Origin of the sequence: Anaerostipes sp. MSJ-23 (assembly GCF_018918155.1) — a bacterium.
Lineage (GTDB): Bacteria > Bacillota > Clostridia > Lachnospirales > Lachnospiraceae > Anaerostipes.
This window is the reverse complement of the sequence record NZ_JAHLPY010000019.1, coordinates 1-53,401: the sequence shown is the minus strand read 5'-3', so window position 1 is coordinate 53,401 and position 53,401 is coordinate 1. Positions and strand designations below refer to the sequence as shown.

General features: G+C 34.3%; 44 protein-coding genes and 1 pseudogene. 42 read left to right on the top strand and 3 right to left on the bottom strand.

What is annotated here, in order from left to right; translation table 11 throughout:
* The first annotated feature begins 1,125 nt into the window (after window positions 1-1,125).
* The 27 genes and pseudogenes from KQI71_RS10900 (at window position 1,126) to KQI71_RS10770 (ending at window position 33,520) form a co-directional block, all read left to right on the top strand.
* Entirely contained in the window at window positions 1,126-2,676 is a 1,551-nt protein-coding gene (locus tag KQI71_RS10900; RefSeq protein ID WP_216436155.1) for a hypothetical protein, read from the top strand.
* Window positions 2,677-2,689: 13 nt separating this feature from the next.
* A complete protein-coding gene (locus tag KQI71_RS10895) occupies window positions 2,690-5,458 on the top strand; it encodes a hypothetical protein (protein ID WP_216436154.1) in 2,769 nt (922 codons plus the stop codon).
* Entirely contained in the window at window positions 5,451-6,458 is a 1,008-nt protein-coding gene (locus KQI71_RS10890) for a hypothetical protein (protein ID WP_216436153.1), read from the top strand. The genes KQI71_RS10895 and KQI71_RS10890 overlap by 8 nt, the downstream gene beginning before the upstream one ends.
* A gap of 2 nt (window positions 6,459-6,460) precedes the next feature.
* The gene (locus tag KQI71_RS10885; protein WP_216436152.1) at window positions 6,461-11,713 is read left to right on the top strand and encodes a DEAD/DEAH box helicase; all 5,253 of its coding nucleotides are present in this window, start codon (window positions 6,461-6,463) and stop codon (window positions 11,711-11,713) included.
* A 46-nt stretch (window positions 11,714-11,759) separates the two neighbouring features.
* Window positions 11,760-11,927 carry an EamA family transporter gene (locus KQI71_RS13095; protein ID WP_216436161.1) on the top strand — a complete coding sequence of 56 codons (168 nt, stop codon included), beginning with the start codon at window positions 11,760-11,762 and terminating at the stop codon, window positions 11,925-11,927.
* A gap of 61 nt (window positions 11,928-11,988) precedes the next feature.
* Window positions 11,989-12,258: an NrdR family transcriptional regulator gene (locus KQI71_RS10875; RefSeq protein WP_009265939.1), complete on the top strand. Its 270-nt coding sequence runs from the start codon at window positions 11,989-11,991 to the stop codon at window positions 12,256-12,258.
* 92 nt (window positions 12,259-12,350) lie between these two features.
* Window positions 12,351-12,497 (top strand): annotated as a pseudogene (locus KQI71_RS13025) (SAM-dependent methyltransferase); the annotation flags it as partial.
* Window positions 12,497-13,567, top strand: a complete 1,071-nt coding sequence (locus KQI71_RS12610; protein ID WP_253288051.1) for a DUF3320 domain-containing protein — start codon at window positions 12,497-12,499, stop codon at window positions 13,565-13,567. The pseudogene KQI71_RS13025 and the gene KQI71_RS12610, both read left to right, overlap by 1 nt.
* A gap of 47 nt (window positions 13,568-13,614) precedes the next feature.
* The gene (locus KQI71_RS10860; protein ID WP_008390971.1) at window positions 13,615-14,025 is read left to right on the top strand and encodes a peptide deformylase; all 411 of its coding nucleotides are present in this window, start codon (window positions 13,615-13,617) and stop codon (window positions 14,023-14,025) included.
* The gene (locus KQI71_RS12605) at window positions 14,022-15,131 is read left to right on the top strand and encodes an alpha/beta hydrolase (RefSeq protein WP_253288050.1); all 1,110 of its coding nucleotides are present in this window, start codon (window positions 14,022-14,024) and stop codon (window positions 15,129-15,131) included. Before KQI71_RS10860 ends, KQI71_RS12605 begins: the two co-directional genes overlap by 4 nt.
* Window positions 15,132-15,198: 67 nt before the next feature.
* Window positions 15,199-15,798, top strand: coding sequence for a class I SAM-dependent methyltransferase (locus KQI71_RS10845; RefSeq protein WP_118627998.1), 600 nt, complete (start codon window positions 15,199-15,201; stop codon window positions 15,796-15,798).
* Window positions 15,759-16,934: an HNH endonuclease domain-containing protein gene (locus KQI71_RS12600; protein ID WP_253288049.1), complete on the top strand. Its 1,176-nt coding sequence runs from the start codon at window positions 15,759-15,761 to the stop codon at window positions 16,932-16,934. Before KQI71_RS10845 ends, KQI71_RS12600 begins: the two co-directional genes overlap by 40 nt.
* A gap of 23 nt (window positions 16,935-16,957) precedes the next feature.
* The gene (locus KQI71_RS10835; protein WP_216436151.1) at window positions 16,958-17,647 is read left to right on the top strand and encodes a DUF6070 family protein; all 690 of its coding nucleotides are present in this window, start codon (window positions 16,958-16,960) and stop codon (window positions 17,645-17,647) included.
* A gap of 234 nt (window positions 17,648-17,881) precedes the next feature.
* On the top strand, window positions 17,882-18,538 hold the full coding sequence (locus tag KQI71_RS10830; protein ID WP_216436157.1) for an IS607 family transposase: 657 nt from the start codon (window positions 17,882-17,884) through the stop codon (window positions 18,536-18,538).
* Window positions 18,468-19,631 (top strand): RNA-guided endonuclease InsQ/TnpB family protein, encoded by a 1,164-nt coding sequence (locus KQI71_RS10825; RefSeq protein ID WP_216436150.1) that lies wholly within the window; start codon window positions 18,468-18,470, stop codon window positions 19,629-19,631. The genes KQI71_RS10830 and KQI71_RS10825 overlap by 71 nt, the downstream gene beginning before the upstream one ends.
* Before the next feature lie 507 nt (window positions 19,632-20,138).
* Window positions 20,139-22,190 carry an ATP-binding protein gene (locus KQI71_RS10820; RefSeq protein WP_216436149.1) on the top strand — a complete coding sequence of 684 codons (2,052 nt, stop codon included), beginning with the start codon at window positions 20,139-20,141 and terminating at the stop codon, window positions 22,188-22,190.
* 162 nt (window positions 22,191-22,352) lie between these two features.
* Window positions 22,353-23,009 (top strand): flavodoxin, encoded by a 657-nt coding sequence (locus KQI71_RS10815; protein WP_253288052.1) that lies wholly within the window; start codon window positions 22,353-22,355, stop codon window positions 23,007-23,009.
* 181 nt (window positions 23,010-23,190) lie between these two features.
* Entirely contained in the window at window positions 23,191-25,689 is a 2,499-nt protein-coding gene (locus tag KQI71_RS10810) for a leucine-rich repeat protein (protein WP_216436147.1), read from the top strand.
* A 204-nt stretch (window positions 25,690-25,893) separates the two neighbouring features.
* The gene (locus tag KQI71_RS12910) at window positions 25,894-26,214 is read left to right on the top strand and encodes a BMP family ABC transporter substrate-binding protein (protein WP_330655403.1); all 321 of its coding nucleotides are present in this window, start codon (window positions 25,894-25,896) and stop codon (window positions 26,212-26,214) included.
* A gap of 4 nt (window positions 26,215-26,218) precedes the next feature.
* Window positions 26,219-26,749 (top strand): BMP family lipoprotein, encoded by a 531-nt coding sequence (locus KQI71_RS12905; RefSeq protein WP_330655402.1) that lies wholly within the window; start codon window positions 26,219-26,221, stop codon window positions 26,747-26,749.
* Between the two features lie 87 nt (window positions 26,750-26,836).
* Window positions 26,837-27,757, top strand: coding sequence for a carbohydrate kinase family protein (locus tag KQI71_RS10800; protein ID WP_216436146.1), 921 nt, complete (start codon window positions 26,837-26,839; stop codon window positions 27,755-27,757).
* 6 nt (window positions 27,758-27,763) lie between these two features.
* Complete coding sequence (udk, locus tag KQI71_RS10795; protein WP_216436145.1) at window positions 27,764-28,381, top strand: uridine kinase; 618 nt, start codon at window positions 27,764-27,766, stop codon at window positions 28,379-28,381.
* Between the two features lie 68 nt (window positions 28,382-28,449).
* Window positions 28,450-28,803 carry a hypothetical protein gene (locus KQI71_RS10790; protein ID WP_216436143.1) on the top strand — a complete coding sequence of 118 codons (354 nt, stop codon included), beginning with the start codon at window positions 28,450-28,452 and terminating at the stop codon, window positions 28,801-28,803.
* A 157-nt stretch (window positions 28,804-28,960) separates the two neighbouring features.
* Window positions 28,961-29,485 (top strand): C-GCAxxG-C-C family protein, encoded by a 525-nt coding sequence (locus KQI71_RS10785; protein ID WP_216436141.1) that lies wholly within the window; start codon window positions 28,961-28,963, stop codon window positions 29,483-29,485.
* 111 nt (window positions 29,486-29,596) lie between these two features.
* Window positions 29,597-30,520, top strand: a complete 924-nt coding sequence (locus KQI71_RS10780; RefSeq protein WP_216436139.1) for a TDT family transporter — start codon at window positions 29,597-29,599, stop codon at window positions 30,518-30,520.
* A 129-nt stretch (window positions 30,521-30,649) separates the two neighbouring features.
* Complete coding sequence (locus tag KQI71_RS10775; RefSeq protein ID WP_216436137.1) at window positions 30,650-32,782, top strand: carbon monoxide dehydrogenase; 2,133 nt, start codon at window positions 30,650-30,652, stop codon at window positions 32,780-32,782.
* Between the two features lie 213 nt (window positions 32,783-32,995).
* Window positions 32,996-33,520: a pyridoxamine 5'-phosphate oxidase family protein gene (locus KQI71_RS10770; protein ID WP_253288047.1), complete on the top strand. Its 525-nt coding sequence runs from the start codon at window positions 32,996-32,998 to the stop codon at window positions 33,518-33,520.
* Window positions 33,521-33,571: 51 nt separating this feature from the next.
* Here KQI71_RS10770 and KQI71_RS10765 read toward each other — a convergent pair whose 3' ends face one another.
* Window positions 33,572-34,438, bottom strand: a complete 867-nt coding sequence (locus KQI71_RS10765) for a hypothetical protein (RefSeq protein WP_216436136.1) — start codon at window positions 34,436-34,438, stop codon at window positions 33,572-33,574.
* A gap of 346 nt (window positions 34,439-34,784) precedes the next feature.
* Window positions 34,785-36,737, bottom strand: a complete 1,953-nt coding sequence (locus tag KQI71_RS10760; protein WP_216436134.1) for an oleate hydratase — start codon at window positions 36,735-36,737, stop codon at window positions 34,785-34,787.
* Between the two features lie 124 nt (window positions 36,738-36,861).
* On the opposite strand from KQI71_RS10760, the gene KQI71_RS10755 reads away from it, so the two are divergent.
* The 4 genes from KQI71_RS10755 to KQI71_RS10740 all read left to right on the top strand — a co-directional run bounded on the left by KQI71_RS10755 (window position 36,862) and on the right by KQI71_RS10740 (window position 39,597).
* Window positions 36,862-37,509, top strand: coding sequence for an HAD family hydrolase (locus KQI71_RS10755; protein WP_216436132.1), 648 nt, complete (start codon window positions 36,862-36,864; stop codon window positions 37,507-37,509).
* A 90-nt stretch (window positions 37,510-37,599) separates the two neighbouring features.
* Window positions 37,600-38,784 carry a CAP domain-containing protein gene (locus KQI71_RS10750; protein WP_216436131.1) on the top strand — a complete coding sequence of 395 codons (1,185 nt, stop codon included), beginning with the start codon at window positions 37,600-37,602 and terminating at the stop codon, window positions 38,782-38,784.
* Between the two features lie 19 nt (window positions 38,785-38,803).
* Entirely contained in the window at window positions 38,804-39,010 is a 207-nt protein-coding gene (locus tag KQI71_RS10745) for a hypothetical protein (protein WP_216436129.1), read from the top strand.
* Window positions 39,011-39,048: 38 nt separating this feature from the next.
* A complete protein-coding gene (locus tag KQI71_RS10740) occupies window positions 39,049-39,597 on the top strand; it encodes a CAP domain-containing protein (RefSeq protein WP_253288046.1) in 549 nt (182 codons plus the stop codon).
* Between the two features lie 256 nt (window positions 39,598-39,853).
* On the opposite strand, the gene KQI71_RS10735 is transcribed toward KQI71_RS10740, so the two are convergent.
* Complete coding sequence (locus KQI71_RS10735) at window positions 39,854-41,350, bottom strand: Na+/H+ antiporter NhaC family protein (RefSeq protein WP_216436126.1); 1,497 nt, start codon at window positions 41,348-41,350, stop codon at window positions 39,854-39,856.
* Between the two features lie 313 nt (window positions 41,351-41,663).
* Between KQI71_RS10735 and KQI71_RS10730 the strand changes: the two genes are divergently transcribed.
* From KQI71_RS10730 to hypE, 11 genes are read left to right on the top strand one after another with little or no spacing between them, the layout of a single operon-like run.
* Window positions 41,664-41,927, top strand: coding sequence for a TM1266 family iron-only hydrogenase system putative regulator (locus KQI71_RS10730; protein WP_216436124.1), 264 nt, complete (start codon window positions 41,664-41,666; stop codon window positions 41,925-41,927).
* Window positions 41,924-42,676, top strand: coding sequence for a nucleotide-binding protein (locus KQI71_RS10725; RefSeq protein WP_216436122.1), 753 nt, complete (start codon window positions 41,924-41,926; stop codon window positions 42,674-42,676). The genes KQI71_RS10730 and KQI71_RS10725 overlap by 4 nt, the downstream gene beginning before the upstream one ends.
* Before the next feature lie 5 nt (window positions 42,677-42,681).
* Window positions 42,682-44,010 (top strand): nitrogenase component 1, encoded by a 1,329-nt coding sequence (locus KQI71_RS10720; protein WP_216436120.1) that lies wholly within the window; start codon window positions 42,682-42,684, stop codon window positions 44,008-44,010.
* Window positions 44,007-45,164, top strand: coding sequence for a nitrogenase component 1 (locus KQI71_RS10715; RefSeq protein ID WP_216436119.1), 1,158 nt, complete (start codon window positions 44,007-44,009; stop codon window positions 45,162-45,164). Before KQI71_RS10720 ends, KQI71_RS10715 begins: the two co-directional genes overlap by 4 nt.
* Before the next feature lie 2 nt (window positions 45,165-45,166).
* A complete protein-coding gene (locus KQI71_RS10710; protein WP_216436109.1) occupies window positions 45,167-45,922 on the top strand; it encodes a nucleotide-binding protein in 756 nt (251 codons plus the stop codon).
* Window positions 45,923-47,221, top strand: a complete 1,299-nt coding sequence (locus KQI71_RS10705; RefSeq protein ID WP_216436107.1) for a nitrogenase component 1 — start codon at window positions 45,923-45,925, stop codon at window positions 47,219-47,221.
* Window positions 47,221-48,282: a nitrogenase component 1 gene (locus tag KQI71_RS10700; RefSeq protein WP_216436105.1), complete on the top strand. Its 1,062-nt coding sequence runs from the start codon at window positions 47,221-47,223 to the stop codon at window positions 48,280-48,282. Before KQI71_RS10705 ends, KQI71_RS10700 begins: the two co-directional genes overlap by 1 nt.
* Window positions 48,272-50,596, top strand: coding sequence for a carbamoyltransferase HypF (gene hypF / locus KQI71_RS10695; protein ID WP_216436103.1), 2,325 nt, complete (start codon window positions 48,272-48,274; stop codon window positions 50,594-50,596). Before KQI71_RS10700 ends, hypF begins: the two co-directional genes overlap by 11 nt.
* 1 nt (window position 50,597) lies before the next feature.
* The gene (locus tag KQI71_RS10690; RefSeq protein WP_216436102.1) at window positions 50,598-50,804 is read left to right on the top strand and encodes a HypC/HybG/HupF family hydrogenase formation chaperone; all 207 of its coding nucleotides are present in this window, start codon (window positions 50,598-50,600) and stop codon (window positions 50,802-50,804) included.
* Between the two features lie 16 nt (window positions 50,805-50,820).
* Window positions 50,821-51,870: a hydrogenase formation protein HypD gene (hypD, locus tag KQI71_RS10685; protein ID WP_216436100.1), complete on the top strand. Its 1,050-nt coding sequence runs from the start codon at window positions 50,821-50,823 to the stop codon at window positions 51,868-51,870.
* An 11-nt stretch (window positions 51,871-51,881) separates the two neighbouring features.
* Complete coding sequence (hypE, locus tag KQI71_RS10680; protein WP_216436098.1) at window positions 51,882-52,886, top strand: hydrogenase expression/formation protein HypE; 1,005 nt, start codon at window positions 51,882-51,884, stop codon at window positions 52,884-52,886.
* Window positions 52,887-53,401: the final 515 nt, after the last annotated feature.

Sequence of the window (53,401 nt, the reverse complement as noted above, 5' to 3'; positions counted from 1 at the left end):
CTTTTTTACAAGTCAAAAAAGTTAAGGCTTAACATTTTTGACACTGTTTAAAATCTTGAGTTAATTATCTCAGATTATTTTAGGATTTTGTAGGGAACACTGATTTACCGTTTACGATGGTAAGCGCTTTATCTTAGGGTGTTGCTAGAATAATAGAATGCTAGTACTTTACTTCATTTTCCTAGCAAACATCTTTTGCACTTCTTCATTCCACGGTGCTAGTTTTTCTAATTCTTTCTGGGTAGTTCTCGCATTAGGTGCTATTTTTATGTCAAGATACCAATTATTTTAAAAATTTAGTTGATAAATCAACGGTTTATGCCAATTTTATTGGTAGGAAAGTTGAGTTAATAAATAATGTCAATGGACGAAAGAAGAACCTCACAGTATAATTAAAATATCATCTTGGCGGATGAAAAACATCTTAATTATCGGAGGTCCGTATAATGAATTATACATAGAATGAACAGCTTGAACAAGTCACAGAATCAATTTTAATACTTGGATAGGAAAATGACCGCAGAGTAATTTTAATAAAAAAGGTACGTGCTATTGTGCGTTTACATTATAATAACAAAGCCCATTTATTTACGATAAAGCAGGCAGATGGGTTTACGTTCAGTTGTTGAAAATCAACAAATATATGGTATAATAAATATAATTTGTTAAAAATAATAAAAACTAATCAGATAAAAATACAATGACGTAAAATCCGAGAAAATTATAAATAAAAAAGACTTATTGGAATATAGCATATTCTTATATGGGATAGTTGGCTGTTTAGTATGGACTGAGCATTTATCTAGGCGGTTGAGCTACTATAAAGAATGTGAGCTTGCTCTTGTAACGTATTATCTAATCAGTAAATTTTACACATAGAAATATAATGTTAAAGATTAATACTTTGGATAGTAATCATATAACTGTCATGGGAATATGATTTAAAATCACATCAGCTAATGGCCTATTTAAAACTACTAGCTGATGTACTATTTTTCAAATTCACATCTTGAATAGAAGATTTCTTCATTTTCTGATGATGGAGTTTGAAAATATCTTCTTGTTTTATGTTTCTAGCTATAGGATAAAATTATGGTTTTGATAGGAAAGGTGGAGTAAAAACTCATGACTTCATTAACTCATGTTTGTATGTGGAAAAATAAAGGATGGGAAAGGATTACTGCAGCTGAGGCTGCTAAATTACATCCAATTGGTGGAGTGTCAGCGAACAGTGGATTATTTATGTGTGAATTATGTGGACAGTATGTATCGCTAACTAATGGTAGCTGTCGAAATAGATATTTTAAACATAGTCGTTCGGAGAAAAATAAAGATTGTCCAGAACGTGCTTTAGGTGCACATGTTTCAATGACATATGATTTTTCAGATCATGAGTTACCAATGCGAATAAAAAATATTACAAGAAAAAATTTTGAATTTGAGTTGGGATTTATTCCAGTTCCATATAACCTAAATTCTAAACAGATGAAAATAATAATTACATCGAAAGGATTTGAAGAAAATAAATATATATATTCTGGTGAAAGGTTAAATATTGATGGTATTACGTATCTTTCAATCGGAGAAAATCCATCTACAGAATTTATTGTTAATGTTGAAGGTGTTAAGGATGATATTTATAAATTTTGGCCTCGAAAAAATAATGGAATTATATCTAGTGGAACGGTATTTGATGCTAACACAGGTAGAAAGATGGTTTATGATGCAGATGTTATTATTGGGAAAAAATATTTTATTCTTTGTATAAATAGAATTGATAATTCTCAAAGTGGGCATGTAAGTATAAAAGAAATTTCATGTAAAGAGATTTTATCAGAAAATTGGAAAATATTTGAAGTTGTGGCAAATGATTATAGTGAAGAATCTGCAAAATTTTTTTTAGAGTATCATTGCAGATTAACAGAGTCACCTATTGATATTCAACAGATTTGGCCAATCTATATAGAAAATAAATATGTAATAAAGCATAACCAAAGAAATATGTTTTTACATATCAAAGGGAATGCTAGTAATATAGTGGCTTTTCCTGAAGCTTATAAGCAGAAATTTGATTGTTATGATGAAACGATATTAAAGATTGAATGCAACTCAAGACAACAGTTGATTTCTGCAGGTAGAACAAAAGCCTTAAATTATGCTTATTTTTGGAAAGAAGAATTGGATGGTTTAGGAGATAATACCAAAGCACAAATTACAGATATAAGAGGTAATTTTATTGATTCGGAACAAATAAGTACATTACCAGAAAACGGGAAAGTTCTTATAAAAACACAATATGATGGGTTTGTCGAAATTATTAAGAATGATAAGATTGTTGATAAAAGGCTTATCAATGGAGATAGACGAGTAGAGATTGATCAGATTACATGGGGGACACAAATTTCCATTTTTGTAGGATTGGATTTAATTAAAAAAATTAAGTTTATGAAAGTTCATACTCAGACAATTAATGATGAAAATTCTATTTTAGAAAAATTAAATTCATTTTCAGGTAAAAAAATTAAAGTTTCACATACTATAGGAAGTTTGGCAGCAAGATTAGATGAATATCCGAAAATCAAAATGTGGTTGTATAAAAGAATAAGAGAAAATAGTATTAATGAACAAGCCTATAAGTATTTAATTTTCATTATAGAAAGAAAAATAAGAAATTAAGAGGAGAAAAAGGATGGAATATACGGAAGTATTAACAGATAAAGATGTCGAGTACATTTGTAAAGCTATTTCTGGAAAAGTATTAAAAAAACAGTTTGCAGCTTTTTCTAAAGAATTTTCAAAAATAAAACCAGGATTCAGGCCATATAGTATGTCGGATAAAGAAGCTGTAGATTTGGCGATTAAAAATTTTAGTAAAAGATTTATTAGTGGATATATTGATATAATGCTTAAGAAGTGGATTGCAGAGATTCAAGTAAATATTGAGAAGTTAGAACAGAATAATAGAAATCATGAAGATGCTGTTGCACTTACTTTAATTGATTCGTATTTTGTAGATAATGTACAGTTATATTTTAAACTTATAGGAGAGGAAAAGGGATCATCATATTTACTAAATGTTTGTAATAAAATAATTGGTTTCATGCAGAATAAGATAAATGAATATGACAGAGAAACTAAAAAGAATAATGATTATGATGAAGATATTAAAAAAAATGAAAAACTATTTGTCAAAATAAAAAATCTTGAAAAAGATAAATTAGATAATGATAAAGTAATTAAAGAATTAATAAAAGATAAAAATGATGTTGGTTCACAATTGTCCGAATACAAAAATAAATTAGAAAAATTAGAAGAAGAATATAAAAAAAATGAAAAAGAATTGAAGAATTTAAGAGAACGAGCAAATCATGAAATTGTTGTCGATAAGGAAAAAATTAAATCCAAAGAGTATGATTTTATATCTTTATGTGAGGTATTAGCACCGGACTATAAAGGAATTAAAATGATTGAACGATATGCGGATCTTACAGAATCTGGAGAATTCGAAGTGTTCTATTGTGATGAAAGTGAATCTAGACAATATGCCAATAGGAATAAATTATATTTGAATGACGGACCTCGTGATATTGGAACCATGGGCATATGGATGTGGAAGGCAACTCAAAACATTAACAACAGAGATAAGGATTTTATATCATCAAAATTTGTTAAAGAACTAAATCCAATAGAAATTCTTTTTTTTCATCAGAAAGATGAGGAAGGAATGATTAACTTACTGAAAGATGGATTTGAAAAAAACGGTTTACCGAATCTTGGTATGTATTCAGTTTATGTAGAAAAAGGGAAATATGTCGGATTTTTATGTAATGTATATGATTTTGAAAAAATGGGGAATAAATATAAACTTAAATCATCCGTGATTACATTGAATAAGTATGAATTTGGAGAAAATGATTTTTTTAAATTAGCTAATGATAGAAGTTTTTTTTATAAGATGGGACTTGGAATTCCGAGAGAAGTGGTTTCGATTATTGATGAAATGGAATTAATCAAAAATATTATAATCGATAGGAATTCTTGGTCTTTATTTAAAAAGGCAGGAAAAACAAAAAAAGAAGAGTGGCGATTTTTGAAAAATTTTCTGCAAGAACTTGACACAGATTCGATTTGTAGTGAAATTGTAGAAAAGTTAAATTGTTCATTGATGATTGCTGAGAAAAAGTTAAAAGATTTTATTTCTATAGCAAATAATTATATTAATGGAACCACTGTATCAGATGATCTTATTAAAGAGGTAATTTTATCAGATGAAAAAACATTATTGAGATTTAAAAATGTTATACATGAAGAGTGGGAAGAAGAAAATAAAATTATTATTCAAAACAAACAGAATGAAATAGAAAATATGAATATTAAATTATCTGAGGCGAAGAAAGAGTTATTGTTTATAAAGAATGACAAAAAGAAATGCGAGAAAGAATTATCTGAATTTAAAGATAAATTAGAATTAAAAGAACAACTTGCAGAAGATGTAGAAAACGCAGTAACCAATCGTATAAAAAATGCACAAACAAAAGCTGCAGATTTTATAGCGGAAATGGCATTTGTTAATGCACCAGTTAAATCATCGTATGATTCGGATTATGAAGAAATTATAGCTAAAAAGGAGCTTTTTTTTGAAAATGATGATGCAATAATAGGTACGCAATTAAAAGAAGAGCTTAATGAAGACTGGATTATGACATTGGATTCTATTGAATATGAATTAATGGAAGCTGGAGTTATTGATAGGTTAGCACGGCCAGTGGCAGCATATTTGTATGCAAGTTATCTAAATAAAAGCAATCTGTTATTGGCTGGACCAAATGCTGAAGCGATAGCACAAGCATTTTCATGTGCAGTAGTAGGTAAACCCGGACGAAAATTAATTTATAGAAAGTCTATAGGAAATAATGAATATAAGAGGCAGATCAGAAAAGGAGAGATTATCATTATTGATGATCTATTTAATTCAGAATGGATAAATAAACTTCCATCTATTATGTCGAATACGGAGGTATTTTATATAGGGGTACATCCATTTATTGAGGATTTACAGATTGAACCAAAGAGTTATTTCAATTATATGATACCATTGTTTACGGATTGCATTGTAGATAAAAAGCCTAGAACAATATTTATGTGTTCGCAAAAAACAGAAGATTTTAATGAATTTGAATTAGATTATAAAAATAATTATAAAAGGGTACTAAAAGAATTTCATTTACCTGTTTTAACCAAGTCACACATTCAAATATCTATAGCTAATATGCATATCATGTTAGAGGATGATAATGAAGATTTTGATGTCTTATTTGCAATACTCCCTTATGCATATTCAACAATGCAGATGTCACGTTTGTTTAAGATATTGAAAGATAATGATAAAAAGAAAATCAATATATCAAAAATGATGATGAAATACATAACAGAAATATATGGAGAATTTGATGAATAAATACGATAGCCTTATTGTTAAGATAGCAGATGAATATAATATAGAAAAGGGAAAATTAGAGCCTATAAATAATTGGAAAATGCGTGTCATATACTCCTTACTTGGAAGAATGGCTATAGCAGCATTGTTTGATGATATTGAGGGAGATATGACATCGATTACTCATATGAAAAATCGCATAGTTGATGTACTTGAGAGTTATCGTAAAATATATCCAGAGATAAATGGATTTTTACCTGAGAAATTGGGGAATTTAGCAGACGAAATTTATGATATTTATTTACACACAGGTGTTTTTTATCATATACCCAATCGAATTGTGCCAGCAAAAAAAACAGAAGATTTTATTAATAATATAATATTTACAAGAGGTTATGAACTTAATATTCAACAGAATATAAGTGGTTTGGGTACATATATGAGAAAAGATAATACAAGTTATAATGCATCGTATAAAAATATTTTTCATCTTGATATGACAAATCTTAAAGATAGATGGAAAATTTGGACTGAAAATGTTGAATGGACAGAGCTTAACGTTGAAGGAGATATAGAATACTTAAGATTGAAACCACCTTTTACAGGTGGTTATTGGGTAAATAAACCGAATGGAGATGGAAGAAATTCTTTGTTGCGTACAGGATTTAAGGAAAATAAATTGTATTATTTGTACAAAGAAAATCTGGACGCAAATTTGCTTGTATGTCAATTGCCGACATGGATTGTAAAAGATTATAATTATAGAAGTTTAGCAAATGCATGTCTGTATTATGAAGGAGTACTTCCTCCAACAACATATAGATATGATGGAGATATTGTATATGTTAAGTTTGGTTATTTGCCATCGCCATCAAATTTATATTTATGGAAATTATATAGCTGGCCAACATCTTTTTATGAGCTTCCAAGAGATTTTAATAGAATTTGTACACGATATGTATTTGAGGGGATTGTCGAACTTATGAAAAAGCAAGGCTATGAATTTATAGAGGAGAAATGAAAATGTCGAATGGAGCAAATTCTGTACATAAAGAATTACGTGCAGAACTAGAAAATTACATAAAATCACAATATTTTGCTAAATCACCCATTCTGCTTTCGGCAGTTAGTGAACAGTTAGATAAAGAAGGTGTATTGTATCAAAAACCTTATATAGAATCTTCTCCTGCGTATAAAAGTAAGGAAGAAGGAATTCGTTATTCAAAAATTCCAGATTGGATGAAAGATTATTTTGAAAAACTGAGCAAGGCTGGAATTGGGGTATATCCAACGCCATTTATTCATCAGATAGAAGCATTAGAGAAGGCAACTGAGGGAAAAGATTTATTTGTTGCTACTGGTACAGGTTCAGGTAAAACGGAATGTTTTATGTGGCCTTTATTGGCAAAACTTGCAGATGAGGCGAGAAATTCATCGGATACTTGGCAGATGAGAGGTGTTAGGACAATTATCATGTATCCAATGAATGCACTTGTATCCGATCAAGTAAGCCGTTTACGTAGACTTATTGGTGATTCTGAAAATAAATTTATAAACATTTTTAGAGAAATATGTGGAAGTAATGTGAGACGTCCACAATTTGGAATGTATACGGGTAGAACACCATATTCAGGTTTGCAACCTAATAAAAATCAGGATAGAAGATTAGAAAAAACTCTAAGAAGGATGTCATTTCCTACATCAGAAAGTGAAAAGGTTTTTTTTGATCAACTCTCAAAAGAAGGAAAGATACCTGCGAAGATTAATATGGAAGATTTTTTGGAAGGGTTATATGAAAGTAAACATATTCCAGATGATGAGGATGCGGAACTTATAACACGATTTGAGATGCAACAATTTTGTCCAGATATACTCATAACAAATTATTCTATGCTTGAATATATGTTATTAAGACCTAAAGAAGCAAAAATTTGGTCTGATACAAAAAAATGGTTAAACGTCGATTCGTCAAATAAATTATTATTTGTAATTGATGAGGCTCATATGTATAGAGGTTCATCGGGAGGTGAGGTCGCTTTTCTCATAAGAAGATTATTTCACAAATTGGGTATTTCTAGAGATAGGGTTCAATTTATTTTAACTACAGCTAGTATGCCGGATAGGAACAATAAAGATAAAGAAGCAGTAATAAAATTTGCTAGTGAGTTAACAGCTGCGGATAAAGAGTTGGATTTTTCTTATCTCACGGGAATCAGAGAAAGTATACAAAGTTATCAAAAATTTAAGATTCCATTTAATAAATATGAAAAAGTGAATCCTGATATGTTTGAAGGAAATGAAAAAGAACGTTTAAAAGAATTAAGAAATTTTTGGAAAGGACTTGATGGTGTATCAAGTGAATTTTTAAATTTAGAAGAGATATATTATTGGATGTATGATCATTTGATGGAGTATGAACCTTTTTCATTGTTAATTAGCAGTTGCAGAGGGGAAGCTGTATCTTTAAATGAATTAGCACAGATTATATTTCCAAATGTAGAAAACGAAAAGGCCTTACAAGCAGTAGGTGTTTTATTAGCAATTGCGCCTATGGCGAAAAATAGAAAAGGCATGGTTTTGTTTCCCGCTAGAATGCACATGTTGTTTAAGGGAATAAAAGGTGTCTATGCTTGTGCAAATCCAGAGTGTAGTCATTCTCATCATGATGATACTTTAGATTTAGGAGAGATATTTTTATCTGATGGGAAATTGGTATGTCCATATTGTCAGAGTGTTGTTTATGAATTATATAATGACCGAAGATGTGGAGCTTTGTTTTATAAAGGATATATACTTGAAGATGATACAGATTTTAAAAGAAATGCATACCTGTGGCATTATTCGGGACAAATGATGGATAGAAGAATGAAGGAAGTTCATTTGTATATTCCTCCGCATGGTTATATTCTTCCTAAAAAACAAGGAAAAAATGCTATTAAACCATGTTATTTAGATATTAAAAGTGGTTTTATAAATTTTAAGGATGATTCTCAAGCAGGGAAACCAGGCATTAGAAAATTATATTATTGTAATTACTCTGCAAAAGGAAGACCTCAGATAGTGACTTTTACAACTTGTCCACACTGTCGACATCAGCTTTCTTCTACACAACTTACTTCATTTAGCACACGGGGTAACCAATCATTTTTTAATTTGATTCAGGCACAGTTTCAAAATCAACCTCCTGTAGTAGGAAAAGACAATGATCCTGACAGATTTCCTAATGAAGGAAGAAAGGTATTATTGTTTTCTGATAGTAGACAAAGAGCGGCAAAATTGGCTCGTGATATGTCTGATTCTTCTGATATTATGGCAGTAAGACAATTATTTGTAATGGCAATTAATATGATGGAAGAATCCGATGATGAGCAGCTATCGATGAATGATTTATATGATTATTTTTGCTTGGTTGCAGGACAACAACATTTACAGATTTTCCATAATCCGGAAAGAGAAAAGTTTATTAAAGATTGTAAATCAACTATTAAAAATTATAATAGATATAATAAACGTCGAATGAAATATACACCTAGATTTAAAATATATAATGCACCTGTTCAGATGCAAAATTATTTACTTAGATTATTTTCTGGTGGTTATAATACACTATATGATTCTGCTTTATGTTGGATAGACCCCACAGATCATGCAATGTTCGATGCAATTGATTTATTGGGAGAAGAAGGAATTAGGGTAGATGAAAATGAATTTATAGAATTTTTTAATGCGTGGATGATATCAGGTTGTGACACGGCGACTTTTCTGGGGCATACAATTTCAGACGATATACGATTAAATGTGAGACCTAAATATGGAGAGTATGGTTTTGATAAGGAATGGAAATTTTCAAAGAATATTATGGAGATTATGAATTGGGATAATAATTCTACAGAAATGAATATATGGAAAAGTGTATTGAGAGAGGCATTTTTAGATTCGGCCCAGCCAGACAATGGAAAATTATATGTTGATTTAGCGAGAGTAAAACCAAGATTCAAAATAGAAAAAGAATGGTATCGCTGTGATCAATGTTCGGAGATTACACCATATATGCTAAAGAAACATTGCCCAAGTTGTGGTTCAACTAATATACATAAAATGACAGAAAAGGAATTTGATTCGTTGGATTTTTGGAGAAGACCTGTTATTGATGCTTTGAATGGAAAATCAATACATGTTATTGATACTGAAGAGCATACAGCTCAACTTTCTCATAAAGACCAGCGTGATGATATGTGGAGTAAAACAGAGCAGTATGAACTTCGGTTTCAAGATTTAACTCAAGAAGGAGAGATACCAGTCGATATTTTAAGTAGTACAACTACAATGGAAGTTGGAATTGATATAGGTTCATTGGTAGCAGTTGGACTTCGTAATATTCCACCAATGCGTGAAAATTATCAACAGCGAGCTGGGCGAGCTGGTAGACATGGAGCTAGTCTTTCAACGATAGTAACATTTTGTGAGGATGGACCACATGACACGTTATATTTTAATAATCCTGTTCCTATGTTCAGAGGAGATCCAAGAAGACCATGGATAGATGTACAAAGTGAAAAATTAATGCAAAGACATATAGCTATGGTAGTTTTTCAAGAGTATCTACAAGGTAGAGAAAATAATATTGATATGATGTCAGCAGTTGAGTTTTTAGATAATTATTTAGAAAATTTTATTGAATATACAAAAAAATATCGTGTGGAGAGAGACGACATATTAATGCCTAATATTGAATTTAATTATCAAAAATTTTTGGATTCTATAAAAAGAGATCTGCAAAAACTTAAGAAAAAACGTGAAGATCATCCAGAATTATTTGGTGTTGAAGACGAAAATATTAATGATGTTGAAGCAAAGTCTTTGTTGGATGCCTTATATGAAGAGGGAATTATTCCAACATATTCATTTCCCAAAAATGTTGTGAGTACATATATAACTGATAATTATGGTAGAACTAAGTATGAAGTTGAAAGAGGTTTAGATGTAGCCATTGGAGAGTATGCTCCAGGACGAGCAATTATTGTTGATAAACAAACTTATCAGATTGGTGGATTATTTTATCCAGGGAGTGAAAAAAAGAAGGGCCAGTTGTTATCTCCAGCAAAATCATATATGGAAGATGGAAATTATATGAAGTCAATCCTTTCATGTTCAGAATGTGGTTGGTTTGGATTAGAAGAAGAAAATGTAAAAAAATGTCCATTTTGTGGTAATAAAGACTTGACTTTAGATAAAAATATGCTTAGGCCTTGGGGATTTGCACCTAAAAATGCACGAGCAATCCAAGACGCACAATTGACGGAAGAATATACAGCCGTTCAACAACCATTGTATTCTACATTGCCAGATGCAGATGAAATATTTGACGTTGAAGGGACTTTAAATATTAGAATGTCGCCAAGAAAAAATCAAAGAATTATTATGATGAATAAAGGTGTTGAAGATAGAGGATTCACTGTATGCGAGGATTGTGGTGCGGCGATGCCAGGAGATGAAGCACGTGTTCTTAAAGGTGTGCAGAGACCATATATTACTAAATTTGCTAGGGGAAAATGTTCACATAGAAATTTAAAAAATGTAAATTTAGGTTATGATTTTGTTACAGACATGTTAGTATTGGAATTTAATATAGACAGTAGCAAAATAGATGTAACTAGAAATTGCAATCCATGGTTACCTAGAGCAGCACAGTCATTAGCAGAAGCTCTAAGGCTTGCAGCAAGTAAATATTTAGATGTTGAATTTTCTGAACTTGTAACGGGTTATAGACTTCGAAGCAATTCAACATGTGCATATATAGATATATATTTATATGATAGTTTATCAAGTGGTGCAGGATATGCTGTTAATGTAGCCAATGAGATATCCAAATTACTTAAGATTATTCGTGAAATACTTACAGAATGTTCATGTGGAGATGCTTGTCATAATTGCTTAAAACATTACAGAAATCAATATGTTCATGGAATGTTAGATAGATTTGCTGCGTTAGAATTATTAGATTGGGGTGAAAAAAGCAAACTCGCAAACGATATAAAAATAGAAAAACAGAAAGAATACATTTATCCATTAGAAAATATATTGAGTTTATCCGGTTGTAATGTAAAAATTGATAATTCAGGAATATGGGTAAAAAATAAAAATCATGAAAAGCAGATAGTTGTATATCCAGCGATGTTAGTAGAACCAAAGAACAAAGAGAAAATATTTATTAGCGATGCGTATATTAAATATGCAAAGCCATATGCGGTACAAAAGATTTTAGATGAAATTTAAAAATATGTTTATAACCTGAATTATTCATGAGCAACTAAAATTGCTCATGACCTGCAATTGCTTTTGTATCTATTTCAAATACGTTCTGTTTTACCAAAATACAGTTATAACCGTAATACTTTCAGTGTTGATCTTACATGAAAAAATAACAGTGATTTCTATCATTGGAACTGTATTAATCCTTATTGGGCTTGTAATCTCACAAAAAAACTAAGACAATAGACCAGATTAGATGTATAATATGTGATAATAAAGCAAAAAAGGAGATAGGAACAATGTATTATGTACCAGATGGAACAAAAAAATGCGGATATTATGAATGTAAAAAATGCGGGAATAGATTCCTCTCATTACAGATGATGGAGAAGATTCCATGTCCAGACTGTGAGGCAGAGATTGACTATGAGATTGGACCAGATGAAAATATGGAAGATATTTTAGATACTGCACAGTTACTTCAGAAAATCGAGGGTGAAGAAGAAGTCGAAAAGATGGATGCTTTACTAAGCCTTGCAATCACGGGTGGAGACTGCAATTGGATTTAAAAATGTATTTTCTAAAAGACTCAGGGACCATGGACTTCTGGGTCTTTTAGATTGCTGCAATAATTGAAACAGGAAGGCAGGGATATCAATTTATGAACGATACACAAGACAACAAATGGGACAAACTATTGCACATCAAAACCATGGGCAGAGATGACTCTCAATCCGATCAATACCGCTATCCATACGAACCAACCCCATATTCTGTACTGCAACGATTAGCAAATACAGGCATTATATGGAACATATTTGTCAGACATTAAATGAGCATGGCTACAAGTACCAAATATCCGTAGGACATTCAAAATTTAAGATTAATATCGCTGTCATGAATCCATATAACGAAGAAGAATATTTATTAGGTATTATGTTAGATGGAGAATCCTACCGGCAGTCATCAAATACGAAAGATCGCGAAGTAGCACAGATCAGTGTTTTAAAAGGACTTGGATGGGATATTTATCGTATCTGGACCATGGATTGGTGGGATAATAAAGAAAAAGAATTAAAGAAACTGATAGAATGTCTGGATCATAAAAAGGAAGCTGCGTACGATGTGTGTGCAAAGGAAGAAGTAAGTACGGAAGAGTCTGAATGTATAGAAGATATGCAGATTATTGAAAAAATAAAAGATATTTCTGTTCAAGAACCTGTGATAATAAAGTATTCTACAGAACAAGATCATGTTGTAAAATCTAATATGAATCTTACAAAGCAGAAGCAAGATGTAAATTCATTGTATCGTAAAGAACCATACATACCTGCAGATGTAACAGTTGAAGATATATCTACAGATGAATATGTACAAAGTAAAAACAAGAAAAGAATCACTGAAAAAATACAACAGATTGTCGATATAGAAGCACCAGTTTCCTATGATACTTTGGTAAAGAAAACATTACGCTCTTTCAATATTGCAAGATCAAGTCCCAAGACATTAGAAGCGACAGAAAAAGCATTAAAAGCTGCTTGCACAAAAATGAACAAACAACAGGGAGTAAAATTTTATTGGCGGAATGATCAAGATCCGTCTGCTTATTACAGTTTCAGAGAAGATAAGAACGCCAATACCCGAAGATCAGCAAATGATATCTGCCAGCAGGAGTTAAAGAATGCAGTTTGTATGACACTCCTTGAAAATGGCAGAATGAAAAAGGATGACTTAATAAAAGCAACAATCCGAACGATGGGATATGCTCGAAGCAGTAATGTGCTTGTATCAGCAGTAGAGCGAGGTTTAAAATATGGACGGAAGACAGGTGAGATTATTGAGACCGGGGAGAAGAATGTATTTGAGATAAGTAGATAAATTCAAGGGTTGTGAGATTATTAAAATTAGAAGGAGTTAAAAATAAAATGATAAAAGATATAATGAAAGATCCACTGTTTCTAGCACAGAAATCAACAGATGCAACAAAAGCAGATCAACAGGTAGTAGTTGATCTGTTAGATACACTAAGAGCTAATTTGGATCATTGTGTTGGAATGGCAGCAAATATGATCGGCGTTAAAAAGAACATTATCGTAGTAGCAGTTGGGCCATTTCAGTTTGCAATGATCAATCCGAAGATTACAAAGAAATCAGGCGTATTTGAGACAGAAGAAGGATGTTTATCTTTGGATGGAGTGAGACCTTGTAAGAGATATAAGGAGATAGAAGTAGATTATCTGGATCAGGATTTTAAAGAACAGCACGGAAAATATTCTGGATGGACAGCACAGATCATACAGCATGAAATTGATCATTGCAAGGGGATTGTGATATGATTGAGGAAAATAAAACAATGAATGAAATACCAATTTATACGATCATAAAAATAGAAGCGGAAGAAACAGAAATTCCAATGTTAACTTTTTATGTAAAAGAAGATTCTATGGATGAACCAGAAGAGATTTCAATGGAAGAATTAACAGCTTATGACAGGAATCTAGGGATTGGAGATCAGGTAATAATCGGTCCAGATGAAACTTTGTTTCCGCTAGATATGGCAGAGAATCTTGGAATGTTTGACGAAATCGATCCGTTAAGCCAGATGTCAGAAACAGATTCCAGACAATGGCAGATGGAATGGATGGATAATTATATGGATGTGTTAGAAGAACTGGAGGATTCTACAACTAGGGAACAAGCCAAAATTCATGAAAATAAATCCATTAAAAGCAGAAAAATTTATGGAGATGAATTATTTATGCAGAAATTACAGATAAAACAGAAAGCATGTTATATAGAGCAAAATGGTTCCGGTGGTCCGATCATTTTATGGGGAATGTACCCTCATCGTGGAAATGAAATAGCACATATGTGGGATTGTCTGATGGAGGCAGTCAATGATCAAGATTTTCTTTTCTGTGCATTTCAGGTAATAGATTGGAATGCTGATTTTTCTCCATGGAAGTCACCTGCTGCCTTTGGAGATGAAGATTTTAAAGGAAATGGTCCAAAGACTTTACAATGGTTAATGAATGATTTGATTCCAGAATTAAAAGCAGATTACGGGGTAGACAGAGAAATTTATCTGATCGGATATTCCCTTGCAGGATTGTTTGCTCTATGGGCAGCATATGAAACGGATATCTTCTCAGCAATTGCAAGCTGCTCCGGTTCTTTATGGTTCGAACAATGGGATGAATATGTGTTACATCATCAAATAAAGCATGAAAGCAATATCTACTTAAGCCTTGGAGGAAAAGAAGAAAAAACAAAGAATCCGGTCATGGCAAGAGTTGGAGATCGAACTAGAACACAGGAACGAATTTTGCGCAATGATCCTAAGGTAAAGCAAACAACATTAGAATTTAACAGCGGCGGGCATTTTGCTGATGCCCAAAAGAGATTAGCGAAAGCTGTCAAATGGTTGTTAGAATGTACTTAAATTTGCAGAACGTGCTTATGAAATGGGCAAATCAATATAATATACAAGTAGTTTGGAGAGGATTCCAATGAACAACAAAACCATAAACTATTACAACAAATACACAAAATCATTCATACAAACAACAAGATCCGTAGACTTTACAAACATACAAAATAAATTTTTATCTTATCTTCCATCGGGTGCATCAATTTTGGATTTTGGTTGCGGTTCTGGTCGTGATACAAAATATTTCCTAAAGCGAAACTATAATGTAACGGCGATTGACGGATCCGAAGAGATTTGTAAGGAAGCTTCAAAATATACAGGAATCAAAGTAAAACAAATGCTGTTTGAAGAATTAAATGACCAGAATATTTATGATGGAATCTGGGCATGTGCATCAATCCTTCATTTATCAACAAATGATCTTTTGCGTGTATTTCATAAGATGAACAAAGCATTAAAAGAAAATGGAATCATTTATACATCATTTAAGTATGGTGAATTCGAAGGGGAGAGAAATGGGCGTTATTTTACGGATTTTACAGAAGATTCATTGAAAGAATTTATCTTGCAAATCCCTCAATTACAGATCAAAGAAATATGGACAACAGGAGATGTCAGAGAAGGACGAGGTGATGAACGATGGTTGAATATCCTGATTTGCAAGGGAAAAATATCCTAGAAATTGAGCCAAAATATTATAACAATCTAAATATTGATGGATTTTCTAAAATGATGAAAAGTCCCTCCTATTGCTATAAATTTTACTGGCTGGAAGCGATCATACAGTTAATCTCTGAGGGAAAAACAGAATCGACATTTGATGAGATCATAGATGAGATGATCACAAATGCATGGTATTCTGAAAGAGAGTTCCATATTCACTTAAGTGGAATGCCACTGGATGGGCAGATCAAGGATGGATTGGAGAGAGCAGTCCTTTTGCTAACAGAACTCAGTGAGTTATCGGCGAATGCTTCGAAAGTAGAGATTAAAAACGCGATCAAGCAGTATAACAAGGAATTAAAAACGACGAAAGAACAGCTGACTCATATGGTTCCATACCGAGCATTAGCAGGCTTTTTTACGAGGAGTAATGAAAAAGTAAATTGGAATAGTGCGAATCGAATGACAGCGTATATTCAGAAATTCAATAAAGAAGTCTTAACTCTTCCATACATATTAGGAACAAACAGCAAGTTAAAAAAAGAAGTATATTTCCAACAAGACTGGATTAAGATGATCCAAGATCATACAGTCAATATTTTGGGTTGGATTCAATACGAAAAAGTAAAATGGCTGCAGAACAATAATCCAGAAGTCCCCGGTCTGGTATATAAATTAACTCCAACAGAAGAAAAGGTACGAAAGCTCAAAAAAGTAAGAGATCTCTGGCAAGATATCATGGAAGTTCAAGAAATCAGAGATGTCTTTACTGGACAACCTATGAAAGGAAAATACGATATTGACCATTTCATTCCATGGTCATTTGTTATGAACGATGAACTCTGGAATCTGATGCCAATGGATTCTTCTTTAAATTCATCGAAGAGCAATCGACTGCCAAAATGGACTCCATTTTTTCAAAATTTCGCTCAAAATCAATATCTGATGTATCAAATGATTTATGATGATATGGGAATCTATAACAGATTTAAGGGTTGTTATAAAGATAATCTTCATTCTATTTGGGCAGGACAAGAATTATATCGAAAAGGTAATTCAAAAGAGATGTTTTATAATATACTGGAAAAGAATATGATACCTGTATATGATTCCGCACGTCGACAGGGCTATGAAATATGGGATTATTCATAAGGATTATAAAAGGATAGAAGAATATGTGGTCAGAAAAGCAAAGAAAATATCAGAAGAATATATGTAGTAGATTGATGCTGGCTATTTTGTTACTCGCAAGTGTCATAACACTTACAGCATGTAGATCATCAAATATAAAAGAAACAACAAAACAAACAGATCATAAGGCAAAAAAATGGGAACCATTGGTGATAACAAAGCGAGAAAAAACTCAAGCACAAAAAGAAGTTAAGCAAATTTCAAACATTTGTCAAAACATAAAAATCAATGAGAATAAAGTTACAAAAAAAGACTTACAAACGCTATATGATACATTAACATCCAAAGGTTATCCAGTTGCCCAGATCGGGGAAGAAAAACATAGTACAAAAAATGCACCAGTAAAATTCAAACCATCCAAGACAAGTCATGGTGAGAAATTGAAAACATTTTATGAAAAAACAAAAGCTGGAAAACTAGCAACGATAACATTGTTACAGCAAAATACCTCCGGAGGATTTGCAAATATCCGATTACAAAGCAACAATGGAAAGACAGAAGGAATTTTGACAACGATTTATAAAGAAGATGGTAAATTTTCTATAAGTGAAATGGTAAAGTATCAAGTGAAAAAACTGGAATTGAATGAAAAAGATATTATGACTTTGGAATTTTACTTATCCGATCAAGCAGAATTACAGACGGATGGTACGATGGAATTTCAATGTAATTGAATTTAAATTTTCGCCATTTGTTGAATAGAAATGCATCAAACAGCAGATAATACCATCATAAAAATTTCCAAAGTAGAAAGGAACTTATATCATGGTATTAAAAGAGACAGAAAGAACAGCAATTGAAAACCTAAGAACACAGGAGGTGATATTAAGAACCTAAAACAATTGACAAATGTGATTAAGTGTGTTTAAATATACTCAAAGGAGAGTGCTATAATGAATACATCAAATATCACAAATTATAAGCCAAAAGATTTTGCTGAACTTTTAGGCGTATCTGTTAAGACATTACAACGTTGGGACAGAGAAGGAACTCTAAAAGCAAACCGAACTCCAACTAATAGACGATATTACACTTATGATCAGTATCTACAATTTAAAGGTATAAATACTGAAAATGATAAGCGTCAGGTAGTTATTTATGCTAGAGTGTCTACAAGAAATCAAAAAGATGATTTACTAAATCAAGTTGCATTTTTAAGACAATTTTGTAACGCAAAAGGAATTATTGTAGACCAGTGTATGGAAGATTATGGAAGTGGTCTTAATTACAACCGTAAAAAGTGGAACAAATTATTAGATGAAGTAATGGAACAAAAAATTAAAACCATAATAGTAACCCATAAAGATAGATTTATTAGATTTGGTTATGATTGGTTTGAAAAATTCTGCATGAAGTTTAATACGACTATAGTGGTAGTAAACAATGAGGAACTATCACCACAAGAAGAACTTGTGCAGGATATTGTTTCAATACTCCATGTATTCTCTTGTAGGCTGTATGGGCTTCGTAAGTATAAAAAACAAATAGAAAGGGATGAGGAAATTGCTAAAGAGCTTCAAGACAGAAATAAATCCAACAGAGGAACAGAAAGCCAAAATTCGTAAAACAATAGGAACTTGTAGATATATTTACAACTTCTACCTTGCTCATAATAAAGAGCTTTATAATAAAGGCGAAAAGTTTATGAGTAGTAACCAATTTAGAGTATGGCTTAACAATGAGTATCTTCCAAAGCATCCAGAATGTTTTTGGATGAAGGAAGCTTATTCAAAAGCAATAACACAAGCAGTAAATAATGGACAAGCCGCATTTATAAGATTTTTTAAACATCAGAGTAGTTTCCCTAGATTCAAAAAGAAGAATAGATCTGATGTGAAAATGTATTTTGTAAAGAACAATCCAAAAGATTGCCGTTGTCAAAGACACAGGATCAATATTCCATCACTTGGTTGGGTTCGCATTAAAGAAAAAGGATATATTCCAACAACAAAAGATGGATATGTAATTAAAAGCGGTCATGTGTCAATAAAAGCTGGTAGATACTATGTTTCAGCTCTTATAGAAATCCCAAATAACAAGATAGCTAATAGTTCTAATGAAGGAATTGGTATCGACCTAGGGATAAAGGATTTTGCTATTGTTTCCAATAGTAAAACTTATAAGAACATTAACAAATCAGTAAGATTAAAAAAACTTGGAAAACAACTTATTCGAGAACAGAGAAATCTTTCTCGAAAGTATGAAAATTTAAAGAAAGGAGAATCTACTCAAAAAGCAAATATACAAAAACAGAGGCTTAAAGTACAGAAACTTCATCATAGAATTGATAACATTCGTACTGATCACATCAATAAAACAATCGCAGAGATAGTGAAAACCAAACCATCTTATATAACGATTGAAGATTTAAATATATCAGGAATGATGAAGAACAAACATCTTTCAAAGGCAGTTGCTTCGCAGAAGTTTTATGAATTCAGAATAAAGCTTCAGGCGAAATGCAATGAAAACGGAATTGAACTTCGAGTTGTAGACAGATGGTATCCATCATCTAAAACCTGTCACTGTTGTGGAGCAATCAAGAAAAATTTAAAACTTTCAGATAGAATTTTCAAATGTGATTGTGGTTATACCGAAGATAGAGATTTCAATGCTGCACTTAATTTGAGAGATGCTACGACTTACGAAATTGCATAAATAAACGCAAACGTAGGTATGTACCGAAGGCTATTTCGGGAATTTACGACTATGGAGTGTACAAGAACTTGTGAGTAGATATGATTTCGGTCAATCCAAAGCATACACGATGAAATAGTAAGTAGAACTCATGAGAGTCTACATTATCTCGATGTGAGTATGTTTAATCACATTTTGAGTAGCAGATCAGATTGCATTATCACCGCAGTGTGGATTTGCGTCTGTGGAAGAAGGAAACTGCATTGATGAAGAAACTCAGTGGAAAAAAATTGATCTGTTAGTTTCATGTGCAGATTTTCTTGGATAAATAAGAATTGATCATAGATTAATAGGAAAATGAAAGGAAGACAGCTTATGGCATGATAGATGACACAAGCTGTCTTCTTTTTTATTGAATATTAAGAAGTCGAAACCGTAAATTTTATGTTATGATAAGATAAGAAGCATAAAAAGCTTTTGAATGTATATTTCTTTGCTTTATTTTAATTAAGAAAAGAACGGTCGAAAATGAAGAAAGTGAGCATGCCAACGATCATAAAGATTCGTTGTATAGCTGTATATTTTATTACGCTTTTCATTGCGATCAGCTGCGGTTATTTTTTGAATCAAAATATGACAAAAGAGGAAAAATTACAAGCCGCTTATACGGCTGAATCAACAGTGAATCGAGTAGAATCTCAGCTGAATAAATATTTGGAAGTTTCTAATTTCCTGAAAAATATTGTAAAATCTGGTCATGAGATGAAAAGCGAGGAATTCGTTTCTTTGGCAAAGTTATTACCGAATGATGCCAATGTTATAAAAGCAGTGGAGTTAGCAAAAGATGGGGTTGTGACAAAGGTTTATCCATTGAAGGGAAATAAAGAAGCCGTTGGCCTTGATATGCTGAGAAATCCTGAGAGAAAATATGAAGCAAAGTTAGCAATGAAAAGTGGACAGTATACAATTGCAGGTCCTTATGAATTGAAGCAGGGTGGTCTAGGTGCCTTATTATTTGATCCTATTTATACAAAAGATTCCAAAGGGAAGAAAAAGTTTTGGGGATTTTCAATTTCAGTAATTAACTGGGATAAATTTATTGAGGAAGTTAAAATTGACAGATTAAGTGATGTTTCCTATTGTTATCAAATTTGGAAACAGAAGCATAGTGCGAATGAAAAAAGTATCATTGCACATGGAAAAGAAAAATTGCCGAAGAATGCATTGAAAGTTACCTGTATTGTTCCAAATGATACATGGTATTTTGAAATCGCTCCACAAAAAGGATGGATAACGACAACTCAAAAATTTATTACCTTTTTGATTTCGTTTCTTTTAGGAATTTTGACAATGATCACCTGTTGGCAATTGGAAATAAAGCGATATAAAGAAATACAATATTCGGAGAAAATTCGAAAATCCGCGGAAGAAGCTAGAATTGCCAACGAAGCAAAAACACGATTTCTCTTCAATATGAGTCATGATATTCGTACACCAATGAATGCGATTGTTGGATTTTCCAACCTCTTGGAAAAAAATATAAAGAATGAAGAAAAAAGCAGAGAATATATTAAAAAGATCCAGTCATCTGGTAATATTCTTTTGACAATTATTAATCAGATCCTTGAGATGACTCGAATTGAAAGCGGAAAGACCACGTTAAATACGGAACTGATGAATATTAGAGAAGCCGTTAATTCGATGAATACAGTTTTTGAACCGATCGTTTATGAGAAAGATCTGAATTATAATTGCAATATTCATATCAAACATGATGATATCTTATGTGATAAAACAAAAATTGAAGAGATTGTTCTGAATATTGTTGGAAATTCTATGAAATATACACGACAATATGGAAATATTACATTATCGATTGAGGAAGGAAGTTCAGAAAAGGAAGGGACCGCTTGCTATTCTATTATTGTAGAAGATAATGGAATTGGTATGAGTAAAGATTATCTTCCTCATATATTTGAAGAATTTTCCAGGGAACATACAACAACGGAGATCAAAGTTGCCGGTACTGGTCTTGGATTGCCGATTGTGAAATCTCTTGTTGAATTGATGGGTGGAACCATTGAAGTTGAGAGTAAAGTGGATGTAGGAACCAAATTTGTTATTCATCTATCCTTCCAACTTCCAACGACAGAACAATTGTCAATGAAACAGGAAACAAAAAAGCAGGGAATTCCAGAAAAATTAAAAGGAAAGAGAATTTTGCTTGCGGGAGATAATCTTTTAAATGCGGAAATTGCAGTAACAATTCTTACAGAATATGGAATTCAGGTAAAACATGTGGAAGATGGTATTATGTGTATTGCCGAATTGCAAAAAAAGCCAGATCAATATTATGATGCGGTTCTGATGGATGTTCAGATGCCAAATATGGACGGATATTCGGCTACAAAAATCATTCGAACGCTCAAGGGTGCAAAAGCACAGATTCCTATCATTGCTATCACGGCCAATGTCTATGAAGAAGATAAGAAACAAGCATATGAGGCTGGAATAAATGGCTTTATCGCAAAGCCATTTGAAGTTGATAAAATTCTAAAAACATTAAATGAATTCATTTGATATTTGGATATAAGGATAATGTTGACAATGTGTCAGAAAATAGATATAATGCAAGTGTTGACACAGTGTCAAAATAAAAAACAATAGATGATCAGAAAGAAAAAGGGGCTTAAATAAATAGAAAAGGTCTTTGGATTAAGAAAGGAGTTCTTTGCTGTGAAAATGAAAAAACTGATCTCGATTCTTTTGTTAGGTATTTTTGTATCTGGATTGCTTGTAGGATGCAGTTCCTCATCTTCTGATAAAAAGAATGGTGCTGCTACATCGATAAAAGAATCTAAAAAAGACAATGTCAATAGTTTTAATAAGACAAATGCACAAAATGGTAAGAAAGGAAAAACGCTTATTGTTTATTATTCAGCAACGGGAAATACAAAAAAGGTAGCGAAGGAAATAGCTAAGAAAACCAATGGAGTATTGTTTGAATTACAACCTGCAAAGAAATACACAACAGAAGATCTTGATTATAATAATCCCAAAAGTCGTGTCTGTAAGGAACATGATCATGTAAATTTGCAGGATGTGAAGTTATCTGAAACTACGGTAAAAGACTTTAAAAAAGCAAAAGTTGTGATTCTAGGTTATCCAATTTGGTGGGGCAAAGCTGCATGGCCTGTAAATAATTTTGTGAAAAATAATGATTTCACAGGAAAAACAGTGATTCCATTTTGTACATCAGCTTCATCAGAAATTGGTGATAGTGGTAAAAAACTTTCACAAATGGCAGGAACAGGAAAATGGCAGGAAGGAAAAAGATTCTCATCCGATGCATCAGAGGAAGAAATACAAGACTGGATAAAAAGTTTAAATTTAGAATAGAATTAGAATGATATCAGTAGCAGGAAAGTAGATGAAAATCAAATTTCCTGCTGTTTTTTTATGACTATAATTATTTTTAAAAACTTCTAAATTTCTATTGTATTTGCCATTTTTATGTAGCATAATAAAAATATATGAAAAATGCATAATAATGTAATGGGAAAAGGAAAGGAGAAAGAGAATGAAAAAAATAGTAATGTCATTCGTAGCAGTTTTATGCTGTATTGTTCTTGCAATGCCTGTGCAGGTAACTTGGGCGGCTACATCTAAACAAACAGAATCAATTTTGTGTGAGACAGATGTAAAAACAGCATCTGCAAATTGTAGTTTGGTCGGCGTTGAGGGAGCTTATATAAAGCAGACGAAAGCTATTTTAAGTAAGATTAATAGTATGCGAAAACAAGCTTGTGAAAATGGAGTTCCAAATCCAGAGAACCCAGATGTAAAATTAACAAGCAATGATTATCGTCCAGTAAAATGGTCTAAAGACCTTGGATCTAGTGCAAAAATTCGTGCTGCAGAATTATCTCTTGTATGGGGTTATGTACGTCCAAATGGAAAAATATGGAGTGATGTATGGAGTGGTTCAAAGAATAAAGTAAAAAGTTCTAGAGAGTTAATTGCTAAGGGAAGTTTTTCAGATGCTTTGGAACAATGGGAAGCTCAAAAAGATTCCAATTATTCACAATTGATCAATCCAAAAAATCTCTATGTAGGAGTTGGAACTTTTACCAACAGTGAAACGAAAAAAAATACAACATCTATTGAATTTTCTACAGAAGATACAAATACAAATGATATAACAGATGATCCAGCAAAGGATGCAAATAATAGCAGTGTAAAAGGTGTTCAGAAAATTGAATTAGAAAAAGACTTGATTTTATGTTCTGTTTCCTTAGATAAAAATACAGCGGAAATCAAGGATAAAAAAATAAAAGCAAAAGTAGTAGCTCAAGTAAATAATAACGATAAAAGAAAAATTGTCTTTTTAGAAAAATCAAATATTAAATGGAATTCTTCAGATACTGATGTTGCTACAGTACAAGATACTTCGACACAAGATGCTTCTAATAAATTTTACAATCTTAGCGGAAAAGTAACCATTAAGAATGCAGGTGGCTGTGATATTGAATTCAAAAAAGGAGACGATATTAAAGCATCAGCGTATTTAAGAGTAACACATACTCATAAATGGGATAATGGTAAGGTTGTTACCCCAGCAACTTGTGAAAAACCTGGAAAAACCGTTTATACTTGTACTGTTTGCGGACAGACAAGAACAGATGAAACAGTTCCACGAAAAACAGGACATAAACATACAGAAATTAAAGGTGCAAAATCAGCAACTTGTGAAAAAGAAGGGTATACTGGAGATACTTATTGCAAAGATTGCGGGAAAAAGATTGCTGATGGAGAAAAAATTCCAGCGACTGGACATCAATGGAGTGAAAAAGTTATCGTTCCTGCAACAGAAAATAAACAGGGAAAAGCAACATATACTTGTACGGTATGTGGAAAAACAGAAACAAGAGTCATTCCGGCTACTGGAACAGATGGCAGAAAAACAGAACTTAGAAATCAAAAAGACCCAACATGTGAAACAGAAGGATATACTGGAGACACTTATTATGTAGGTGGAGATAAAAAATTAGCCAGTGGAGAAAAAATCCCAGCCAAAGGTCATTCATGGGATGCTGGAAAAGTTACAACAGAAGCAAAATGCGAGCAAGATGGAGTAAGAACATTTACTTGTACGGTATGTGGAAAAACAAGAACAGAAGCAATTCCAGCGACTGGACATAAAGAGACAGAAATTAAAAATGTAAAAGAAGCAACATGCGAAGAAGCTGGATATACTGGAGATACTTGCTGTAAAGCGTGTGGTAAAGTATTAAAACAGGGAGAAACAATTCCAGCCAAAGGTCATTCATGGGATGCTGGAAAGATTACAAAAGAAGCAAAATGTGAGGAAAAAGGAACAAAAACTTATACTTGCTCCGTATGTGGAAAGACAAAAACGGAAGACATTCCAGCAACTGGTCATCAGAACAAACAGATTAAAAACCAGAAAGCTCCAACCTGTGAAGAAGCTGGATATACCGGAGATACTTATTGCACAGACTGTGGAAAAGAACTTGTACAGGGACAAACAATTCCTGCAACTGGTCACACATGGAATAATGGAATTGTTACAAAAAAAGCAACAACAAAAACAGCAGGGGTTAAAACATATGCTTGTATATCTTGTGGAAAAACAAAAACAGTAACCATCCCTATCATCAAAGAAAAGAATGTGACAATTTCCGGACATGTTTACAAACTGAAAGGATCAGAAGCAAGCTTTATTCAGGCAAAGAAAGATGCAGCATCTGTTACCATTCCTTCTACAGTAAAAGCAGATGGAATTACTTATAAAGTAACATCGATTGCGAAAAAAGCATTTAATGGAAATAAGAAATTAACAAAGGTAACAATTGGGGCGAATGTAAAGAGTATTTCTACAGATGCTTTCTATAAGTGCCCAGCATTAAAGAGTGTTGATATTAAAACTGTCTTACTCAAAAAAGGAAAAGCTAGCAAAAAATGCTTCAATAAAGTAAATAAAAAACTTACTTTAACAGTACCGAAAAAAGTAAAGAAAACATATCAGGCAATCTTTAAAGGATTAAGAGTAAAATAGGAATTTAAAGATTGACAAGTATAGGAGAGATATTTTCTGATATAATATCTCTCCTTTTTTCTGTACCTGAAACATTTTAAACGTTAGAAGTTTGTTCTAGACGATAGGAAGCCATTATGATAGAATCAAAAGAATGAGATAAAAGAATGACAAACAAAGGAGAAGAAATGGCAAAAGATAGTGCCCATACTGTTGGTAGTTGCTATGATAGCACTTATGTTGACGGGATGTGGAGGAAAAACAGTAACCACGAAGAATACAGGCAGTTCGAAATACAGAGTCTGTATGATTACGGACGCGGGAGACATCACAGATCAGTCATTTAATCAGACAACATATGAAGCCTGCAGAGATTATTGTAAATCCAAACATATTGATTTTACTTATAAAAAGCCGGATAGTGATACCGATTATGCCAGAACAGCGATGGTAGATGTAGCGGTAGCAGAAGGTTATAATATTATCGTTATGCCAGGGTATGTTTTTGCACAGACAGTGATAGATACAAAAATATCCAGATATTAAATTTATGGTTCTTGATATGAGTGCCAGTGATATTGGTGCGGCAGCTGTGGGAAATGCTTATTACAAAAATCCAAACGCATATGATGTATCAAAATATTATAATACAAAAAATACTTACTTGGCAATTTATCAGGAGGCAATTCCTGGATATCTTGCAGGATATACAGCAGTGAAGCTTGGATACCGTCATCTCGGATTCCTTGGAGGACAGGCTGTGCCTGGAGTTATGAGGTATGGTTACGGTTATATACAAGGAATTAATGCGGCAGCAAAGGAGATGGGAATCACAGATAAAGTGACTGTTGAGTATGCATATGGGGGACAATTTTATGGCTCCACAGAGATTACAGCAGCGATGGACACATGGTATAGCAATGGAACAGAAGTTGTGTTTGCTTGTGGTGGAGGAATCTTTACTTCTGCAGCAGAGGCAGCGGCAAAAGTTGGAGGAAAGATCATTGGTGTAGATTCCGATCAATCACCAATCATTGATTCTTATGGAAAAGGAATGACCATTACATCATTTCTCTGTTAGTGCTGGCCGTTTCCTCTAAGAAATCGAGAGCACCAAAAGCAGAAGGAATTCCTTACGATAAGGGACAAAGATAAAGGAGAAAATACGATGGGAATTGTAGTCATTGGAGATGTATTTATTGATGTGAAGGGGTATTCCACATCCCCATATATTCCATATGGAAGAAACGCCGGAACAATTGTACAAATTCACGGTGGAGTCGGAAGAAATGTAGTGGAAGACATCGCAAATGTGGAGCTGGAGCCGACATTTATTAGTTTGGTGGACAATGATGCAATGGGAGAAGATGTCATTCAGAAATTGAATCGCCATAAAGTGGATACCCACTATATGAAAAAAGTGGAAAATGGAATGGGAACATGGCTTGCGGTTTTTGATCATGAAGGAGATGTCGTTGCATCCATTTCGAAAAGACCAGATCATAGACCGATTGAACAAATCCTTGATGAGCATGGAGATGAAATTTTTAAAGATGCAGATAGTATTGTAATCGAGATTGATATTGACAAAGAAATTGTGAAAAAAACATTTCATTATGCAGAGAAATATCATAAGAAAGTTTATGCAATTGTATCCAATATGAGTATTGCGATTGAAAGAAGAGATTTTATTAGAAGAACGGCATGTTTTGTATGCAATCAGCAGGAAGCAGGAATTCTTTTTTCAGAAGACTATGAAAATATGACAGCAGAGGAAATGTCTGAAATTCTTCTGGAGCGTATTCATTCTGCAAAAATTCCACAGATGGTAGTGACGATGGGTGGAAAAGGTGCTGTTTACGCAGATGAGAATGGACAAAAAGGTGTTTACCCGGCACTTAAAGTAGATGTCGTTGATACAACAGGAGCTGGAGATGCCTTTTTTGCTGGAGTATGCATTGGATTTACTTATGGAAAATCTTTACGTGAAGCCTGTGGAATCGGCACCAGACTTGCGTCAACCGTTATTTGTACATCAGAAAATATTTGTCCGAGATTTATGCCGGAAGAGTTCGGACTTGCGAGGTAGTAAAAAATGGAAAGTATTATTATTGGGATTGCCGGAGGATCTGGATCTGGTAAATCTACATTTACAAACAGAATAAAAAAATATTTTGGAGATGATGTAGCGGTAATTTATCATGATAATTATTACCGCAGACAGGATGGAATTCCATTTGAAAAACGTGTAACAGTCAATTATGATCACCCAGACTCTTTCGAAACAGATCTTCTTGTGGAGCATTTAAAACAACTGAAAGCTGGAAAAACGATTGAATGTCCAGTCTATGATTATAGTCAGCACAATCGATCCTCAGAAGTGCTTCATATTGAACCAAGACCAGTCATTCTTGTGGAGGGTATTTTACTTTTAGCAGATCCAAGAATTCGTGAGCTTTTGGATATTAAAGTATATGTAGAAGCAGATGCAGATGAGAGAATTTTAAGACGTATCTCCAGAGACGTGGAGGAACGTGGAAGAGACTTAAATGGAATCATTCAACAGTATCTGACTACAGTAAAACCAATGCATTATTTGTATGTGGAACCTACAAGAGCAAAAGCAGACATTGTAATAAACAGTGGAAAGAATGATGTAGCATTTGATCTATTTGTGTCAAAGATTGGACAGCTATTGGAAAATCTAGGTTAACGGATTGGTTTAAATGAAGTTTATAGCTAATCCATAGATCATCAAAAATAGAAAGAAGAAAATAAAAAATGATAGATAAGTTAATGATTTATGAAATTAAAGGAATAGAGAAGGATCTTCTGGAAGAAGGAAACATTCCGATGCTGACAATATATTTGGAAGATCAGGAGGGAATGGAAGAAATTATTTCTATGGAAGAGTCGTTAATGTATGAAAGACAACTCCAAAAAGGTTCAAAAGTTGTAATTGGGCCGGATGGAAATTTGTTTCCGCTTTCTATGGCCGAGAATCTTGGAATGTTAGATGAGGAACAGGAGATTCCTGGGATTTGTTTACAACAACAGGGAAACTGGCAAGCCGAATGGATGGAAAATTATATGGATGCATTGGAAGAGATGGATGATTTATTAAAGCCACAATAAGAGATTTCTTTGTTGGGTAATCGTGATAAACTGTTTCTGTCATTGCGAATCTATTTGATTTTCAGATATATAAATTTATTGGCAGTATCTTAAATATTTTTATCTAACTATGAGATAGCAACACAGATAAAAGTTAGCAGGAGAAAAGGAGGTATTTATGAACATAGGAGCAACAGAAGTAAGTCCAAGAGCAATCCAGTGGGCAGCAGAGAAAAAATTTAAAGGTGGTTATTATTGCTGTGAAGCTCTGATGAGTGCAATCAGAGAAGAATTCAAACTGGACGTTCCGGAAGAAGTAATCGCAATGGCATCTGGGATGGCAGTGGGAGCTGGGAAATCTGGTTGCGCATGTGGCGCATTTAACGGAGGAATCCTTGCACTTGGAATGTTTTTTGGTAGAACTGAGCAGAATGGACCGACAGATCCAAAGAGTATCAAATGTATGGAACTAACACATGAACTTCATGACTGGTTTAAGAAAGCAAATGGCAAAAACGCAATCTGTTGCCGCATTCTGACAAAAGAATTTAATATGGGACTGGGACAACATAAAGAACAGTGTATCTATTTTACCGGATTATGTGCATGGAAAGTAGCTCAGATCGTCTGTCGTGAGCTAGGTATCAAAAATCTGGATGAGATTGATGAACCAGCAGAGAGACGTACAATTGTAGAAATATAATGAAAATATTTGATACTATCAGTGTATGAAAGATAAGATAACTGCCATTTTTACTGTGAAGGGCGGCTGCTTACGATGTACTGATTCGAGACAGGAAAGGATAAGACAACAATGAAAGACATAATTAAAAAAATCCCTATTCCGCTGTGTGGTGTAATGCTTGGCCTGGCGGCACTGGGAAATCTGTTACAAAGTTACTCAGAGGGAATTCGTTATATCTGCGGAATCCTAGCAGCATTTTTGCTGGTACTTGTTTTGTTGAAATTAATCATATTCCATCAAATGGTCCAAAAAGATATGAATAATCCTATCATGGCAAGTGTATGCGGGACATTTCCTATGGCACTGATGCTTCTTAGTGTTTATGTAAAGCCATTTATTGGAAAAGGAGCTTATTTTATCTGGCTTCTTGCCATTTGTCTGCATGTGATGCTGATTATATATTTTACAGCAAAATTTCTGCTGAAATTACAGATGACGAAAGTTTTTGCAAGTTATTTTATTGTGTATGTTGGAATTGTAGTGGCATCTGTTACAGCTCCTGCTTATGAGAAAGCCGCATCTATCGGAACTGCAGCATTCTGGTTTGGATTTATTACATTGGTGATGCTTCTAGTTCTGATAACTTACAGATATGTGAAATTTAAAGAAGTACCGGATCCGGCGAAACCACTGATCTGCATTTATGCAGCACCGACAAGTCTTTGTATTGCAGGATATGTACAGTCTGTAACTCCGAAGTCTTATAAATTTTTGATTGGCATGATGATAGTTGCAACGGTAATTTACATTTTTGCACTGGTAAAAGCCGTTACATATTTGAAAATGCCATTCTATCCAAGTTATGCGGCATTTACATTCCCATTTGTGATCAGTGCCATTGCATCGAAACAAACAATGGCATGTGTTGCAAATATGGGACGCCCGATACCATTTTTAAAGTATGTGGTTCTGATTGAAACTGTGCTTGCAGTTATCTTTGTAGTTTATACGTTTTTACGCTATATGGGATTTTTATTTGGCGGAGAAAAATAATATTTGAATCAAGAAGAGAGTCCTCTAGTTTTAATACTGGAGGATTCTTTCTTATTGACATATTTTCTCATAAACATTATAATCATTTCATATAAAACAGATAGGATAAATAAAAAAGGAGAAAAGGAAATGGCATACGATATCAGACATGAACATCATAATTCACAGGCACATCAGGAAACAACAATACCAGAACATCATCATCGAGCAATTATCGGTTTTGACAAAAATGGAATTCCGAAAGTATTAGTACCGGCAGATGTCCATTCCCATACTCATGTAGATGAGAATGGAAATGTAATTGAGCATACTCATGAAGACAGTATAACGGCAGATTATATGCAGGCAGTGGCAGCTTACAGAAAAACTTTCCCGTCTAAACAAGATGTAATTGATAATACTCCTGATCCAGCAGTAAAAGAAATGATCTTAAGAGCAGAACAGCTTGGAATTAATACAGTTTTTGATCGTTTTGACGCACAGCAGCCTCAGTGTTCCTTTGGCTTGAGCGGTTCATGTTGCAGAATCTGTACAATGGGTCCATGTCGTATCACACCAAAGAGTCCAAGAGGAGTCTGTGGTGCTGATGTCGATCTGATCGTTTCGAGACAGTTATTGCGTGGAGCTGCTGCTGGTGCTGCACAGCACGGTATGCATGCAAGAGAGGTCATCCTTTCTCTAAAATGGGCAGCAGAAGGAAAACTGGATGTTCCGATCGTAGGAGAATACAAGATCCGTACCATGGCAGAGGCCTTTGGAATCAAGATTAAAAATCGTCAATTAAAGAATATCACGATTGATCTTTGTGATGCATTACTGGAAGATTTATCTAGAACGGAGCCAGGCGAATACAAAACGATTACGGCCTGTGCACCTCCAGAACGACAGAAAGTATGGAAAGATATGGATATTCTTCCGATCAGTGCATACCATGAGGTTTTTGAAGCATACCATACCAGTGGATGTGCGACAGGTGGTGACTGGAAGAGTATTATGAAACAGTTTTTACGCTGTGGCCTTGCATTTACGTTCAGTGGAGTTGTCGGTACCTCTATTGCAACAGATTCTCTTCTTGGTGTTGGTGACCGAACCACTGCAAAGACAAATGTGGGGGCTTTGAAAGAAGGATATGTTAATATTGCAGTTCACGGACACTTACCAGTGCTTGTGAAAGAAATCGTAAAAACCGGATACAGTGAAAAATTCCAGAAAATGGCGAAAGATGCAGGAGCAAAAGGTATTCAGTTCTATGGAATCTGCTGTTCAGGACTTTCTGCGATGTATCGTTATGCAGGTGTTATTCCGCTTTCCAATGCAGTCAGTGCGGAAATGGTTATCGGAACAGGAGCGCTGGATCTTTGGGTAGCAGATGTACAGGAAGTTTATCCGTCTATTATGGATGTAGCAAAATGTTTCAAAACAACAGTTGTAACGACACACGATTCAGGACGTCTTCCAGGTGCAGAACATATTGGTTATGATCATAATCACACAAATATTTCCGAAACACATGAAATTGCAGAGAAGATCGTAACACGCGCGATCGAAAGTTTCCAGGCAAGAAGAGGAATCCCGGTAGTGATCCCTCCATATGAAGTAGAAGCTGAAGTCGGTTTCTCTGTAGAATATGTATGTAAGAGATTTGGAAGTATGAAGCCGTTAGCAGATGCTTTAAAAGAAGGCAAAATTCTTGGTATCGTAAATATGGTCGGATGTAATAATCCAAAAGTTATGTATGAAAAAGCCATTTGTGATGTAGCAGATGTTCTGCTGAAGAATAATGTACTGATCTTGACAAATGGATGCGCTTCTTTCCCATTAATGAAAATGGGATATTGTCAGACATCTGAACTTGCATACAGTAGAGTTGGCGACAATCTGAAAGAATTCCTTGGAGATGATTTACCGCCGGTATGGCATGTTGGCGAATGTATTGATAATGCCAGATCTTCAGGTATTTTTGCTGGTGTTGCAGGTGCAGCAGGACATAAATTATATGAAATGCCATATGCATTTACTTCTCCAGAATGGTCTAATGAAAAAGGTATTGATGCAGCACTTGGTTTCCGCCTGATGGGTATTAATTCTTATCACTGCGTAGAGGCACAGATCCATGCATCTCAGAACGTTATGGAATTCTTGAAAGATTCTACAAAAGAAACTTTAGGCTCTGTAATGTATGTAGATGTAGATCCGGTAGCTCTTGGCGAGAAGATGGTAGAAGATATAAAAGCAAAACGTAAAGCGTTGGGATGGGATTGATTACTAAAATCATTATTTGATCATTAATTAAATAAAAAACAGGCAGGTCTTTATTTACTTTTATAAAGACTTGCCTTTTGCTTTACAAAAACAGGAGTCGTAAGAAGCTTTTTTACCATCTGAAAAAACGGATGCGTAGTACAAAAAATCAGATTTGATCTAAGCGAAAGAATTAAAATATGAATAATAAATTAATAGAAAGTGGTGATTTTTATGGTCAAACAGTTTGAGATGGATTATCAAAAAGCAGCAAATTATTGGATAGAAAAAGATAAAAATTCAAAGCATATGGAGCGAGAAGCATTATTGTCCCATATAGAAGATTTTTTAAAGGAACATAATACATGTGCACTTGCGACTGGATTTGGTGATTTTGTAAGATGTACACCAATTGAGTATCATTATATTCAAGGTGCCTTTTATATTTTTTCAGAAGGAGGACAAAAATTCCTGGCACTTTCTAAAAATAAAAATGTATCATTAGCTGTTTTTGATCATTATGAAGGCTTTGGAAAACTTGGGGGATTGCAGGTGATGGGTGTGGCAGAAATTCTCAAACCTTTTGGTGAAGAATATAATAAATTCCTTGATTATAAAAAGTTATCCAAAGAAGCAATGAAAAAGTTACCGACTCCTATCCATTTAATAAAAATTGTGCCAAAAGAAATGGATTATTTAAATGCAAAATTAAAAAATCTTGGATATGATGCTAGACAACATATAAAGTTTGAATCATAGTCTTAATTTAAAAATTCCCGGAAGATTTTCCGGGAATTTTTTAGGAAATGATTAAAAATGTTCACTTTTTCCAAGATTCCATTTTTTTACGTCTTTTGCAGTTTTTTTTAGACCAGTATAATAGGCATCAAGTTCTGTAAATTGACATGTAATTTTATCACCAAGATTTACAGTATACATAATATCATGGGAACCAATGCTTTTTAAATAATTTACATATTTTTGAGAAATCATACTGTTAGAATAATATAAGTCCGGAGCTCCAAAGGAATGTAAAATTTCATGAGCATAAGTCGCAGCTGGTGTAAAATATGAAAAATTTCCATTGTCAAAATAATTATAAATATTTGTTATTTCATAATATATAGATGAGTCACAGATCGTGGAATATGTCCAAGATCTTACATCGTTTTTTGTATGAGTTGTATTAAAGAAAAACATGAAAATAACATTATCTGCCTTATATTTTTTCTTTAATGCATTGATTTTGATATTCTTTTTAATATAATTGATTTGTTTATGATAATAAGCACCATATGGTTCGATTAGATTGTTTTTAAAAACGGCATGGTATTTTAAATCTTTATTTTTTGACCAATCATATACAAACTTTGAAGTAGTCTTATACTTTTTGGCTTTTGTGCTAATCCAGGTAGTTGCTATTCTTAAATCTTTTAAAGTATTAGACATATAAGTGGTATCTTCTTTTTTCTTAATGTTCCATTTCGTTTGTTTATCGTTGGCGAAAATCGATATAATAATTGTATTGCCCTTTAGTTTTTTTGCAGAGCCAAGATTTTTGGCTTTTGCTTCTACACTGGTCAGATTTTGGCTTTGAATGACTGGAAAACCAAAAGGAAACCCAAGCATGTTCAATGATAGAAAAAAAAGAAAAAGTGTTTTTGATAATTTTTTCATAGGTTACCCTCCCTTTAAATTTCCTTAAATCTGTATTCTGTTATTTCTATAATAATATAGATATTTTAACACATATGAATATTAAAAAATATAGGATTTTCAATCTTTCAACTTTAACTTTCTTAACAGATGTATAGCCAAGAATACTCACGGTGAAAGTCACGAGTTTTCTTGGCTATATTTAAAAATTTGAAGAGGTATCGTCAAACATCTTTTTTTATGTTATAATAAAATGCAGTCGCATCAGTTCCTGACAGAGTACAAAATCTTACGGATTTTGTATCGGAGGTGTCTAAGCTCACTTAAAGATTATTCTTAGAAACACGCTCCGGCTGGTGGGCTTTTTTTATAGGACGTGATAATCACGCAGAATTTTTTCTATATCGGTGTCTGCAATTCTTTTTAGAATCCTGGTTTTGATTGTTTCTAATGGTTCTGGTAATTTCATGGAGAGTGGAGATGCTCCGTCCATAAGGCGGACGCTGGCATCTAGAAGACTTCGGATATCGTAAACGCTACCCCACACTTCTGGGACGGCGCGGTCGACACCAAGTAATCCATAAACAGCTTCCATCGCAGTTCGAACAGAATATTCGATGGTAAAAATGGTATCTCTTTGGGTTTCTGCAAATTGGCCAAGAAAAGCAAAATTGATACATCCATCAGGAATAACGTCTGGTCGGTCCCCTTTTGCGCGTGGCATAAAGAAGGCAGTAATATAAGGCATCATGGTTGGAACCGTATTTGTATGATTTTTGGCGAGTTCATCAATTCGTTCGATTGGAACTCCAATATGATATAGCCATTCTGCAGTAATTTCTTCTCCGGTACACATTCTCATTGATTTTCTAATATAATTTCCTGGACGGTCACAAAAAAGACTATAAATCCAAACACAAATTTCTCCTTTATCCTGGCCTTTAAATTGTCCTTGACGATTAATCGTCCAGCTTAATAGCCAATTGGAGTCTTTACAAGATACAATTCCTCCAGTAACGACATTTCCAGATCTAGGATCTCGTTTGCAGATTTTCATGATATAATTTATAATTTCCTCGTTACTTGTTGTAATTGTTGCGGACTCCCAGCTGCTTTTTTCAATATCACTGCAAAATTTCTCCGGATGACCAAAAGCAGGATCTTGTCTTGCAATATTTTTCCACAAATTCCAGCAACCAGCCGTTTGAACATGGCTTTTTTTGGTTGGAGCAGTATGATGGTCTCCATAAATTGTACTTTCTGTACAACTTCCATTTGTTACGAAGACAAGATCATTTTCGGTAAGTGTAAGAATCTTTTCTTCTCCATCTTTTTTATATTCAATTGTTTTTGCAATCTTTTTGTCTTGTTCGAAGGAAAAGGTGACATTGGTAACTTGTGTTCCAAATTGAAAGTTAACTCCGGCGTTTTCCAGATAATGAATCATTGGAAGAATGAGAGATTCATATTGATTATATTTGGTAAATTTTAAAGCAGAGAAATCTGGAAGGCCGGCAATATGGTGAATAAATCGCTGTAAGTATAGTTTCATTTCCAATGCACTATGCCAGTTTTCGAAAGCAAACATAGTTCTCCAGTAAAGCCAGAAATTAGAATCAAACACTTCTTCATCAAACACATCTTCAATGGTTTTGTCATAAAGTTTTTCGTTAGAAGTGAAAAACAGTTTCATAATTTCCATACGGCCTTTTTGACTTAAGCCGAATTTTCCATCAGTATGAGCGTCCTGTCCGCGATGAATTGTTGCACGGCAAAGAGAATAGTTTGGATCTTCTTTATTTAACCAGTAATATTCATCAAGAACCGAAATTTCTGGGTTTTCTATGGATGGAATGCTGTGGAAAAGATCCCATAAACATTCATAGTGGTCTTCCATTTCACGACCGCCACGCATAATATAGCCTCTAGATGGATCATAAATACCATCGCAGGCGCCGCCGGCAATATCGGATGCTTCTAAAATATGAATTCTGTTACCATCCATCTGTGCATCACGGACAAGAAAGCAGGCAGCGGCTAGAGAAGCAAGTCCGCTTCCGACAAGATAAGCTGATTTCTTGTCAACATTTTTAGGCTTTTTAGGTCGTGCAAAGGCTTCATAATTTCCGCTGGCATAATAAATTCCTTTTTTATTTTTCTTATATTTTCCAAGTTCTGTATTTTTATAATGGCAATGGGATGTGTTTTTCGTTGTGGAAACCGATGATGGACTGTTTCGTTTTTTCTTTTTTTTCCATAAAGCAATGCCGGCACCGGTAAGAGCAAGAGATGTTGCAAATTTTAAAGTTTTTTTCCCCATAAAAAAACCACCTTTCTTTTTTGTTTAAGTATTGGTAAAAAGAAAAATTTTTATTCCATAAAAAAATCATTTTTTTGTTATAATGAAGATGCAAAAGAAACTAAAAAAGAGAGGAGAAAAAAAGATGAAATTAGCAGTTATTTTTGATATGGATGGTGTGATTGCAGATTCGGAATATTTAAACGTAAAAGCGAAACATTTGATGCTGAAGCAGGAAGGGATTGAGGTAGATTGGCATTATCATGATCAGTATTTTGGAACCACACATGAATTTATGTGGACAAAAATGAAACAAGAATTCAACTTAAAACAGGATGTTCCTTATTATATTCAGAAATGGGTAAAGACAAGAAAAGAGCTAGTGAATAAGGAAGGTATCCAGCCAATGCCGGGAGTGATAAACTTGATTCATAAATTACAAGAGCGTCAGATTTCCTTGGCAGTTGCATCTTCTTCGCTCAAGGAGGATATTATGGAAAATATGAAGGCTTTTCAGATTGAAGACTGTTTTCAAGCCTTTGTTAGTGGTTCAGAATGTAAGAATGGGAAACCAGATCCGGAGATATTTTTAAAAGCAGCAAAGATGCTTGGAAAAGAATCAAAGGATTGTGTTGTAGTTGAAGATTCTACAGCAGGAGTGCAGGCTGCAAAAGCAGCAGGAATGAAGTGCGTTGGTTATGCACCAAGGCAGGCAGTCAAGCAAGATATTCATCAAGCAGATTGGATCCTTCATGATTTTGAAGAAAATATTGTTGAGAAAATATTAGAGTAAATTCAACATATTTTGATTGTGAAAAATTACAAAAAATTATATAATAAAACTATAAGAAAGTGATCAATTTGCCGAAAGAGAGGTGACATTATGAAAAAGTTTTTATGTTTCGCAATGATTATGATGTTTGTCCTTTGGCCTGGAAAAAACATTCGAGCACAAGAGAACGGAGAGAATGTGACTGTTGATGTAACATATGGGCAGACGGAAGCAAGAAAGATGCTGCAAATGATCAACAATTTTCGTACGGGAAGTGATGCGTGGGCTTTTAATTCGGAAAATGAAAAAGAAATATATACCGATCTTAAACCATTGACTTACGATTATGAACTTGAAAAGATTGCTATGCAAAGAGCGGTGGAACTTGCTATTAATTTTAGCCATACAAGACCGGATGGAAGCAATGCATGGAGCGCATATCCTTCTAGTTATGAAAATGCAATCAAGGGAGAAAACCTTGCCGGTGCAACAAAGACAGCAAAGGAAACTTTTGAAATGTGGCAGGAAAGTGATGAAGAGTATGATAGACAGGACTATCGAAGAAATATGTTGTCTTCAAAATTTCAGTTTGTTGGGATCGGACATGTTTATTATAACGGATATGATTACTGGGTACAGGAATTTAGCGATAAAGCTGGTAATTTGACAGAAACAATTGCGAATGATTCCAAAATGTCAATTCCAATGGAAATATCTGAAGATCAGATTCAGGGTAAGGCTACATTTGCTAATCAGACCAAATATCAGGTTGTTTCTGGACAGGCAGTCTCAGTTCCAGGAGTTTCTTCAGAAATATATTTATATGATAATTGGCCATGGGGCTATCTCTCTATTTTAGAAAATGTTTCTTGGAAAGTAAAAAATCCAGAAATTGCGGAAATTGTAAATGGGAAACTAATTGGAAAGAGCATTGGAATTACAGAACTTATGACAACGGTATCTGGAAAAGATATTAAAATTTCGCTTACTGTAACACCAAAGAATGTATCAATAAAAGCGACAGATGCTGTAAAAAGAGGATTTGTAGTGCAATGGACAAAAGATCCCATCGTTTCAGGATATGAAATTCGATATTCTTTGAGGAAAGATATGAAATCTTCAAAGAGTATCATGCTCACTTCCAGTAAGACAACAAAGAAAAAAATAGCTAATTTAAACAAAAAAAAGAAATATTATATACAAGTTCGATCTTATAAAAATACAAAATATAATGGGGAAACATATATAATTTTTTCTAACTGGTCAGAAAGAAAAGAAGTTACTACAAAAAGATAAGAAAGAAGAAATATAATTTATGAAAAAAATCTTATGTGTGGCTGTGATGATCCTATTTATTTTTTGTATGAAAAAGAATGATGTTCAGGCAAGTATAAATGTAAAGATGGATGTACAGTATGGACAGACAAATGCACGGGAAATGGAAAAGATGATGAATACTTTTCGGACGGGAAAAAATGCTTGGGCTTGGACTTCAAACGGAAAAAAACATATTCAAATTTAAAAAAGGTGAGATATGATTATGAGCTGGAAAAAGTTGCTATGAAAAGAGCGGCTGAAATTGCGGTCAGTTTTAATCATACAAGGCCCAATGGAAAAGATCCATGGAGTGCATATTCAAAAATTTATCAAAATACTTATATGGGAGAAAATATTGCTGCAGGAATATTAACAGCACAAGATGTATTTGAGATGTGGAAAGAAGACAACGAGGATTATGATGGACAGGGACATCGAAGGAATATGCTTTCTTCCGATTTTTGTTCAGTTGGAATTGGACATGCGTATTATGATGGATATGATTATTGGGTTCAGGAATTTAGCAGTAAAATAGGAAGTTCGAAAGAAACAAAGGCAAAAGATTTCAAAACACAGGTTCAGATTGAAATATCTGATAAGAAAATTCAAAAACAGAACATATCAGTCAATAAAAAACAATGTGAAATGTTTTGCGGAGATTTAATTACACTTCCAGTGATTTCTTCTAAAATTTATGTGGAGGATCATTGGCCACAAGATTATATTTCTGTTTCAGAGGATGATGCATGGGATATAGAAAATGAGAATATTGCAGAAATTCAAGAAAAATAACACAAAAAAGAATTTCGAATTTAAAAGGAAAGCAAAAATATTACATACAGATTCGATCTTATAAAAATATGAACTATAATGGAGAAATGTATACGATCTTTTCTAATTGGACAAAGAGTAAAGCAGTAACAACAAAAGGATAAGGATAGAAAGAAATGTGTTGCAAAAAACGATCCTAAAAAAATCGCTTAGGCATGGATATATACCCAGAATACTGGACAGATATCATAATGGCCTGGGCGATTTTTTAGCTTTATTAATGGATAATGAATCCGGCAATGAGATAGAGAGGAGCCGTAAGAAGCGCACCGATGAAAAAATATGGTTGTGAAACAACATATTGTGCATATGGTCGTACTCTTGCACCTTTTGCAGATACGACACCGGCGTCAGAAATAACACATGCATTTGCTCCAAAAAGACTTGCAGAAATCACTGCTCCAAGGGTTAGTGGGACGTTTGCTCCAATAGAAGGTAAAACAACAATTAAAATCGGAAATGCAATCTGGTATAAAGTGTAATTCAAACTACATAAGTATTCTGTACAGGAGAAAAACACAAAGAAAATAAATGGAATCAAACTAACATATGGAATTGCAGAACATACATGTCTGACAAAAGTTTCCATTCCCATATCATACATAACAGTTTGCATGGCATATCCAATGACAAGAATGATGGTAAGTTCCATCATATCCATACAACCATCAACCATACATTTCATATATTCTTCAATGGTAAAAATTCCTTGAATGACAAACATAGCTCCAGTTAAAAATGTAACAACACCAAAGGCAAGGAAAGCATTGTATTCAAAATAGACAAGGAAAAAGGCGCTGGCGGCCATAGGGAGAATCAAATTGATTAAACTGACATTTTGACGTCTTGGATTCATCGTCCATTCTTCCTCTTCTGGATCGGTACCGCTTTCATCATCCCCCATCTGAAATCCTTTCTCGGCCATTTGATATGCTTTTTTCATCAGGCCAATTTTAGGGAATAGACCAATCGCAAATAAAAAGGCAATGATACATGCAATAAAAGCAAAAAACATATAAGGGATGGTTTGATAAAAAATGTGAGCGGCTTGTGCCATATTTTTTACGGTTTTTGCTTCTTCAATTTGATAAATAACAAAGTAGCCCCAAGCACCAAATGGAAGGATCTGAGATACACAGGTACAATAAGTACGAATAATATAGGCAAGAGCAACTCTAGGTTTTTTCATACTTTCTAAAAGGCCGGAAAATGCAGCACCACAGGTTAAGGCTGAAATATAGTCGTCAATGGACATGACGCCAGTATAAATCGCAGCAGAGCCAAGGACAAGATGTTCATTATGGCCAAATTTTTCTGTTACAATTTTTGTGAAATTTTTCATGGTACCGCTTCGCTGTAAAGCAATGATGATTCCTCCACACAACATAAAAGACATATACATACTGATAGTTTCTTCATCTTGTAAGTTAGAAGAAAGGTCTTTAATGAAAGCAACAAGAGCACCTTGTTTATACCACATCACATACATGGAAAGAGTTCCCATAACAAGTGTTTCAATGACATTTTTACTAACAAGAGCATACACAAACAATCCGGCTAGCGGAAGTAAAATTAAGATGCTGTCTTTTACAAGATGATTTGGCAAAAACCATAAAATCATATGAAAAATAATCCAGAATACCCAGAGTTTAAATCGCTTCGGATCAATGCGTTTGGGATTCATGTAATAAGCAATTCGCTGCCAAATATTCATAATAAATTTTCCTTTCAAAAGTTTTTTAGAGTCATATTTTACCGAAATTTTTTAGAAATGTCCAGAAGAAATCAGTGTCATTATTGTCATCTTGGAAACAAGGGAAAAAGAATTGAAAAAGAAAGTCAATAGTGTTACAATAAAATCATCTAAAATCGAAATTATGATTGAGATTGAAGATGTGTTTTATGGGAAGGGAAGAGAATGCTCTCTTAAACTTGTATACAATAACCACATCTTTGGATGTGGTTTTTTTATTTCATAATACGGTTGGACGTTGTTCTATCATAATAAATAAAGATGGAGGTTCTAGATGGAAAGCAGAATTGCAATTATAGGAATTATTGTGGAAGATATTGATGCATCGGTGGAAGTTAATGATATTTTACATGATTATGGAATGTATATTTTAGGAAGAATGGGAATTCCTTATCATGAAAAAGGATTAAACATTATTAGTATTGCAATTGATGCGCCACAGGATGTAATCAATACGTTAGCAGGAAAACTTGGAAAAATTAAGGGAATTAGTGCAAAAACAACATATTCAAAAATATCTGAGCAGGTGGAAAAATGATAAAAATAGCAGTTTATGGAAAAGGCGGAATCGGAAAATCAACGACGGTGTCTAATCTGTCAGCAGCCCTTGCACAAAAAGGGAAGAAGGTTCTCCAGATTGGCTGTGATCCAAAAGCGGATTCAACAATTAGTTTAAGGCACGGAAAGGAACTTTCAACAGTTCTTGATACCATTCGTAAAAAAAAGGATAATTTTACATTAGATGATGTTATGTGCATAGGATATCAAGGAGTTGCTTGTGTGGAAGCAGGTGGTCCAATACCAGGACTTGGATGTGCTGGACGTGGAATTATTACAGCTCTTGAAAAACTTGAAAAAAAGGGAATTTATGATGTCGTAAAGCCAGATATTGTATTTTATGATGTATTGGGAGATGTTGTCTGTGGGGGATTTTCGATGCCAATGCGAAGCGGTTATGCAGATCTTGTTTATATTATTACGTCTGGAGAGAATATGTCGATTCATGCAGCAGCCAATATTGCAATGGCAATTGATAATTTTAAAGGACGTGGTTATGCAAAGCTGGGAGGTATCATTTTAAATCATAAAAATGTAAAAAGTGAACGGGCAAAGGTAGAAGAACTTTGTGAGGATATTCATTCACAAATTGTTGGGGAACTTTCTTTTAGTGAGACAGTGCAAGATGCAGAACCAATGAAAAAAACAGTGATAGAAGCATTTGGTACAAGTAAAATGGCAGAGGAATATCGAAAACTTGCAGATAAGATTCTTTCCAGACAGGGGTGAAGAATATGTTAAGAAGAATTGGTGAAGAACCATCTTTGAAAGAGACGAAGAAACCAATGAAAGAAGTATCTTTTCCAGCTCCATTTAAGGAGGGATTGGAATTTAGTTCTCCAGCGAGGGGAACATGGAATATCGTGCATACAGGAATGCTGATTCCACAGTCTCATCAGATTTTTGTCTGTGCGCAAGGATGTCTTCGTGGTGTTGTTTTAACAGCAGCGGAGATGAATGCTATGGGACGTTATTCTTCTGTTGCAATACGGGAAGAAAATGTTTTGGAAGGTAATATGGAAGAGTTTATGATCGATGGTATTACAGATGTATTAAAAAAACTTTCATATAAACCAAAAGCGGTGCTTGTTTTTATCAGCTGTCAACATTTTTTTCTGGCATATGATCAGGATATGGTATTTCGTGAATTAAGAAAACGTTTTCCAGATATTTCATTCACAGATTGTTATATGATACCAACTTTAAGAAAAAGTGGGTTGACGCCAGACCAAAAGATGAGAATTCAGTTGTATAGTCTTCTTTCTCCAAAAGAAAAAAGAAAAGATAAGATTAATCTGATAGGGAGCAATCTTCCAATTAGTAAAAGTTGTGAATTGTTTCGAATAGTAAAGGCTGCAGGAGCCAATCTTCAAATGATTAACTGGTGTAAGACATATGAAGAATATCTTGATATGGCGCAGGCGTCTTTGAACCTTTATTATGAGCCGCTTGCAAAAATGGCAGCAGAAGATCTGAAACAAAGACTTGGACAGGAAGCGTTTTATCTTCCATTTGTTTATCAGGAAGATCGGATAGAAAATGCTTATGAAAAACTGTCGCAAAAGCTTGGTATCCAAAAGCCAGATTTTAAAGAGGAGAAAGCAAGTGCGAAAAAAGCATTAAAAGAAGCTTATCAGGTGATTGGAAATACACCGATTGCAGTGGATTATACATTTACATTTCGAATTTTAAGTTTTGTGAGAATGCTTTTAGAACATGGATTTTTTGTTAGAGAAATTTTTGCGGATATGTTTCTTCCAGAGGAAAAAGAAGACTTTCTTTGGATTAAGGAGCATTATCCGGAAATGGTGATTTCTCCTACATCTCGTCCACAGATGCGTTTTCTGGTAGAAAAATCAGAAGAAAAAGTTTTAGCGATTGGACAGAAAGCGGCTTATTTTACAGGCACAGATTATTTTGTCAATGTCGTGGAAAGCGGTGGATTGTATGGGTTTGATGGAATTTTTCAGATCGCAAATCAAATGAAGGAAGCATTTTGTCATAAAAAAGATAGAAAGATATTGATTCAGAGAAAGGGATACGGGTGTGAAAGCTGCATATGAAACAGGTAGCAGGATTAATTTCAACATATTCATCGGATGAATTTGGCATTTGTTCCGCTTTGTATGAACTTGGCGGAATGGTTGTGATGCATGATGCATCTGGATGCAATTCAACATATACAACACATGATGAACCAAGATGGTATGATATGGAAAGCATGATTTATATTTCAGCAATTTCTGAGATGGAAGCGATCATGGGAGATGACGATAAGTTAATTCATGACGTTATTGAGACGGCACAGCAGATGAAGCCAAAATTTATTGCACTTGTCGGTGCCCCTATTCCATATATGATTGGAACGGATTTAAAAGCAATTGCAGCGGTCATAGAAGAAGAGACAGGGATTCCTTCTTTTGGATTGGAAGCAAACGGAATGAATGGATATTTAAGTGGAATATCGATGGCGTTTGATGCAATTGTGGACCGTTTTTGTAAAAAAGAAGTTTTAAAAAGTACGCAAACCAAAGTTAATATTTTAGGAGCAACACCGCTTGATTTTTCACTTAATGGAAGTATTGATTCTATTCGGCGTTGGATAAAAAATATAGGGATGCAAACAGGAGCGTGTTTTGCGATGGGAAGTTCACTGGAAGAACTTTCTAAGGCAGGAAAAGCTCAGGTGAATCTTGTTATTTCTTATGGAGCAATGGAAATTGCAAAAAAAATGGAAGAGGAATTTGATATTCCATATGTGGTTGGAGTTCCGGTTGGAAAATTATTTGCAGCGACAGTTGAGCATTGTCTGAAAGAATCATTGGAGACAGGAAAAAGCCAGGTTGTCTGTCAAAAATATAAAGCAGATATTAGATCAGAAAAAAAAGCAGCGATTATTGGAGAAAGTGTTTATGCCACATCTCTTGCAGGTGAGATAGAACAGCAATATGGTATTTCGTGTGAAGTTTTATGTCCATTAGAGACAGAGGAAATGATCCTTCGGTCTATGGATAAACAGACACCGGAGGAAGATGATCTTATGGAGGCATTAGAAGGGATGGATATAGTGATTGCAGATCCATTATACAAACCTTTATGTCCAAAGAAAGCATCTTTTTATCCACTCGGTCATATTGCATTTTCTGGAAGAATTTATGAAAATAAGATACCGGATCTGATAGACCGGGAATTTGAAGAAACAGGAGGTTTAAGATAAGTATGTTAAAATTAGCAATTTACGGGAAAGGTGGAATTGGAAAATCTACAACAACTAGTAATCTTGCAGCGGCATTTGCGACTCTTGGGAAAAAGGTCATTCAGATAGGATGTGATCCAAAAGCAGATTCTACGATTAATTTATTAAATGGAGATCCGGTAAAACCTGTTATGAATTATATTCGAGAATTTGACGAAGAACCAGAAACGCTTGATCCAATTGCCAAGGAGGGTTTTGGTGGAGTTCTTTGTATTGAAACTGGAGGTCCAACACCTGGTCTTGGATGTGCAGGGAGAGGAATTATTACTACATTTAGTTTGTTGGAAGATTTGGAATTATTTGAGATATATAAGCCGGATGTAGTCCTTTATGATGTCCTTGGAGATGTTGTTTGTGGTGGATTTGCAGCACCAATTAGAGAAGGATATGCAAGTGAAATTTTGATTGTGACTTCTGGAGAAAAAATGGCCCTTTATGCGGCTAATAATATCAATACGGCAGTTAATAATTTTGAAGATCGTGGATATGCTACGGTGAAGGGAATTATTTTAAATAGAAGAAATGTAGAAAATGAGCGAGAAAAAGTAGAAGAATTTGCAAAAAACAGTGGTCTTGAAATCATAGCGGATATTCCAAGAAGCCAGGACATTATACATTATGAAGATCTTGGAAAAACTGTAGTGGAGGGAGATCCACAGCTACAAGTGAGCAAGGTTTATCTTGATCTTGCCAAACGTCTTCTGGAGGATAAAGAGTAAATGAAAAAAGAAGTTTATTATATTGAGGCAAAAGAATTGGCAGAGTGTGGAAAAGATCAGATTCCAGATGAATTAAAGTCATCAAAGCATTTGATCTATAGTTCTCCGGCAACTTTATCTTTTAACTCTCCTGGGGCCCAAGGATTTGGGGTAAAGAGAGCAGGACTTGCGATTCCTGGTTCTGTGGAGCTACTGGTTGCACCTGGTTGCTGCGGAAGAAATACAACGATGCTTAGTGAGCTTGGCGGATATGGAGAACGATTTTTTTATCTATTAATGGATGATACAGATATTGTTACCGGACGTCATTTGAATAAGATTTCAAAGGCAGTGAAAGAGGTTGTTGATTCTTTGGATATGCCACCATCTGCGGTTATGATTTGTATTACTTGTGTAGATGCATTGCTGGGGACCGATATGGAGCGCGTTTGTAAAAAGGCGACGGATGCGGTTGGAATACCGGTACTTCCATGCTATATGTATGCACTGACAAGAGAAGGAAGAGTTCCACCAATGACAGCTGTTCGTAAATCGGTATATTCCTTACTTGAGAAACGCAAAAGAGTTGGAACAACAGTAAATCTTCTTGGAGAATTTGCACCATTTTTTGATGATATGGAATTATATGAGATCTTAAGATCTGCTGGTGTGAAAAAAATCAATGAAATTTCAAGATGTAAAGACTTTGAAGAATATATGTCTATGGCTGAAGCTAATTTTAATCTTGTGTTAAATCCAGAATGTCGTTTGGCAGCAGAAGATATAAAAAAACGCCTTGAAATTCCTTCCATTGAGTTAACCCGTTTATATCAAATTGATAAAATCAAGCGGCAATATGAGTTGTTTGCAGCAGCACTTGGAATTAAAATTGATGATCAGAAATATTATGATCAGGCAAAGAAAGCTATCAATGCTTTTACAAATGCATATCCATCAACATCATTTGCAATTGGAGAATGTTTAAATGCAGATACTTTTGAGCTTGCTCTTGCCCTGCTTCGTTATGGCCATCAGGTAAAAGAAATTTATGGAACAGTAACTCCGGAAAAGTTTGTTTATATTAAAAAGATAGCACAATTAAGTCCACACACAAAAATATATACAAACCTTTCGCCGACAATGATGTATTATGATTGTAGTGACAGCAAAGTTGAAATGACTATTGGAATGGATGCTAATTATTATCATCCGGATGCAGTCAATGTGTCATGGAATGAAGAAAGGCAGCCATTTGGTTATTGTGGCTTGCAGCATTTATTTGAACAGTTAAAAGAAGCAATGGATCGGAGGAATGTATAGTGAAAGGATTATTAAAGTATTTATCACCATTTGCTCCTGATCAGTCCGGAGCAACATCTGTTTTATATGATTTAGAAGGGATTACTGTCATTTGTGATGCCGGTGGATGTACAGGAAATATTTGTGGTTTTGATGAACCGCGATGGTTTGAACATCAGAGTGCAATTTTTAGTGCAGGGCTTCGTGATATGGATGCAATTCTTGGAAGAGATGATCGTTTAGTAGATAAATTAAAAGATACTGCTCAGAAAGTTCATGCGAAGTTTGCAGCTGTGATTGGAACACCGGTGCCAGCTGTGATTGCAACCGACTATCGGGCACTGGAACGTATGGGGGAAAAACGATGTCAGATGCCAGTCATTGCGATAGAGTGTACTGGTACTCGTTTATATGATGAAGGAGAAGAAGAGACTTACCTTGCTTTGTTTCGAAAATTTGCAAGAAAAGATGTGGAACGAGATGATAAAGCAGTAGGTGTCATTGGAATGACCCCACTTGATATTAGTCTGACGCAAGGGGATACTTTTTTACAAGAAAAGCTTCAAAAAGAAGGCTTTGAAAGAATTTATAGTTACGGAATGGGAAGTGGTCTTGAAGAAGTGAAACTTGCCGGAAGTGTACAAAAAAATTTGGTTGTAGCTCCTGCAGGATTAAAACCTGCAAAATATATGGAAAAAAATTTTGGAATACCATATGAAGTCACATATCCATTTTTGGGAGAGAACTTTTTAAATCAATTGAAGCAAATTTCAGGGAAAAAAGTTTTGATCGTACATCAACAGGTGGCAGCAAATGAAATTCGAGAAAATATTCGATTATCTCATAAGGGAGAGAAAATGGAATTGAACGTTGGTACATGGTTTATGCAGCCAAAAGATTTGAAAGAAGAAGGAGATCTTGTATTTAAAACAGAAGACGGATTTATAAAACATGTAGAAGAGGAACAATATGATGTTATTATTGGTGATGCATTATTACATCGTCCATTAAAAGAATTTAAAGGAACGTATATTTCAATTCCACATTTTGCAGTTTCGGGGAAATTATATGATGGAAGATAAGAAAAAAACAAAAGTTATCCGGGTTTATGGAATTGTACAGGGAGTTGGTTTTCGACCGTTTGTTAGTAGGATTGCAGATGCCTCCGGTATTACAGGAAGTGTTGCTAATAAAGGTTCTTATGTTGAAATTTATGCCCGTGGGAATGAAAAACAATTAAAAACGTTTTATCGTGATTTAAAAGAATGTCCACCAGAACGTTCTGCTATTTTAAAAATTGATCTTTCAGATTGTGAGGATATTGTATTTTCTTCCTTTGAGATTGTTGAAAGTCAGAAAGAAGAGGGAGATATTTTTGTTTCACCAGATATTGCAACTTGTCCGAAATGTAAGCAGGAATTGTATGATCCAAAAAATCGAAGATATTTGCATCCATTTATTAATTGTACGGCTTGTGGGCCAAGATTGACGATTCTTGATGCAATGCCTTATGATAGAGAGCGAACGAGTATGAAAGAGTTTCCAATGTGTTCGGAGTGTACATATGAATATACACATGCTGAAACAAGACGATACGATGCTCAGCCGGTTTGTTGTAATGATTGTGGACCGGAAGTTTATATAATAGGAAGAAATGAAAGAGGTCAGGAAGCAATTCGAGTAACAAGACAGGCAATTAAAGATGGAAAAATTGTGGCAATTAAAGGAATTGGAGGGTTTCATTTATGCTGTAATGCCAAAAATGAGGAGGCAGTGTTGAGACTTCGAAAGTTAAAAAATCGACCAGCAAAGCCCTTTGCAGTTATGATGAAAGACCTTGATACCGTAAAGAGAGAATGTATGATAGAAACGGCACAAGAAGAAATCCTAGATGGTCATCAAAAACCAATTCTTCTTTTAAAAAAAGGGGAAAAAGGGACTTTAGCAAAAGATGTTGCACCAGGAAATCCAAAAATAGGAGTAATGCTCCCATATGCACCCGTTCAGATGCTTATTTTTGATTATGGTGATGATATAGATCTTGGAACAGATTGCCTTGTGATGACAAGTGGAAATGTTTCTGGTGCACCGATTTGTCGTACAGATGAAGATGCAATCAAAGAATTATCTCATTTTTGCGATTTAATTCTTTCGAATAATCGTAAGATTCGCCTGCGAGCAGATGATTCGGTGATGGATTTTTATAAAGGAAAACCTTATATGATTCGTCGCTCTAGAGGATATGCGCCACTTCCGGTGATGTTGTCAGAAAAATTTCAAGGGCAGGTTTTGGCAGTTGGTGGAGAGTTGAAAAATACATTTTGTATTGGAAAAAATCAATTGTTTTATCCGTCGCCTTATGTGGGAGATATGGAAGATTTGAGAACGGTGCAGGCTTTGGAAGAATCTATTCAGAGGATGGAAGAATTATTAGAAACAAAACCTGATGTTGTTGTTTGTGATATGCATCCAAAGTACAACACAACATTAGTAGCGCAGGAACAAAAAATTCCAATGATACAGGTGCAACATCATTATGCACATATTGTATCATGTATGGCAGAAAATGATTATTGTGATCCTGTGATAGGGGTTTCTTTTGATGGAACTGGATATGGATTGGATGGAAGTATCTGGGGTGGAGAAATTCTTGTCGCTGATTTTTATGGTTTTCAAAGGAAATTAAGCATTCATCCATTTTGGCAAATTGGAGGAGATATTTCTGCAAAAGAAGGTTGGAGAATTGCAGTTTCTATGATAAATGATTTGTATCAGGATCAGGCGGCAGACATTTGTAATCGTTTAAATCTTTGTAACGAAAAGATGCAGAGATTATATGAAAAAATGGCACAGAGAAAGATTAATTGTGTAAAATCCACCAGTGCAGGCCGGTTGTTTGATGCGGTTAGTGCTATTTTAGGAATTCGAACATCTTCGACCTTTGAAGGAGAAGCTTCTACTTCGCTTCAGTTTGCAGCAGAAGAATGGGAGGAGTGTAACGGAGAAGAAGAAAAGCAGCCACAGCTTTTAGTAATAAACGAGGAAGAAGATGAAAAACAACCGGCGCGTCTTTCAACGAATCTTTTGGTAAAGGAGATAATAGAACGAAAATTAAATGGAGAAAGTGTAGGAAAATTAGCTTATTTCTTCCATAAAATTTTGGCCGATCAGATTGTAGAAGGATGTAAAATGGTTTCAAAACAGACGGGGATAAAAACCTGTGCACTAAGTGGTGGTGTTTTTCAAAATCAGCTTCTTTTGAGACTATGTGAAGAACAATTAGTAAAAAATAAATTTAGCGTATTACGTCATAGTTTGATTCCACCGAATGATGGAGGAATTGCTCTTGGACAAGCAGTAGCAGCTATGGCAAGGATAAATAAGGAGGAGAAATAACATGTGTGTTGGATTAGCAGCAAAAGTTGTAGGAGTAAAAAATGGAATGGCAGTAGTAGATGCTTCTGGTGCAAAAAGGGAAGTTTCTGCAGAATTGATTGAAAATCTAGAACCAGGAGAATATGTTATGGTACATGCAGGAATTGCCATTGCAAAAATAACAGACGATGATAAAGATGAAACAGATGAGATTATGGATCTTTTATAATAAGTGGTGAGTTGATATGGAAGAAAAGAAAAAAACAGCAAAAGAGATCATAGAATCTTATGATGGTGAAAAAATTCGAATTATGGAAGTATGTGGAACACATACGCATGAAATTTTTCGCTTAGGAATTCGTAAGATTCTTCCACCACAGATTGAATTGATTTCAGGACCAGGATGTCCAGTCTGTGTAACACCTGTGGGATATATTGATGAGGCAGTTATGCTTGCACTGGAAAAAGATGCGGTTATCTGTACTTTTGGAGATTTAATTCGAGTACCTGGAACAAAGATGAGTCTTTCAGATGCGCGTTCCAAGGGGGCAAAAATTCAAATTGTATATACTCCATTGGATGCAGTAGAACTTGCAAAAAAGAATCCAGAAAAACAGTATGTATTTCTTGCGGTTGGATTTGAAACAACGATTCCTGCAGCTTGTTTAGCAGTAAAGCGTGCAAAAGAAGAAAATCTTTCAAATTTTTCATTACTTGTGGCAAATAAAACAATGCCAAATGCTTATGAGGCATTGAAAGGGAGTGCAGATGCGTTTCTTTATCCAGGTCATGTCAATGCAATTACTGGAACAAAACTTTGCGAGGAATTGACGAAAGAAGGTGTTTCTGGTGTGGTAGCTGGATTTACAGCAAAAGAACTTTTGACAGCATTAGCAGTGATTATTGAAAAATCAAAAACAGGAAAACCGTTTTTTGTTAATTGCTATCCAAGAGTTGTAAAATCAGAAGGAAATCTTCCGGCTCAGAAATTAATTGCGGAAGTCATGGAGTCCTGTGATTCTGAGTGGAGGGGCCTTGGAATTATTAAAAATTCTGGACAGAAACTTCGAAAAGAATATAAATCTTACGATGCACGTTTGAAATTTCAGCTTCCAAAGATTGAAGGAAGAAGTAATCCAGCTTGTCGTTGTGGAGAGGTTCTTCAGGGAAAATGTAAGCCGTCAGATTGTAAGGTATTTGGAAAAGCTTGTAACCCACAACATCCGGTTGGTGCTTGTATGGTATCAAATGAAGGTGCATGTTCAGCTTATTATCAATATGGTGGAAATGAATAGAGGAGAGAACAATGGAAAAAGTAGTAACACTTGCTCATGGTGCGGGCGGAAAACAAACAGCACAGTTAATAGAAGAAGTATTTAAGGCACATTTTTCAAATCCAGAATTTACGGCAGATGATGCTGCAGTTTTAGATGTTGGAAGCGGGAAAATTGCAATGACAACGGATGGATTTATCGTTTCTCCATTTGAATTTCCAGGAGGAAATATTGGGAAGTTAAGCATTTGCGGAACAGTAAATGATTTGGCATGCATGGGTGCAAAACCAATGTATATGACATGTTCTTTTGTTATAGAAGAAGGATTTCCATTTGAAAAACTGGAAAAAATAGCGTCTTATATGGAAAAAACAGCAAAAGAAGCTGGTGTGAAGATTGTAGCTGGAGATACAAAAGTTGCAGGGAAGGGACAAGTAGACCAGGTCTTTATTACAACAACAGGAATTGGAAAATTACAAGATGGCGTTCATACATCTGGAGCTTTTGCAAAACCAGGAGACATTATAATCGTAACGGGAGATATTGGACGGCATGGATGTACAATTCTTCTTGAGAGAGAAGATCTTGGAATTGAAGCAGATATTCAGAGTGATTGCGCACCTTTATGGGGAACTGTAGAGTCTATGATTGAAGCAAGTAAAGATATTCATGTAATTCGTGATGCAACAAGAGGTGGTGTTGGTACGGTCCTTTATGAAATTGCTGCGGAAAGTCATGTTGGAGTACGCCTTGATTCCGAAGCAATTCCAGTTGATGGAGCAGTGAAAGGTGTTTGTGGCATGTTAGGACTTGATCCGCTTTATCTTGCAAATGAAGGAACGTTGGTTGTTATTACATCAAAAGAGACGGCACCAAAGATTCTAGATGTTTTACATGAAGGAAAATATTCAAAAAATGCAGCAATCATTGGTGAAATTACAGAAGAAAATGAAGGAAAGGTTGTTATGACAACTGAAATTGGAGCAGAAACTTTATTACCGCAACCAGGTGGAGAATTACTTCCAAGAATTTGCTAACCATAAAGGAGAGTATATGGAAAAGGGATATACTCTCCTTTTTTTATAAAATAAAATTAATGGTTGACAAGAATGAAATGAAATGATAAGATAGTCAAGTCGCTGAGAAAGTGACACAAAAAAACAAAATCAGACATCGTTTCTTATAGAAAAAAGAAGGAAAAAATTCTTGACAGAACGAAGTATTTATGATATCTTATAAAAGTTGCTGACAGAGATGATCAGAACATTCTAAAATATCAAAGAAAAAGTTCTTGACAAATAAGAATTGAGATGGTATGATATAAAAGTTGCTGGCGATGAGAAAACATCAAAAGCAAAAAAATAAATAAAAAAAGTTCTTGACAAACAAAGAACAGAGTGATATAATAGAAAAGCTTCTTACACACAGAAGCAAATCACAGAACATTGACAACTGAACAATAAGACAACCTTGAAAATTCAATTGAATTTTTCAGACGATTTTAGTAAAAATCGACGAACGTTCTTTAAGAACAGTAATAACAAGGATAAAG

Bases quoted from the DNA above. Each gene is read 5' to 3' on its own strand.
- hypE (WP_216436098.1), top strand. From the start codon at position 51,882: ATGGAAAAAGTAGTAACACTTGCTCATGGTGCGGGCGGAAAACAAACA.
- KQI71_RS10835 (WP_216436151.1), top strand. From the start codon at position 16,958: ATGTGGTCAGAAAAGCAAAGAAAATATCAGAAGAATATATGTAGTAGA.
- KQI71_RS10875 (WP_009265939.1), top strand. From the start codon at position 11,989: ATGTATTATGTACCAGATGGAACAAAAAAATGCGGATATTATGAATGT.
- KQI71_RS10790 (WP_216436143.1), top strand. From the start codon at position 28,450: ATGATAGATAAGTTAATGATTTATGAAATTAAAGGAATAGAGAAGGAT.
- KQI71_RS10860 (WP_008390971.1), top strand. From the start codon at position 13,615: ATGATAAAAGATATAATGAAAGATCCACTGTTTCTAGCACAGAAATCA.
- KQI71_RS10715 (WP_216436119.1), top strand. From the start codon at position 44,007: ATGAAACAGGTAGCAGGATTAATTTCAACATATTCATCGGATGAATTT.
- KQI71_RS10900 (WP_216436155.1), top strand. From the start codon at position 1,126: ATGACTTCATTAACTCATGTTTGTATGTGGAAAAATAAAGGATGGGAA.
- KQI71_RS10775 (WP_216436137.1), top strand. From the start codon at position 30,650: ATGGCATACGATATCAGACATGAACATCATAATTCACAGGCACATCAG.
- KQI71_RS10750 (WP_216436131.1), top strand. From the start codon at position 37,600: ATGAAAAAGTTTTTATGTTTCGCAATGATTATGATGTTTGTCCTTTGG.
- hypF (WP_216436103.1), top strand. From the start codon at position 48,272: ATGGAAGATAAGAAAAAAACAAAAGTTATCCGGGTTTATGGAATTGTA.
- KQI71_RS10760 (WP_216436134.1), bottom strand. From the start codon at position 36,737: ATGGGGAAAAAAACTTTAAAATTTGCAACATCTCTTGCTCTTACCGGT.
- KQI71_RS10845 (WP_118627998.1), top strand. From the start codon at position 15,199: ATGAACAACAAAACCATAAACTATTACAACAAATACACAAAATCATTC.
- KQI71_RS10740 (WP_253288046.1), top strand. From the start codon at position 39,049: ATGAAAAGAGCGGCTGAAATTGCGGTCAGTTTTAATCATACAAGGCCC.
- KQI71_RS10810 (WP_216436147.1), top strand. From the start codon at position 23,191: ATGAAAAAAATAGTAATGTCATTCGTAGCAGTTTTATGCTGTATTGTT.
- KQI71_RS12905 (WP_330655402.1), top strand. From the start codon at position 26,219: ATGGTTCTTGATATGAGTGCCAGTGATATTGGTGCGGCAGCTGTGGGA.
- KQI71_RS10720 (WP_216436120.1), top strand. From the start codon at position 42,682: ATGTTAAGAAGAATTGGTGAAGAACCATCTTTGAAAGAGACGAAGAAA.
- KQI71_RS10735 (WP_216436126.1), bottom strand. From the start codon at position 41,350: ATGAATATTTGGCAGCGAATTGCTTATTACATGAATCCCAAACGCATT.
- KQI71_RS12910 (WP_330655403.1), top strand. From the start codon at position 25,894: ATGATAGCACTTATGTTGACGGGATGTGGAGGAAAAACAGTAACCACG.
- KQI71_RS13095 (WP_216436161.1), top strand. From the start codon at position 11,760: ATGACCTGCAATTGCTTTTGTATCTATTTCAAATACGTTCTGTTTTAC.
- KQI71_RS12610 (WP_253288051.1), top strand. From the start codon at position 12,497: ATGGAACATATTTGTCAGACATTAAATGAGCATGGCTACAAGTACCAA.
- KQI71_RS10815 (WP_253288052.1), top strand. From the start codon at position 22,353: ATGAAAAAACTGATCTCGATTCTTTTGTTAGGTATTTTTGTATCTGGA.
- KQI71_RS10745 (WP_216436129.1), top strand. From the start codon at position 38,804: ATGAAAAAAATCTTATGTGTGGCTGTGATGATCCTATTTATTTTTTGT.
- hypD (WP_216436100.1), top strand. From the start codon at position 50,821: ATGGAAGAAAAGAAAAAAACAGCAAAAGAGATCATAGAATCTTATGAT.
- KQI71_RS10755 (WP_216436132.1), top strand. From the start codon at position 36,862: ATGAAATTAGCAGTTATTTTTGATATGGATGGTGTGATTGCAGATTCG.
- KQI71_RS10690 (WP_216436102.1), top strand. From the start codon at position 50,598: ATGTGTGTTGGATTAGCAGCAAAAGTTGTAGGAGTAAAAAATGGAATG.
- KQI71_RS10725 (WP_216436122.1), top strand. From the start codon at position 41,924: ATGATAAAAATAGCAGTTTATGGAAAAGGCGGAATCGGAAAATCAACG.
- KQI71_RS10770 (WP_253288047.1), top strand. From the start codon at position 32,996: ATGGTCAAACAGTTTGAGATGGATTATCAAAAAGCAGCAAATTATTGG.
- KQI71_RS10785 (WP_216436141.1), top strand. From the start codon at position 28,961: ATGAACATAGGAGCAACAGAAGTAAGTCCAAGAGCAATCCAGTGGGCA.
- KQI71_RS10820 (WP_216436149.1), top strand. From the start codon at position 20,139: ATGAAGAAAGTGAGCATGCCAACGATCATAAAGATTCGTTGTATAGCT.
- KQI71_RS10780 (WP_216436139.1), top strand. From the start codon at position 29,597: ATGAAAGACATAATTAAAAAAATCCCTATTCCGCTGTGTGGTGTAATG.
- KQI71_RS10825 (WP_216436150.1), top strand. From the start codon at position 18,468: ATGAGGAAATTGCTAAAGAGCTTCAAGACAGAAATAAATCCAACAGAG.
- KQI71_RS10885 (WP_216436152.1), top strand. From the start codon at position 6,461: ATGTCGAATGGAGCAAATTCTGTACATAAAGAATTACGTGCAGAACTA.
- KQI71_RS10710 (WP_216436109.1), top strand. From the start codon at position 45,167: ATGTTAAAATTAGCAATTTACGGGAAAGGTGGAATTGGAAAATCTACA.
- udk (WP_216436145.1), top strand. From the start codon at position 27,764: ATGGAAAGTATTATTATTGGGATTGCCGGAGGATCTGGATCTGGTAAA.
- KQI71_RS10895 (WP_216436154.1), top strand. From the start codon at position 2,690: ATGGAATATACGGAAGTATTAACAGATAAAGATGTCGAGTACATTTGT.
- KQI71_RS10730 (WP_216436124.1), top strand. From the start codon at position 41,664: ATGGAAAGCAGAATTGCAATTATAGGAATTATTGTGGAAGATATTGAT.
- KQI71_RS12605 (WP_253288050.1), top strand. From the start codon at position 14,022: ATGATTGAGGAAAATAAAACAATGAATGAAATACCAATTTATACGATC.
- KQI71_RS10800 (WP_216436146.1), top strand. From the start codon at position 26,837: ATGGGAATTGTAGTCATTGGAGATGTATTTATTGATGTGAAGGGGTAT.
- KQI71_RS10890 (WP_216436153.1), top strand. From the start codon at position 5,451: ATGAATAAATACGATAGCCTTATTGTTAAGATAGCAGATGAATATAAT.
- KQI71_RS10705 (WP_216436107.1), top strand. From the start codon at position 45,923: ATGAAAAAAGAAGTTTATTATATTGAGGCAAAAGAATTGGCAGAGTGT.
- KQI71_RS12600 (WP_253288049.1), top strand. From the start codon at position 15,759: ATGGTTGAATATCCTGATTTGCAAGGGAAAAATATCCTAGAAATTGAG.
- KQI71_RS10765 (WP_216436136.1), bottom strand. From the start codon at position 34,438: ATGAAAAAATTATCAAAAACACTTTTTCTTTTTTTTCTATCATTGAAC.